47 protein-coding genes, 1 other RNA gene and 1 pseudogene (1 of these 49 running past the window's edge) are annotated in these 57,047 nt (G+C 73.5%); 33 read left to right on the top strand and 16 right to left on the bottom strand.

Annotation, left to right across the window (positions count from 1 at the left end; translation table 11 throughout):
* Nucleotides 1–25: 25 nt before the first annotated feature.
* The 4 genes from dnaG to rnpB all read left to right on the top strand — a co-directional run bounded on the left by dnaG (nt 26) and on the right by rnpB (nt 4,196).
* Nucleotides 26–1,993 carry a DNA primase gene (gene dnaG / locus JJJ15_RS00005; protein WP_200511004.1) on the top strand — a complete coding sequence of 656 codons (1,968 nt, stop codon included), beginning with the start codon at nt 26–28 and terminating at the stop codon, nt 1,991–1,993.
* A gap of 138 nt (nt 1,994–2,131) precedes the next feature.
* Nucleotides 2,132–3,001 (top strand): Nif3-like dinuclear metal center hexameric protein, encoded by an 870-nt coding sequence (locus tag JJJ15_RS00010; RefSeq protein ID WP_106108971.1) that lies wholly within the window; start codon nt 2,132–2,134, stop codon nt 2,999–3,001.
* A gap of 11 nt (nt 3,002–3,012) precedes the next feature.
* Complete coding sequence (locus JJJ15_RS00015) at nt 3,013–3,747, top strand: hypothetical protein (RefSeq protein WP_106108972.1); 735 nt, start codon at nt 3,013–3,015, stop codon at nt 3,745–3,747.
* 83 nt (nt 3,748–3,830) lie between these two features.
* Nucleotides 3,831–4,196, top strand: an RNA gene (rnpB, locus tag JJJ15_RS00020) — RNase P RNA component class A.
* Between the two features lie 54 nt (nt 4,197–4,250).
* Here rnpB and JJJ15_RS13345 read toward each other — a convergent pair.
* Nucleotides 4,251–5,507, bottom strand: coding sequence for a hypothetical protein (locus JJJ15_RS13345; protein WP_106108973.1), 1,257 nt, complete (start codon nt 5,505–5,507; stop codon nt 4,251–4,253).
* A 157-nt stretch (nt 5,508–5,664) separates the two neighbouring features.
* Nucleotides 5,665–6,567 carry a type I methionyl aminopeptidase gene (gene map / locus JJJ15_RS00030; RefSeq protein WP_200511005.1) on the bottom strand — a complete coding sequence of 301 codons (903 nt, stop codon included), beginning with the start codon at nt 6,565–6,567 and terminating at the stop codon, nt 5,665–5,667.
* Nucleotides 6,568–6,749: 182 nt separating this feature from the next.
* Here map and JJJ15_RS00035 point away from each other — a divergent pair, with 182 nt between their 5' ends.
* The gene (locus JJJ15_RS00035; protein ID WP_106108975.1) at nt 6,750–7,505 is read left to right on the top strand and encodes a histidine phosphatase family protein; all 756 of its coding nucleotides are present in this window, start codon (nt 6,750–6,752) and stop codon (nt 7,503–7,505) included.
* Between the two features lie 103 nt (nt 7,506–7,608).
* Here JJJ15_RS00035 and panB read toward each other — a convergent pair whose 3' ends face one another.
* The gene (gene panB / locus JJJ15_RS00040) at nt 7,609–8,445 is read right to left on the bottom strand and encodes a 3-methyl-2-oxobutanoate hydroxymethyltransferase (protein ID WP_106108976.1); all 837 of its coding nucleotides are present in this window, start codon (nt 8,443–8,445) and stop codon (nt 7,609–7,611) included.
* A gap of 31 nt (nt 8,446–8,476) precedes the next feature.
* Here panB and JJJ15_RS00045 point away from each other — a divergent pair, with 31 nt between their 5' ends.
* The 4 genes from JJJ15_RS00045 to JJJ15_RS00060 all read left to right on the top strand — a co-directional run bounded on the left by JJJ15_RS00045 (nt 8,477) and on the right by JJJ15_RS00060 (nt 14,940).
* The gene (locus tag JJJ15_RS00045; protein WP_106108977.1) at nt 8,477–9,298 is read left to right on the top strand and encodes an MBL fold metallo-hydrolase; all 822 of its coding nucleotides are present in this window, start codon (nt 8,477–8,479) and stop codon (nt 9,296–9,298) included.
* A 362-nt stretch (nt 9,299–9,660) separates the two neighbouring features.
* Nucleotides 9,661–10,701, top strand: a complete 1,041-nt coding sequence (locus JJJ15_RS00050; protein WP_106108978.1) for a TerC family protein — start codon at nt 9,661–9,663, stop codon at nt 10,699–10,701.
* A 37-nt stretch (nt 10,702–10,738) separates the two neighbouring features.
* Nucleotides 10,739–13,294, top strand: a complete 2,556-nt coding sequence (locus JJJ15_RS00055) for an HAD-IC family P-type ATPase (protein WP_200511006.1) — start codon at nt 10,739–10,741, stop codon at nt 13,292–13,294.
* Nucleotides 13,295–13,539: 245 nt separating this feature from the next.
* Nucleotides 13,540–14,940 carry a sodium:proton antiporter gene (locus JJJ15_RS00060; protein WP_106108980.1) on the top strand — a complete coding sequence of 467 codons (1,401 nt, stop codon included), beginning with the start codon at nt 13,540–13,542 and terminating at the stop codon, nt 14,938–14,940.
* Between the two features lie 98 nt (nt 14,941–15,038).
* Here the strand turns inward: JJJ15_RS00060 and JJJ15_RS00065 are convergent, their stop codons facing one another.
* On the bottom strand, nt 15,039–16,076 hold the full coding sequence (locus JJJ15_RS00065; protein WP_200511007.1) for a DUF3097 domain-containing protein: 1,038 nt from the start codon (nt 16,074–16,076) through the stop codon (nt 15,039–15,041).
* 123 nt (nt 16,077–16,199) lie between these two features.
* Between JJJ15_RS00065 and hrcA the strand changes: the two genes are divergently transcribed.
* Nucleotides 16,200–17,273, top strand: coding sequence for a heat-inducible transcriptional repressor HrcA (gene hrcA, locus JJJ15_RS00070; protein ID WP_200511008.1), 1,074 nt, complete (start codon nt 16,200–16,202; stop codon nt 17,271–17,273).
* 86 nt (nt 17,274–17,359) lie between these two features.
* Nucleotides 17,360–18,469 (top strand): molecular chaperone DnaJ, encoded by a 1,110-nt coding sequence (dnaJ, locus tag JJJ15_RS00075; RefSeq protein ID WP_200511009.1) that lies wholly within the window; start codon nt 17,360–17,362, stop codon nt 18,467–18,469.
* Between the two features lie 54 nt (nt 18,470–18,523).
* Here the strand turns inward: dnaJ and JJJ15_RS00080 are convergent, their stop codons facing one another.
* Nucleotides 18,524–19,279, bottom strand: a complete 756-nt coding sequence (locus JJJ15_RS00080; protein WP_200511010.1) for a YggS family pyridoxal phosphate-dependent enzyme — start codon at nt 19,277–19,279, stop codon at nt 18,524–18,526.
* A 76-nt stretch (nt 19,280–19,355) separates the two neighbouring features.
* Here JJJ15_RS00080 and JJJ15_RS00085 point away from each other — a divergent pair, with 76 nt between their 5' ends.
* The 13 genes from JJJ15_RS00085 to JJJ15_RS00145 all read left to right on the top strand — a co-directional run bounded on the left by JJJ15_RS00085 (nt 19,356) and on the right by JJJ15_RS00145 (nt 36,630).
* Nucleotides 19,356–20,147, top strand: a complete 792-nt coding sequence (locus JJJ15_RS00085; protein ID WP_200511011.1) for a 16S rRNA (uracil(1498)-N(3))-methyltransferase — start codon at nt 19,356–19,358, stop codon at nt 20,145–20,147.
* Complete coding sequence (locus JJJ15_RS00090) at nt 20,144–20,743, top strand: TetR family transcriptional regulator (RefSeq protein ID WP_200511012.1); 600 nt, start codon at nt 20,144–20,146, stop codon at nt 20,741–20,743. Before JJJ15_RS00085 ends, JJJ15_RS00090 begins: the two co-directional genes overlap by 4 nt.
* A 162-nt stretch (nt 20,744–20,905) precedes the next feature.
* Nucleotides 20,906–21,682, top strand: coding sequence for an ABC transporter ATP-binding protein (locus JJJ15_RS00095; RefSeq protein ID WP_200511013.1), 777 nt, complete (start codon nt 20,906–20,908; stop codon nt 21,680–21,682).
* Nucleotides 21,679–22,425 carry an ABC transporter permease gene (locus JJJ15_RS00100; protein WP_200511014.1) on the top strand — a complete coding sequence of 249 codons (747 nt, stop codon included), beginning with the start codon at nt 21,679–21,681 and terminating at the stop codon, nt 22,423–22,425. The genes JJJ15_RS00095 and JJJ15_RS00100 overlap by 4 nt, the downstream gene beginning before the upstream one ends.
* Nucleotides 22,426–22,674: 249 nt before the next feature.
* Nucleotides 22,675–23,778: a zinc-binding dehydrogenase gene (locus JJJ15_RS00105; protein WP_200511015.1), complete on the top strand. Its 1,104-nt coding sequence runs from the start codon at nt 22,675–22,677 to the stop codon at nt 23,776–23,778.
* Nucleotides 23,779–24,071: 293 nt separating this feature from the next.
* Nucleotides 24,072–24,737, top strand: a complete 666-nt coding sequence (locus JJJ15_RS00110; protein ID WP_200511016.1) for a MarR family winged helix-turn-helix transcriptional regulator — start codon at nt 24,072–24,074, stop codon at nt 24,735–24,737.
* A 97-nt stretch (nt 24,738–24,834) separates the two neighbouring features.
* Entirely contained in the window at nt 24,835–26,607 is a 1,773-nt protein-coding gene (locus tag JJJ15_RS00115) for an ABC transporter ATP-binding protein (protein WP_200511017.1), read from the top strand.
* Nucleotides 26,600–28,534, top strand: coding sequence for an ABC transporter ATP-binding protein (locus tag JJJ15_RS00120; protein WP_200511018.1), 1,935 nt, complete (start codon nt 26,600–26,602; stop codon nt 28,532–28,534). The genes JJJ15_RS00115 and JJJ15_RS00120 overlap by 8 nt, the downstream gene beginning before the upstream one ends.
* 187 nt (nt 28,535–28,721) lie before the next feature.
* Nucleotides 28,722–29,804, top strand: a complete 1,083-nt coding sequence (locus JJJ15_RS00125; RefSeq protein WP_200511019.1) for a PhoH family protein — start codon at nt 28,722–28,724, stop codon at nt 29,802–29,804.
* Complete coding sequence (gene ybeY, locus JJJ15_RS00130; protein ID WP_106108990.1) at nt 29,794–30,252, top strand: rRNA maturation RNase YbeY; 459 nt, start codon at nt 29,794–29,796, stop codon at nt 30,250–30,252. Before JJJ15_RS00125 ends, ybeY begins: the two co-directional genes overlap by 11 nt.
* Nucleotides 30,249–31,523 carry a hemolysin family protein gene (locus tag JJJ15_RS00135; RefSeq protein WP_200511020.1) on the top strand — a complete coding sequence of 425 codons (1,275 nt, stop codon included), beginning with the start codon at nt 30,249–30,251 and terminating at the stop codon, nt 31,521–31,523. Before ybeY ends, JJJ15_RS00135 begins: the two co-directional genes overlap by 4 nt.
* A 238-nt stretch (nt 31,524–31,761) precedes the next feature.
* Entirely contained in the window at nt 31,762–32,838 is a 1,077-nt protein-coding gene (gene era, locus JJJ15_RS00140; RefSeq protein ID WP_200511021.1) for a GTPase Era, read from the top strand.
* Nucleotides 32,839–33,066: 228 nt separating this feature from the next.
* Entirely contained in the window at nt 33,067–36,630 is a 3,564-nt protein-coding gene (locus JJJ15_RS00145) for a proline dehydrogenase family protein (protein ID WP_200511022.1), read from the top strand.
* A gap of 98 nt (nt 36,631–36,728) precedes the next feature.
* On the opposite strand, the gene JJJ15_RS00150 is transcribed toward JJJ15_RS00145, so the two are convergent.
* From JJJ15_RS00150 to JJJ15_RS00165, 4 genes are all read right to left on the bottom strand, one after another.
* Nucleotides 36,729–38,210, bottom strand: a complete 1,482-nt coding sequence (locus JJJ15_RS00150) for a sugar porter family MFS transporter (RefSeq protein ID WP_348641480.1) — start codon at nt 38,208–38,210, stop codon at nt 36,729–36,731.
* Nucleotides 38,211–38,572: 362 nt separating this feature from the next.
* Nucleotides 38,573–38,797 carry a helix-turn-helix transcriptional regulator gene (locus JJJ15_RS00155; protein ID WP_106108995.1) on the bottom strand — a complete coding sequence of 75 codons (225 nt, stop codon included), beginning with the start codon at nt 38,795–38,797 and terminating at the stop codon, nt 38,573–38,575.
* On the bottom strand, nt 38,797–39,633 hold the full coding sequence (locus JJJ15_RS00160; protein WP_200511024.1) for an ABC transporter permease: 837 nt from the start codon (nt 39,631–39,633) through the stop codon (nt 38,797–38,799). Before JJJ15_RS00160 ends, JJJ15_RS00155 begins: the two co-directional genes overlap by 1 nt.
* A complete protein-coding gene (locus JJJ15_RS00165) occupies nt 39,630–40,487 on the bottom strand; it encodes an ABC transporter ATP-binding protein (RefSeq protein WP_200511025.1) in 858 nt (285 codons plus the stop codon). The genes JJJ15_RS00160 and JJJ15_RS00165 overlap by 4 nt, the downstream gene beginning before the upstream one ends.
* Before the next feature lie 323 nt (nt 40,488–40,810).
* Here JJJ15_RS00165 and leuA point away from each other — a divergent pair, with 323 nt between their 5' ends.
* The 3 genes from leuA to uppS are packed head-to-tail and all read left to right on the top strand — an operon-like array spanning nt 40,811 to nt 44,148.
* Complete coding sequence (gene leuA, locus JJJ15_RS00170; RefSeq protein ID WP_200511026.1) at nt 40,811–42,589, top strand: 2-isopropylmalate synthase; 1,779 nt, start codon at nt 40,811–40,813, stop codon at nt 42,587–42,589.
* A 7-nt stretch (nt 42,590–42,596) separates the two neighbouring features.
* The gene (recO, locus tag JJJ15_RS00175) at nt 42,597–43,346 is read left to right on the top strand and encodes a DNA repair protein RecO (protein ID WP_200511027.1); all 750 of its coding nucleotides are present in this window, start codon (nt 42,597–42,599) and stop codon (nt 43,344–43,346) included.
* 1 nt (nt 43,347) lies between these two features.
* Nucleotides 43,348–44,148, top strand: coding sequence for a polyprenyl diphosphate synthase (gene uppS, locus JJJ15_RS00180; RefSeq protein WP_200511028.1), 801 nt, complete (start codon nt 43,348–43,350; stop codon nt 44,146–44,148).
* A 29-nt stretch (nt 44,149–44,177) separates the two neighbouring features.
* Here the strand turns inward: uppS and JJJ15_RS00185 are convergent, their stop codons facing one another.
* Genes JJJ15_RS00185 through JJJ15_RS00200 form a run of 4 tightly spaced genes read right to left on the bottom strand, consistent with a single transcriptional unit; the run spans nt 44,178 to nt 47,446 of the window.
* Entirely contained in the window at nt 44,178–44,627 is a 450-nt protein-coding gene (locus tag JJJ15_RS00185) for a Fur family transcriptional regulator (RefSeq protein WP_200511029.1), read from the bottom strand.
* On the bottom strand, nt 44,624–45,505 hold the full coding sequence (locus JJJ15_RS00190; protein ID WP_200511030.1) for a metal ABC transporter permease: 882 nt from the start codon (nt 45,503–45,505) through the stop codon (nt 44,624–44,626). The genes JJJ15_RS00185 and JJJ15_RS00190 overlap by 4 nt, the downstream gene beginning before the upstream one ends.
* Nucleotides 45,502–46,395 carry an ATP-binding cassette domain-containing protein gene (locus tag JJJ15_RS00195; RefSeq protein ID WP_200511031.1) on the bottom strand — a complete coding sequence of 298 codons (894 nt, stop codon included), beginning with the start codon at nt 46,393–46,395 and terminating at the stop codon, nt 45,502–45,504. The genes JJJ15_RS00190 and JJJ15_RS00195 overlap by 4 nt, the downstream gene beginning before the upstream one ends.
* Before the next feature lie 55 nt (nt 46,396–46,450).
* A complete protein-coding gene (locus JJJ15_RS00200; RefSeq protein WP_200511032.1) occupies nt 46,451–47,446 on the bottom strand; it encodes a metal ABC transporter substrate-binding protein in 996 nt (331 codons plus the stop codon).
* A 126-nt stretch (nt 47,447–47,572) separates the two neighbouring features.
* Here JJJ15_RS00200 and JJJ15_RS00205 point away from each other — a divergent pair, with 126 nt between their 5' ends.
* The 5 genes and pseudogenes from JJJ15_RS00205 (at nt 47,573) to JJJ15_RS00225 (ending at nt 52,782) form a co-directional block, all read left to right on the top strand.
* Nucleotides 47,573–48,964, top strand: coding sequence for a glycine--tRNA ligase (locus JJJ15_RS00205; protein WP_200511033.1), 1,392 nt, complete (start codon nt 47,573–47,575; stop codon nt 48,962–48,964).
* A gap of 15 nt (nt 48,965–48,979) precedes the next feature.
* Complete coding sequence (locus tag JJJ15_RS00210; RefSeq protein WP_200511034.1) at nt 48,980–50,284, top strand: YibE/F family protein; 1,305 nt, start codon at nt 48,980–48,982, stop codon at nt 50,282–50,284.
* A gap of 91 nt (nt 50,285–50,375) precedes the next feature.
* A pseudogene (dusB, locus tag JJJ15_RS00215) lies at nt 50,376–51,627 on the top strand (tRNA dihydrouridine synthase DusB).
* Between the two features lie 21 nt (nt 51,628–51,648).
* Nucleotides 51,649–52,143, top strand: a complete 495-nt coding sequence (locus tag JJJ15_RS00220) for a GNAT family N-acetyltransferase (protein WP_200511035.1) — start codon at nt 51,649–51,651, stop codon at nt 52,141–52,143.
* Between the two features lie 117 nt (nt 52,144–52,260).
* Complete coding sequence (locus tag JJJ15_RS00225) at nt 52,261–52,782, top strand: histidine phosphatase family protein (protein WP_200511036.1); 522 nt, start codon at nt 52,261–52,263, stop codon at nt 52,780–52,782.
* On the opposite strand, the gene serB is transcribed toward JJJ15_RS00225, so the two are convergent.
* Both serB and glgC read right to left on the bottom strand, forming a co-directional pair.
* Entirely contained in the window at nt 52,766–53,446 is a 681-nt protein-coding gene (gene serB / locus JJJ15_RS00230; protein WP_200511037.1) for a phosphoserine phosphatase SerB, read from the bottom strand. The two genes, JJJ15_RS00225 and serB, sit on opposite strands and share 17 nt — an antisense overlap.
* A gap of 107 nt (nt 53,447–53,553) precedes the next feature.
* Entirely contained in the window at nt 53,554–54,798 is a 1,245-nt protein-coding gene (gene glgC, locus JJJ15_RS00235) for a glucose-1-phosphate adenylyltransferase (RefSeq protein WP_200511038.1), read from the bottom strand.
* A 286-nt stretch (nt 54,799–55,084) separates the two neighbouring features.
* On the opposite strand from glgC, the gene glgA reads away from it, so the two are divergent.
* Nucleotides 55,085–56,302, top strand: a complete 1,218-nt coding sequence (gene glgA / locus JJJ15_RS00240) for a glycogen synthase (protein ID WP_106109010.1) — start codon at nt 55,085–55,087, stop codon at nt 56,300–56,302.
* 61 nt (nt 56,303–56,363) lie between these two features.
* On the opposite strand, the gene JJJ15_RS00245 is transcribed toward glgA, so the two are convergent.
* A protein-coding gene (locus JJJ15_RS00245; protein ID WP_200511039.1) for a hypothetical protein crosses the window boundary here: on the bottom strand, nt 56,364–57,047 show its 3' portion. Its footprint extends 9 nt past the window's final position; only the last 684 of its 693 coding nucleotides appear in the window; its start codon lies off the right edge, out of view — the gene reads right to left on this strand; its stop codon occupies nt 56,364–56,366.

A 57,047-nucleotide genomic window follows, 5' to 3' on the forward strand; every position in this document is an offset into this window, starting at 1 on the left:
GGGGCGCACGCCCTAGGATGGGCCCATGGCGGGACTGATCAAGCGCGAGGACATTGAGGCGGTGCGTGAGCGCGCCCGCATCGAGGACGTCGCCGGGGAGCACGTCACCCTCAAGCCCGCCGGCGTGGGCAGTCTCAAGGGACTGTGCCCCTTCCACGACGAGCGCACCCCCTCCTTCCACGTGCGCCCCCAGCTGGGCCTGTTCCACTGCTTCGGGTGCGGGGAGGGCGGGGACGTCATCGCCTTCGTGGAGAAGATCCACCACCTGTCCTTTACCGAGGCGGTGGAGTACCTGGCGGGGCGGACCGGCGTCCAGCTGCGCTACGAGGAGGGCGGGGGAGTGCGCCGGGGTGTGGAGCCGGGCACCCGCCAGCGCCTCCTGGACGCCAACCGGCTGGCTGAGGCCTTCTTCACCGAGCAGCTGGCCTCCCCCCAGGCCCAGGCGGCCCGCGACTTCCTGACCGGGCGCGGCTTCGACCGCCTCGCCGCCGCCCACTTCGCCGTCGGCTACGCCCCCGCGGGCTGGGACAACCTGGCCCGCCGCCTGCGCGACGCCGGCTACACCGAGCACGAGCTGGTGGAGTCCGGGCTGTGCTCCCGGTCCAGCGGCGCCCGCGTCTACGACCGCTTCCGTGACCGCCTCATCTGGCCCATACGGGACGTGACGGGGGCCACCGTAGGCTTTGGGGCCCGGAGGCTCTCCGAGGCCGACCAGGGCCCCAAGTACCTCAACACCCCCGAGACCCCGGTCTACCACAAGGGGCAGGTCCTCTACGGCCTGGACCTGGCCAAGAAGGAGATCGCCCGCAGCCACCAGGTCGTCATCGTCGAGGGCTACACCGACGTCATGGCCGCCCACCTCTCCGGGGTCACCACCGCCGTGGCCACCTGCGGGACCGCCTTCGGGGAGGGGCACACCCGCCTGGTGCGCCGGCTCCTGGGGGACGTGGCCGACCCCTCCGCCGGGGTCATCGCCGGCAACCGGGCCCGCGGGGGGGAGGTCGTCTTCACCTTCGACGGCGACGCCGCCGGGCGCAAGGCCGCCCTGCGCGCCTACGCCGAGGACCAGCGCTTCGCCGCCCAGACCTTCGTGGCCGTGGACACCCGCGGCCTGGACCCCTGCGACCTGCGCCTGGCGGAGGGGGACTTAGGTATCCCCCGCCTGCTGGAGCGCCGTGTGCCCCTGTTCGAGTTCGTCATCCGCGCCGCCCTGGACGACCTCAACCTGGACACCGCCGAGGGGCGGGTCGCCGGGCTGCGGGCCGCCGCCCCCGTGGTGGCCGGGATCCGTGACCTCGCCCTGCGCCGGGAGTACACCCGCCGCCTGGCGGGGTGGGTGGGGATGCCCGAGGAGGAGGCGGTCGCCTCCGTGCGCCAGGTGCAGCGGCGCCAGCGCCGCTACGAGGAGGAGCCGGGGCTGGTGCCCGCGCCCCCGGCCGGGGCCCTGCCCCCGCCCACCGACCCCGTCACCCAGCTCGAGCGCCAGGTCCTGGAGGTCATGGTCCAGGTCCCGGTGCTCGCCGCCGAGGTCGGGGCGGACGACCTGGGCCCGGAGGCCTTCTCCCAGCCCGTGCACCGGACCGTCTACGAGGCCGTGGCCGCGGGCGGGGGCGTGGGCGCCGTCAACGACCTGGTGGACCGGGCCACCGCCGCCGGCCTGTCCCGTCCCGAGGCGGTCGCCCGGGCCACCGCCCACTGGGTGGAGCGGATCCGCGCCGAGGCGCCCCTGGCCCAGGTCGCCGCGGCGGTGACCGAGCTGGCGGTGGCCCCCCTGCCGGTGCAGGCCCCCCGCGCCGACCGCGACCAGGACGAGGCGGTGCGCCGCTACGCGGCCGGGGTCTGCGGCGCACTGGCCGCCACGGAGGTCAACCGGCGCCTGGCCGCCCTGCGGGGCCGCCAGCGGCGCATGTCCCCCACCGAGGACGGCTACCGGGAGCTCTTCGAGGAGATCGTCGGGCTGGAGAACCGCCGTCAGCAGATCCTCAGGCGCTAGGCGGGTCCTCACCTACGGGGCCGGGGACCGGCTCCGCCAGGGCAGCCTCCACGTCGGCGGCCGTCCGTCGCCCCGCGGGGCCGGGCCGCCGGCAGCGGACCGGCCCCACCGGGGGCTGCCAGCCGCTAGCCTGGGGGCGTGGACACCAAGCCCCTCACCGTCGCCGACGTCCTGAGCACCCTGCGCCAGGCCGCCCCGCCTGAGCTGGCCGAGCCCTGGGACTCCAACCAGCTCATCTGCGGGGACCCCGCCGACCCGGTCTGCTCGGTGCTCCTGGCCGTGGACCCCGTCACCGCCGTCGTCGACGAGGCGCTGGAGCGGGGCGTGGACATGGTGGTCACCCACCACCCCCTCTACCTGCGCGGCACCGACCACGTCAGCGCCACCGACGCCAAGGGATGCTGCGTCCACCGGCTCGTCCGGGCCGGGGTCGCCCTGGCCAACGCGCACACCACCTGGGACGCGGCCGCCGGGGGCGTGGCCGAGGCCCTGGCCGCGACCGTGGGCCTGGGGCGCACCGTCCCCCTGGAGCCCGCGCCCGGCGCACCCCACCTGGGAATAGGTCGGGTGGGGGACCTGGAGGAGGCTACCACCCTGCGCGACCTGGCCCACCGCGTCGCCGCCGCCCTGCCCGACTCCGCCCCGGGCCTGCTGGTGGGCGGGGACCTGCAGGCCACCGTCCGCCGGGTCGCCGTCAGCGGGGGTGCCGGGGACTCCCTGCTGGGGGCCGCCCGCGCCAGCGGGGCCGACGTCTTCCTCACCGCCGACCTGCGCCACCACCCGGCCAGCGAGCACCTGGAGGAGGGCCGCCCCTACCTGCTGTGCGGCACCCACTGGGCCACCGAGTGGGTGGGCCTGCCCCCGCTCGCCCGGTACCTGGAGCACGGCGCGGCCGCCCGGGGACGTACACTCACCACGTACGTGTCCGTGCTCGTCACCGACCCCTGGGCCCTGCGCCTGTCCACGGGCGTGACGGACGCGGACCCCGCCCCGGAGCCCCCAGAGTAAGGACCACGACCGTGACGAGCGCCCCCCTTGCCCAGCAGCGGCTGCTGATCGACCTGGCGCGCCTGGACGCCGACCTGGCGCGTCTGTCCCACGAGCGCCACGACCTGCCGGTGCTGCGTCGTATCGAGGCCACGGTGGAGCGGCTCAGGAGGAACCGCCGCGACGCCGCCGCCGCTGGCGCGGCCCTGGACGAGGCCCGCGAGCGGGCCGCCCGCTGCGAGCAGGACGTGGCCCAGGTGACCCGACGCGCCCAGGTCCTGCGTGAGCGCCTCCACTCCGGGGCCGCCCCCGCCCGGGACCTGCCCGCCATCCAGGGGGAGATCGACCAGCTGGGACGGCGTCAGGGGGTGCTGGAGGACGCGCAGCTGGAGGCCCTGGAGGCCCTGGAGACCGCGCAGGCCCGCCTGGACGACCTGGCCGCCCAGGAGGCCGGGATCCGCGCCGAGGGCCGGGAGATGACGGCCGAGCGCGACGCCGCCTTCGAGCGCCTGGACGCCGAGCGCTCACGTGTCCAGCGGTCCCGGGACGACCTGGCCGCCAGGATCGACGCCGACCTGCTCGCGGAGTACGAGCGGGTGCGTGCGGCCACCGGCGGCCTGGGCGCCGTCGCCCTGTACGGCAGCCGCCTGGAGGGCGGGACCGTCGAGATCGGCCCCCAGGAGCTGGCCCGTATCGCCGCCGCCCCCCTGGACGCCGTCGTCCACGCCGAGGACAATGACGTCATTGTGGTGCGTATGGAGCCCTGAGCCAGCTGGCCGCCCGGCCCTGGAATGGCCAGCCGCCCGGCCCTGGCCCCGGGCGGCGGGGTCGGCTAGAGTCAGGGTGCGGACGAGCCGACCGGGCGGCCGCGGTACCACCGAATAGTGGGCTGAGGAACGTCCGGGCTCCACAGGGCAGGGTGGTGGCTAACGGCCACCCGGGGTGACCCGCGGGACAGTGCCACAGAGAACAGACCGCCAGGCAGGGCCTGGTCAGGGTGAAACGGCGGGGTAAGAGCCCACCAGCGCGCCGGGTGACCGGCGCGGCTCGGTAAACCCCACCCGGAGCAAGACCGCACAGCAGGCGTCCGAGGGCTGCCCGCCCGAGCCTGCGGGTAGGTCGCGTGAGACCACCAGCAATGGTGGCCCAAGAGGAATGGTCGCCACCGCGGGCGAGCCTGCGGCAACAGAACCCGGCGTACAGGTCGGCTCACCGCAAGGCCGCGGCCCCCGGTTTTGTACCGGGGGCCGCGGTTGTCGCATGCGCTGGACTACTTGGCGGAGAAGTACAGCTCGGTGCCGTGGTGGTAGGAGACCGCGAAGACCCCGGAGTTGACCGCGGACTGGTCGATGAGGAAGGTGAAGTAGCCGGTGACGTTGCCGCCGTCACGGGGCATGGACTGCCTCTGGAACTCGTCCTTGGCGGAGTAGATGCTCTTGGCCTCCGTGGTGTTGCCGTTGTGGACGTAGTCAATGGACACGTCGTAGGAGCTCATCTGGCCCGAGCCGTGGTAGGTCACGTTCACCGGCACGCGGATGTAGACCTTGCCCGCCGGGGGCTCCTCGTAGCTGTACTTGCTCGCCGCGGCCTTGACCGAGTCGGTGGCGTTCCACTCCACGGCCCCCAGGGAGAGCTCGATGGTGGCGTCAGGGTTCGAGCTGTACTTGCTCTGGCCCATGGTCACCGAGGTGGTCGTGGGGTCGAGCGGGTTGTCCATGGTCGTGCCCTGGCTTCCCGGGGTGATCAGCGTGCCCGGGTCCGAGCTGGGGGTGGCGCTGTTGCCGGGGTTGGGCTTGGGGGCGGGGCCGGTGGTGGGGCCGGTGGTGGGGCCGGGCGCCGGGGCAGGTGTGGTGGTGGGCCCGGGCTCGGGCTGGGCGGGGGTGCTGGTCGTGGTGGGGTCGGCCTTGGGGTCACCGTCGCTGCTGGCGTACACGGCCACCACGACGCCAATGACCAGGACCACGGGCAGGCCCACCGCCAGCAGCCAGAACCACCACTGCTGGGTGACCTTCTTGGGGCTGCCGCCACCGGGGGCGGGCTGCCAGGTGCTCGGCGGGACCGGGCCCCCCGGCCCCGCTGGTCCGCCCACCGCGGGGGCTCCACCCGGGAAGGGGGTGTTGGGGGAGCCGGGGGCGGCGCCCCCGTAGGGGGAGGAGGAGTCCATGGCCGCGTAGGGGCTCGCCGAGGGGGCCGAGGACGCGGAGGCCACCGGGGCCGAGCCGACCATGGGGGCCGACACGCCGCTCATGGCCGCCGCGGCGGACTGGCCCATGGCCTGGGTGGGGGCGTCGTAGACGGCCGTGGCGGAGGCGTCGGCGGGGCCCGCCGCGTAGGGGCCGGCGTCAGAGGCCGAGGGGGCGGAGGCGCTCACCCCGGTGGGGGTGGCCACCGGTGCGGCGTCGTCGATCCAGACCTGCCAGCCCTCGGGCGCAGGCCCCCACGCGGGGTCCGGCTGCCAGCCTGGTGGCGGCACGAACCCCTCCGGCGGCGCCGGCCAGTTCGGTGGTGGGTTGAAGCGCAGGGCCATGGGAAACCTCCGGATGGGACGGGGCTCGACGTCGTCGAGCGGTGATGGCGGTGAATCTACCTGTTCAAGAAGGGTCACCGCACGGTAACGGCGTGCCGTGTCGGTGCGGTTGCGCCCAGGACGACCGTCCCGGGCGGCCAGGGGTGGTGCCGGGGGCTCAGGGCAGGGTCAGGACCTCCGCCCCGTCCTCGGTGACCACCAGGGTGTGCTCGAACTGGGCGGTCCGGGAGCGGTCCTTGGTCACGACGGTCCAGCCGTCGTCCCACTGCTCCCACTCGATGCCGCCCAGGGTGAGCATGGGCTCGATGGTGAAGACCATACCAACCTCCATGACGTCGGCATAGAGGGGGGCGGCGTCGTAGTGGGGGATAATGAGGCCGGAGTGGAAGGCCTCACCCACGCCGTGCCCGGTGTAGTCGCGCACCACCCCGTAGTCGAAGCGGCGCGCCCAGGCCTCGATGACGCGGCCGATGACGTTGATCTCACGACCTGGCCGTACCGCCTTGATGCCGCGTTCCATGGCGGTGCGGGTGCGCTCGATGAGCCGTGAGGTCTCCGGGTCCACCTGCCCCACCGGGAAGGTGGCGTTGGTGTCCCCGTGGACGCCGTCGAGGTAGGCGGTCACGTCGATATTGACCAGGTCCCCCTCCTTAAGGACCGTGGAGTCGGGGATGCCGTGGCAGATGACCTCGTTGACCGAGGTGCAGATCGACTTGGGGAAGCCCATGTAGCCCAGGCAGGAGGGGTAGGCCCCGTGGTCGCACATGTACTCGTGGGCGATCCTGTCCAGCTCGTCGGTGGTCACCCCCGGGGCGATCGCCGCCGCGGCCTGGGCCAAGGCGCGAGCCGCGACGCGCCCGGCGCGCCGGATCCGCTCGACCGTCTCCGCGTCCTTGACGTCGGAGGCGGTCACGTGCTCGGGCCCGCGGTGGAACATGTACTCGGGCCGGGCGATGGAGCGGGGGACGTGCCTCGGGGCGGACAGGGTGCCGGGGACGAGGGTGCCGCGCGGGGCGCGGTCGGCCAGCTCGTCGGGGTGGGGGCGGGTGCCGTGGGTCATGGGCCCAGCATAGGAGCACCCCCGCCCGTGCCGGGGTCCACGTCCTGAGGTCCGAGGCTCTGACCTGCGTGGACAAGCATCCCCGCCCGTGCCGGGGCCCGCGGGTCGCGCCCGGGAGCGTGGGGCCCTGGCCGTCGGACCGCCCCGGGGCCAGGGGCGCGGCCGGGCCGTAGAATGACCTAATGGCCACCCTCCACCTCGTCCGCCACGGTCGTACCGTCCTCAATGAGCAGCACCGCACGCAGGGCCGTGCGGACTCGCCCCTGACCCCCCAGGGGCGTCAGGGGGCCCTGGCGGTGGGGGCCTACCTGCGCGAGGTGCCCTTCGTGCACGCCTACACCAGTCCCCAGGGGCGGGTCCTGGAGACCACGGACCTGCTCCTGGCCGGGCGCGAGGACGTCCCCCGCACCGTGCTGTCGGGGCTGCGGGAGTACGACTACGGCGTCTACGAGGCGGGGCCGGACGAGGTCATGCTCGCCGCCCTGCCCGCGCGCACGCACCTGCCAGCGGTCCTGGCCGGACGGGACCCGGGCGCCCCCGGCGGCATCAGCGCGCGCGACTACCTGGCCCGCACCGACGCCGCCCTGGCTCGGATCGTGGCCGACCTGCGCCGGTGGGGCGCGGGCGACGGGGCCGGGCCCCACGTCCTGGTCGTCTCCCACGGCATGACGCTCACGAGCCTGGTGGCCCGCTGGGTCGGCGCCCAGGTCCTGGGCAGGGAGCCCATGGCCAACTGCTCGGTGACCACCCTCGAGGTGGACCCGGCCGACCCGGCCCGCCCCAGGCTCCTGGCCTGGGCGGCCGACCCGGCCGGGCAGGGGGTCACCTTCCCGTCCGTGGACCTCGCCCACGCCTTCGACGGCGTCGTCCCGGTCCCGGTGGACCTCACCCACCCCGAGGGACTCACCCGCCCCCAGGGCGAGGCAGGTGCCTCCTGAGCCCGGGCGCCCGGGGCCGGGCCGGCCTTCCCCGCCGCCTCTGAGGTGCAGGCCCCCGGGTCCGGGGCCAGGAGGCCTGGGGCCCAGGATTGCCCAGGGGGCGTCAGGAGGCGAACCAGTGCTCCGGGGCGGGGAAGGAGCCAGCGCGCACGGCCTGCCCGTAGTCGGCGGCGGCCTGGGCCAGGGCGGCCCCGACCTGGCCGAACTTCCTGGCGAAACGCGGTGACCAGTCGGTCATGCCGGCCATGTCGGTCCACACCAGGACCTGCCCGTCGCAGCGGGCCCCGGCGCCAATGCCAATGGTGGGCACGTCCAGGGCCTCGGTGACGCGGGCGGCCAGCGGCTCGGGGACCATCTCCAGGACCACGCCCATGACGCCAGCCCGCTCAATGGCCAGGGCGTCGGCCATTAGCTCGTCGCCGGCCTCGCCGCGGCCCTGCACGCGGAAGCCGCCCAGGGCGTTGACGCTCTGGGGGGTGAAGCCCAGGTGGCCCATGACGGGGATCCCGGCCTGGGTCAGGGCCTGGATGGTGGCGGTACGCGCCCGCCCGCCCTCGAGTTTGACGGCGTTGGCCCCCACCTTCACCAGGCGTACCGCGCTGGCCAGGGCCTGGGCGGGGCCCGCCTCGTAGGAGCCGAAGGGCAGGTCCGCCACCACCAGGGCGCGGGTGGTGGCCCGGGCCACGGAGCGGGTGGCGACCACCAGCTCGTCGAGCTCCACCGGCAGGGTGGAGTCGTAGCCGAGCACGACGTTGCCCATGGAATCGCCGACGAGCAGCAGGTCCGTGCCCGCGGCGTCGAGGATCCGGGCGGTGGGGGCGTCGTAGGCGGTGAGCATGACGAGCTTGGTGCCTGCGGCCTTGGCCGCCGTGAGGTGGTGGACGCGCACGGGCCTGCCGCCGCCGACGACGGGCCCGTAGGGGGACTCGGGAGTAGCCATGGGCACAGCCTAGTTGCCCTAGGGTGGGGCCATGATCCTCGAGCGCACGATTGCCCCCGTCTTCGCCGCCAACTGCTACGTGCTGGCCCCCGCTCCCGGTGCGGCCGCGCTGGTGGTGGACCCGGGCGCCGGGGCGGCCCGGGGCGCCCTGGCCCTGCTGCGCTCCCACGGCCTGAGCCTGGGGGCGGTTCTGCTGACCCACGGCCACGCCGACCACGTGTGGGACACCAGCGCCCTGGTCGAGGGCGCCCGCGACCAGGGGCTCGTCCAGGAGGGCTGTCAGGTGCCGGTCTACGTCCCCGGGCCCGACCTCTACCGGCTTGACGACCCCGACGCCACCACCGGCATCCGCCTGGCCGAGGGCCTGACCTTCGCCGACCTGGCGGGCGGCCCCTGGGTGCGTCCGGAGGGGGTGCGCCCCTTCCCCGCCCGGGGCCTGTCCGAGGCGGTCGAGCTCGTCCCCGGCCTCGGGCTGCGGGGCGTGCCGGCCCCCGGGCACTCGGAGGGCTCCAGCCTGTTCCTGCTGGGCGCGTCCCTGGCCGACAACCCCCTGCTGTACGAGGCCGAGGTCCCCGCCCTGTGCGAGGCCGACCCCGCCCAGGCCGACGTGGAGCGCGACTACCTGCTGGCCCTGGACGGGGACGTCATCTTCAAGGGGTCGGTGGGGCGCACCGACCTGCCCGGCGGGGACCAGGTGCAGATGCTGGCCACCCTGCGGCTGCTGGCCTCGGTCCTGGACCCGGCCACGGTCCTGCTGCCCGGGCACGGGGCGGCCACGACCATGGCGCACGAGCACCGCGCCAACCCCTACCTGGCCGAGGCCAAGGTCCGCGGCGGGGACCTGCGGGCCTAGGGCGCCCCCGGGCCGGGAGCGGCACCACCGGGGCGGCGTCCCTGACGGACGTGTCACGGCCGCCCGTGAGGGGCGCGCACCGGGAGCGCAGCACCGGATGCCGCCCACCCCGGTACCACCGGGGCCGGTGAGGATCACACCACCTGCTCTCCCGGCCGACGGGCGGGGACGAGGGAGGGGACAGTAGACTCTGACGATCAGCACTCGGAGGGGAGTACTCCCACCAACAGCGGCGTCGTCACCACGGTGGAGCGTGCCGGTACCGTGCCACGGTCCGGACTCCCCCGGCGTCGCGGGCCCGGCCCGGTATGGGCGGGGCGGGAGGAGACCTCCGGTACCCGACCCGTACCGGAGGAGCACACGTGCACGTCCACGCCCTGGGGTGGGCGGCCCTGGCCGCCGTCATCCTGACCATGATCACCATCGACGTCGTCGGCCACGTCAGGGTCCCCCACGTGCCCTCCATGCGGGAGGCCGCCTGGTGGTCGGTGGCCTACGTGGCCATGGCGGTGGTCTTCGGGGGCGTGGTGTGGGCGGTCTGGGGCCACCCCTACGGGAGCGCGTACTTCGCGGGCTACCTCACCGAGAAGGCCCTGAGCGTGGACAACCTCTTCGTGTTCGTCATTATGATGTCCACCTTCCGGGTGCCCCGCAGGTACCAGCAGGAGGTGCTCCTGGCGGGCGTCGTTATCGCCCTGGTGCTGCGCCTGCTCTTTATCCTGGCCGGGGCGGCCCTGGTGGAGAACTTCTCCTTCGTGTTCTACTTCTTCGGCGCCTGGCTGCTGTGGACGGCCCTGTCCCAGGCGCGCGAGGGGGTGTCCGAGCCCGGGACCCACGAGGAGGGGGAGTACGAGCCCAGCCGGCTGGTGCGGGCCCTGGCCCGGGTGGTGCCCATGACCGACGGCTACGTGGGCGGCAAGGTCCTGCACCGTCACGCCGGGCGCACCCTGGTGACCCCCATGCTGCTGGTCATTATCGCCATCGGCACCACCGACGTCATGTTCGCCATGGACTCCATCCCCGCGATCTACTCCTGGACCACCGAGCCCTACCTGGTCTTCGCCGCCAACGCCTTCTCCCTGCTGGGCCTGCGCCAGCTCTACTTCCTCATTGACGGCCTGCTGGACCGCCTGGTCTACCTCCACTACGGGCTGGCCGTGATCCTGGGGTTCATCGGCCTGAAGCTGGTCAACCACGCCCTGCACACCAACGAGGTCCCCTTCGTCAACGGCGGCCGGCCCTGGCACGTGGTCCCCGAGCCGGGCATCGGGGCCTCGTTGTGCCTTATCGTTGTCACCATGCTGGTCACGGTGCTCGCCTCCCTGACGGTGGGTCGACGCCGGGCCCGCCGCGACGCCGACCAGGCGCCCCAGCCCGGTCCCGTCACCTCCACCCCGGCCTAGCCCCCGGCCCCGACCGTATCCCAACCAGGAGGCGCCCATGAGCCCTGACCCGACACCCTCGCCCACCCAGGCGGACGGGGGACCGGACCCCCACCCGGGGCAGGACGACCCCGCGCCCCGCCGCGGCCTGAGCGCCGCCCAGGTGGCCGACGCCGTCCGGGCCGGGCGGACCAACGCCTACCAGGAGCCCACCTCGCGCTCCGCGCGCGAGATCCTGCGCGCCAACGTCTTCACCGTCTTCAACGCCATCCTCGGCGCCGCCCTGGTGGTCATCCTAGCCGTGGGCAGCTGGCGTGACGCCCTGTTCGGCTTCGTGCTGCTGATCAACACGGCCACCGGCACGGTGGCCGAGATCCGGGCCAAGCGGGCCCTGGACAGCCTGTCGGTCCTGGCCGCCCCGCTCACCCAGGTCATCCGTGACGGGACGGAGACCTCGGTGGGCGTGGCCGAGGTCGTCCTGGGCGACCTCATCCGGGTCTCCAGCGGCGACCAGGTACCCGCCGACGGCGTGGTGGTCGAGCAGCAGGGCGTGGAGATCGACGAGTCCATCCTCACCGGGGAGTCGGCCACCGTCCGCAAGGAGCCGGGCGACCGGGTCATGTCGGGCACCACGGTGACCGCCGGCACCGCCCTGGTCACCGTGGACGCGGTGGGCGCCGACGCCTACGCCCACCGCCTGGCGGCCGAGGCCCGCCGCTACAGCGTGGTCACCTCCGAGCTCCAGGCGGGCACCAACCGGGTCCTGACCTGGATCAGCTGGGTGATCGTTCCCATGACCCTGCTGCTGCTGTGGTCCCAGATGCGCGTGGCCGGGGGCTGGTCGGCCGCCTGGGCGAACGGCGGCTGGCGGCACGCCGTCGTCCTGGCCGTGGCCGGGGTGGTCGGCATGGTCCCCCAGGGCCTGGTGCTCCTGACCAGCGTCAACTTCGCCGCAGCCAGCCTGTCCCTGGCCCGCCAGCACGTCCTGGTCCAGGAGCTGCCCGCCGTGGAGGTCCTGGCCCGGGTGGACACCCTGTGCCTGGACAAGACCGGCACCCTGACCTCCGGGGGGGTCGAGCTCCAGCAGATCCTGGGCCTGGACGACCACGGCCACCTCGTCGGTCCCGCGGGCCCGCAGGACCCCTCGGCGGACGGGCAGGACGGCTCCCACGGGCGCGCCTTGGCGGCCCTGGCCGCCATGGTGGGAGGCGAGGAGGCCAACGCGACCGCCCGGGCCGTGGCCGCCGGGCTGAGCGGGGTCACCCCCGCCCAGGGGGCCGGGCAGGTCCCCTTCTCCAGCGCCCGCAAGTGGTCCGCCCTGGCCGTGGAGGAGCCCTCGGGGCGGGCCCACTACGTCCTGGGGGCCCCCGAGATCGTCCTGGCCCCGGCCCTGGCCGCCGGTGACGACGCCGCCCGGGCGACCCTGGAGAAGGTCTCCGACCTGGCCGGTGCCGGCCAGCGGGTCCTGTGCCTGGCCCGCTCCACCGGCCTGTGGTACCTGCCCAGGGAGGGCGAGCCCAGCCTGCCCGAGGGCCTGCACGCCGTCGTCCTGGCCGTCCTGGCCGAGGAGGTCCGCCCTGACGCCGCCCGGACCCTGGGCTACTTCGCCGAGCAGGGCGTGACCGTCAAGATCATTAGCGGGGACAACCCCACCACGGTGGCGGCGATCGCCCGCGGCGTGGGCGTGCGGGCCCCCGACGGGGGGCAGGCCGAGGGCGTGGACGCCCGGGTGCTGCCCGACGCCCAGGAGGAGGAGGGGCGGGCCCTGGCCGACGCCCTGGAGACCGGTGCCGTGTTCGGCCGGGTCACCCCCGAGCAGAAGCGCGACTTCGTGCGCGCCCTGCGCTCGCGCGGGCACGTGGTGGCCATGACCGGCGACGGCGTCAACGACGCCCTGGCCCTCAAGGACGCCGACCTGGGGATCGCCATGGGCAACGCCGCCCCCGCCACCAAGGCCGTGGCCCGCCTGGTGCTCCTGGACGGGCGCTTCGCCTCCCTGCCCGGGGTGGTGGCCGAGGGGCGGCGGGTCATTGCCAATATGGAGCGCGTGGCCTCCCTGTTCCTGGCCAAGACCACCTACGCGGCCCTCATTGCCGTGGTGGTGGCCCTGGCCGGGATCTCCTACCCCTACCTGCCCCGCCAGCTGACCATTGTCTCCTCCCTGACCATCGGTATCCCTGCCACGGTCATCGCCCTGGCGCCCACCCACCAGCGCTACCGGCCGGGCTTCCTGGGGCGCGTGCTGCGCCTGGCCGTCCCGGCCGGCCTGGTGATCGGGGCCGGGGTCCTGGTCACCCGCACCTGGCTGTCCCTGGCCGGCGCCGCCTCGGGCCAGGTGACCACCGGGGCCACCCTGGTCCTGGTGCTCGGCGGGCTGTGGCTGCTGTCCTGCACGGCCCGGCCCTGGGTGTGGTGGCGGGTGGTCCTGGTGGTGCTCATGGCCGCCGCCGCCCTGATGACGGTGTTCCTGGAGGGGCTGCGCAGCTTCTTCGACCTGGCCTGGCCCGCCCCGCTGACCTGGGTGGTCCTGGGGACGGTCGGGGCGGGTGTGTGCCTGGGCGTGGAGCTGGTGGCCTGGTGGGCCTCCCGGGCCGCCCGCCGTACCCGCCCCTAGCCGCGGCGGCGTCGCACCGCGCCCGGTGCCCCTGAGGTGCCTTAAGGCGCCCCCAGGCGCACCCGCCGGGCGGTGCCGCGGGGTGGTGCCGCCGGGTGGTGGCCGGTGCCCCGACCCGGTGCCGGTCGGCGTCGGACACCGGGCCGCCTGCCCACGGGGCGGTCCACGAGGTGGTCTGGCCAGGTCGCAGGGGGCCGCGGCCTGTACGCTGGGTGGGCCGTGCCCCCCGACGTCAGGAGAAGTCCGTGGTCCTTCACTGGTGGTCCGTCCTGCCCTTCGCGGCCATGCTGGCCTCGATCGCGGTCCTGCCCCTGGTCCCCGCCACCGCCCACTGGTGGGAGAGGCGCTCCAGCCAGATGACGGTGTCCCTGCTCCTGGGCGTGCCCGTGGCCGCCTGGGTGTGGGCGGCCCTGGGCTGGCAGGAGGTGCTCGCCTCGGTGGTGGAGTACACGCAGTTCATCTGCCTGCTGCTGGCCCTGTTCGTGGTATCCGGGGGCATCTACCTCAAGGGCGACATTGAGGCCACGCCCCGCAGCAACACGGTCTTCCTGGCCGTGGGGGCCCTGCTGGCGTCCTTCGTGGGCACCACCGGGGCGGCCATGCTGCTCGTCCGCCCGCTGCTGGCCACCAACCGCGAGCGCCGCTACCGGGTCCACACCGTCATCTTCACCATCCTGGTGGTGGCCAACTGCGGCGGCCTGCTCACCCCGCTGGGCGACCCGCCGCTGTTCCTGGGGTTCCTGCGGGGCGTGCCCTTCACCTGGACCCTGGGCCTGGCCCCGGAGTGGCTCTTCGTCAACACCATGCTGCTGGTGGCCTACTACTCGCTGGACTGCTTCTACCACTCCAAGGAGCCTGCCAGCGCCGTCAGGCAGGACCGGGCCCAGATCGAGCCCCTGGGCCTGCGGGGCGCGGGCAACTTCGTGTGGTTCGCGGTCATCGTCCTGGCCGTGGCCCTGGCGCCCTCCGTGGACGTGGAGGCCATTGAGGCCGGCCGTGCCACCCTGGTCAGCTGGCTGCCGGTGCGTGAGGTCATCATGCTCACCGCCGCCGGGCTCTCCTACCGCCTGGGGGACCGGCGGGCCCGGTTTGAGGACAACCAGTTCCAGTGGGGGCCGATCGCCGAGGTCGCCACCCTGTTCGTGGGGATCTTCCTGACCATGATCCCGGCCCTGGCCTACCTGGACGAGGTGGCCCCCCACCTGCCCATGAACGAGGTGACCTTCTTCGTCTTCACCGGGGGGCTGTCCTCCGTGCTGGACAACGCCCCCACCTACGCGACCTTCTTCGAGGTGGCCCGTCACGTGGCCGGCCCCGGGGGGGCCGTGGTGGCGGGGGTCCCCGAGGTCTTCCTGGTGCCTATCTCCCTGGGGGCGGTGCTGTGCGGCGCCATCACCTACATCGGTAACGGCCCCAACTTCATGGTCAAGTCCGTGGCGGAGGCCGACGGGGTGGTCATGCCCGGCTTCGGCGCCTACGTGGGGCAGACCTTCCTGCACCTGGTCCCGGTCCTGGCCGCCATGGTCCTGATCTTTGTCGCCGACGGCCTGGTCACCACGGCTGTCGGCGTGGGCCTGGCGGCGGCGCTGCTGGCCAAGGACGCCGTCCTGGTCCTGCGCAGCAGGCGCCTGGCCCTGGCGGACTGACGCCCCGGCGACGTGCCCTGGTTGCCGGGGACGTGCTCTGGTCATTGGCGACGTGCCTTAGTCGTCGGGGACGTACTTTAAGGGTACGTCCCCGATAGCTAAGGCACGTCCCCGGCAATAACGTGGGCACGGTCGGGGGCGGTGACAAAGTCAATGAGCTCCTCCACGCGCCCCAGCAGGGCGGGCTCCAGGTCCTTGTAGCTGCGCACGCTGCCCAGGATGCGCTGCCAGCCGCGGGCGACGTCGGCCTGGGTGGCGTGGGGCCACCCCAGGGCCTGGAGGGTGCCGTGCTTGACGTCGGTGCCCCGGGGCACCTCCGGCCAGCGGCGCAGCCCCACCCGCTCGGGCCGCACGGCCTGCCACACGTCCACGTAGGGGTGGCCCAGGACCAGGACGTCGTCCCCGCCGGGCAGGGAGCGCACCCTCTGGGCGATCCGGGACTCCTTGGAGCCCGCCACCAGGTGGTCCACCAGGACGCCGGCACGCCGGGCGGGGCCGGGGCCGAAGTCGGATATGACCCGCTCCAGGTTGTCCACGCCGTCGAGCATGAGGACGACCACCCCCTCGTGGCGCAGGTCGTCGCCCCAGACCTTCTCCACGAGCTCGGCGTCGTGCCTGCCCTCGACCCAGATCCGTGAGGCCCGGGCCACCCTGGCGCGCTCACCGGCCACGGCGTAGGAGCCCGAGGCGGTCAGGGCGCGGCCCGCGGCGCTGACCGGGCCGGTGGGGCGGACGCGCCCAGGCGGCGGGGCCAGGACGACGGGCCGCCCCTCCAGCCAGAAGCCGGGGCCCAGGGGGAAGCCGCGCCGCAGCCCGTGGCGGTCCTCCAGGACCACCAGGTGGGTGCCCCCCGACTTCTCCACGGCCACGACCGCCCCCACGAACCCGGTCTGACGGTCCTCCAGGACCATGCCGGGCTCCGCGGCCACCTCCACGGAGCGGGGCCGGGTCGCGGCGGGGCCCACGCGGTGGGGGTCGGTTGCCAGGACGTCGGAGCCGTACCGGTCGGCGGCCCCGGGGGCTCGCGGTGGGGCGGGGTCGCGGCGGGGGCAGGCGGGCGTAGCGGTAGCGGCCTGCTGGCGCAGGGCGGCACGGCGGGCCGCGGTCGATCCGGGTACGGGCCGGTAGGGGTTCACGACGAGCACGGTAGGCGAAGGTCACGGGCCCACCCCTGGGGGCGCGCCGGACCCGGGCGTAGGATGGCACTCACGGACACCGAGTGCTAAGGGGGCGGGACGCCCCGGCGGGAAGGAGGAGCAGTGCCCAGTGAGCGCAGGCTGCAGGTCCTCTCCGCCATCGTGACCGACTACGTGCGCACCCGCGAGCCGGTGGGCTCCCGGGCCCTGACCGAGCGCTACCGGCTCGGCGTCTCCCCGGCGACCATCCGCAACGACATGGCCGCCCTGGAGGACGAGGGCTACATCTACCAGCCCCACACCAGCGCCGGGCGGGTCCCCACCCAGAAGGGGTACCGGCTCTTCGTGGACGAGGTCGCCCGTGTCAAGCCCCTGTCGGCACCCGAGCGCGAGGCCATGACTGCCCTGCTGGCGGGGGCGGTGGACCTGGACCAGGTGGTGGTGCGCACCGTGCGCGTCCTGGCCCAGCTCACCGGCCAGCTCGCCGTGGTGGAGTACCCCAGCCTGCGCCGCACCGCCCTGCGGCACCTGGAGCTGGTGGCCCTGGGGCCCACGCGCCTGCTCATGGTCATTGTCACCGACACCGGGCGAGTGGAGCAGCGTACCGTGACCCTGGCCGGGCCCGGGCCCCAGGTGGTGGGCGCACTCGACCCCCTGGTCCTGGAGCGGCTGCGGCTGCGGCTCAACGCCGCCCTGGTGGGGCGCCGCGCCCAGGAGGTGGTACCGGTCCTGACCCACCTGGCCGAGCAGGCCCCTGACGACGAGCGCGCCCTGCTGGCGGCGGTCATAGGCGAGCTGGTGGCCGCGCTGCGCCCCGACGCCGAGGAGCGCCTGGCCGTGGCCGGCACCGCCAACCTGGCCCGCTCCACACCGGACTTCTCCTCCCTGGGGCCCCTGCTGGACGCCATTGAGGAGCAGGTGGTCCTGCTGCGCCTGCTGAGCCCCGAGACCGACGACGCCCCCGCGGGTGGTGACGAAGACCCCACGGGCATGCGGGTGAGCATCGGCAGCGAGAACCACGACGACGTCCTGGCCGAGGCCTCCGTGGTCACCGCCGGCTACGGCGTCGGCCAGGGCCAGGTCCTGGCCCGCCTGGGGGTCATCGGCCCCACCCGCATGGACTACCCCGCCACCATGACCGTGGTGCGGGCCGTGGCCCGCTACCTCTCCCGGTTCATGGCCGGGCCCGCGGGGTAGGGCGCCACCCGCACCCCACACCACCGGGCGGACGCGACGCCGTCGGCCCTCCCAACCACAACGCGCCCAGCGTGAGAAGGACAACAGTGAGCGACTACTACGAGGTCCTCGGCGTCACCCGACAGGCCGACGCCGAGGAGATCAAGAGGGCCTACCGACGCAAGGCCCGCCAGCTCCACCCCGACGTCGCCGGCCCGGGCCACGAGGAGGAGTTCAAGGAGGTCACGGTCGCCTACGAGGTGCTCTCCGACCCCGAGAAGCGCCAGGCCTACGACCTGGGCGGCCAGGACGCCCTGCGCGGGGGCCCGGGGTTCACCGGCGACTTCGGCACCTTCTCGGACATCTTCACCTCCTTCTTCGGCGGCTCCATGACCCAGCGCGGCCCCGCCTCCCGGGCCCGCCGCGGCCAGGACGCCCTGGTGGCCGTGGAGGTGGACCTGGCCGACGTGGCCTTCGGCGCCACCCGTACCGTGGAGGTGGACACCTACGTGGCCTGCGGGCGCTGCCACGGCGCCTGCGCCGAGCCGGGCACCGAGCCGGTGACCTGCTCGACGTGCAACGGCAGCGGCTCCGTGCAGCGCATGGCCCGCTCCTTCCTGGGCAACGTCATGACCAGCTCACCCTGCCCCGACTGCCGGGGCTACGGCACCGTCATCGTCACCCCCTGCAAGGAGTGCTCCGGGCAGGGGCGGGTGGTGGCCCACCAGGACATCGAGGCCACCATCCCCGCGGGCGTGACCACCGGCACCCGTATCCGCATGCCCGGCCGGGGCGAGGCCGGGCCCGCCGGGGGGCCCGCCGGGGACCTCTACCTGGAGGTGGTCGAGAAGCGCCACGACTTCCTGGAGCGTCAAGGTGACGACCTCCACACCGAGCTGCGCGTGCCCATGACGGCCGCCGCCCTGGGAGCGACGTTCTCCATCGACACCCTGGACGGGACGCGCCAGGTCTCCGTCAAGGCCGGCACCCAGGGCGGGGACGAGGTGGTCCTCAGCGGCCTGGGCGTGGGCCGCCTGCGCCGTCACGGCCGCGGCGACCTCCACGTGAGCATCGTGGTGGAGACCCCCACCCACCTGGACGAGCGCCAGAGGACGCTCCTGCGCGAGCTCGCCGCCCTGCGCGGGGAGGACAGCTACCCGCCGGCCCGCGACGAGGGCCTGCGCGGGAAGATCAAGGACAAGCTCGCCGGACGCTAGGGGCTGGCCCCCGGGCCCCGAGCTCAGGCCCCCGGGGGGCGCCTGCGCGCCCGGTCAGCGGGAGCCGGCCGGACGCGGCCCGAAGACCGCCTGGCCCACGCGCACACAGGTCGAGCCCTCCTCGACGGCGAGCTCGAGGTCCCCGCTCATGCCCATGGACAGCTGGCCGTCACCGACCGTGCCGTCCTGGAGCCCGGCGTCGCGCAGGGCGCGCACGGTCCGGAAGCACTCGCGGACGCGCGCCTGACCGGCGCGGGCGGCCAGCGTCATGAGGCCGCGCACCCGCAGCGAGGAGAAGACGGGCAGGGCCGCCAGGAAGGCGGGCACCTCAGCGGGCTCGAGGCCGAACTTGGAGGCCTCGCCCGAGGAGTTGACCTGCACGTAGACGTCCAGGCCCCGCCCCGCCGCCTGGAGGCGACGGTCCAGGGCCTGGGCCACGCGCAGGGAGTCCAGGGCCTGGAACTCGTCGGCGAAGGCCACCACGTCCCCGGCCTTGTTGGTCTGCAGGTGGCCGATGACCACCCAGCGGATGCCCAGGTCCGCCAGTGCCCGGGCCTTGCGCCTGGCCTCCTGGACCTTGTTCTCACCCATCTGCGTGACGCCAGCGGCGTGGGCGAGCCGCAGCCGCTCCTCGGGCACGGTCTTGGACACCGGCAGCAGGCGGATCCCGGCGGGTCGCCCGGCGCGCTCTGCGGCGGAGGCGATCCGGGCTCGTACGGCCGCCAGGTTGCGGCGGAGGTCCTCCACGGTGGCGGGTACGGCCTGGGGCGCGGGGGAGGGGGCCCGGTCCGGGAGCTGCGGCTCGGTCATGCTCGTGACGCTAGCACCGGTCGCCGGCGCGGGCTACCGGTTCCCCCGGGTCCCGCGGCGGCCATAGGCTGGGGCGGTGAGCGCCCCCGTCTTCGTCCTGACCCCCGACACGCTTGAGCCCGCCGGCGGCGCGCAGACGGCCCGCCGAGGCGGGACGCTGACGCTGACGGGCCCCGAGGCCCACCACGCCGTGGCCGTGCGCCGCCTGCGCCCGGGGGAGCGGGTGGACCTGGTCGACGGCGCCGGGCTGCGCCTGGTGTGCGAGGTGGCCGAGGGCGGGCGCCCGGACCGCCTGGGGGTGCGGGTGGTCGAGCGCGTCGTCGAGACGCCCCCGCCGCTGCGCCTGGCCCTGGTGCAGGCCCTGGCCAAGGGGGGCCGTGACGAGCAGGCCGTCCAGACCGCCACCGAGGTGGGGGTCGAGGTGGTGGTGCCCTGGCAGGCGGAGCGGTGCGTGTCGGCATGGAGGGGCCCGAGGGCCGTCAGGGGGCGGGACCGGTGGCAGGCGACGGCCCGGGAGGCCGCCAAGCAGGCCCGCCGCGCCCGCGTGCCGCAGGTGGACCAGGTGCGTACGACCAGGGACCTGGCCAGCTGGACGGGCGAGGTCGTGGCGGCCGGGGGGCTGGTCCTGGTCCTGCACGAGGCGGCGACGGCCCCCATCGGCGGGGTGGGCCTGCCCCGGCCGGGCCCGCACCGCCCGGTGGTGGCCGTCGTCGTCGGGCCGGAGGGGGGCGTGAGCGAGGCGGAGACGACGGCGCTGCGGGACGCCGGTGCGCTCGTGGTGCGGCTGGGACCGCACGTGCTGCGCACCGCCTCGGCCGGACCCGTCGCACTGGCCGTCCTGGCCCAGCGGGCGGGGCTGTGGTCATGACCCCCCGGGGACGGCGCCCCGCGGGCAGCCCCGACGCCCGCGCGGCCATCCTGGTGGCCGCCCGCGCCGCCTTCGCCCGGGAGGGCTACCGCGCCTCCCTGCGCGGCGTGGCCCGTGACGCCGGGGTCGACCCCGCCCTGGTCCACCACTACTTCCCCGACCGGGAGCAGCTCTTCGTGGAGGCCGTCATCTCCACCGCCGCCGGGGCCCCGGTGGCCCTGGCCCAGCGGGCCGCGCTCGTGCGCACCCTGCCCGCCCAGGGGGTGGGGGTCGCGCTGGTGCGCCTCTTCGTGTCCCTGTGGGACGAGATGGGGGCCGACCGCTTTATGGCGGTGGTCCGTGCCGCCCTGGAGAACGAGCTCATTATCAGCCCGGTGCGCGACTTCGTCGTCACCGCCGTCCTGGGGCCCCTGACCCGGCGCCTGTCCCCTGACCGTCCCGCCCTGCGCGCCCAGCTGGTGGCCACCCAGCTGATCGGCCTGGGGATCGCCCGCTGGGGGGCGCGCATGGGCGAGATCGCGGCCCTGGACGCCGAGGGGCTGGCGGCCCTGGTGGGCCCCTCCATTGAGCGCTACGTCCTGGGTGACCTGCCTTAAGGCCCCGGCGCCGGTGCTGCCCCAGGACGGGCTCCCCTGAGCGCACCCGCCCGCGGCCTCGCCCACAGCCCCGCCTGCAGCCCCGGCCAACGCCCGGGCGGCCAGCCGCGGCAGCCGCCCGGCGGAGTGGACAGGGGCAGGTCGCGCCCTTATATTCATCACATGATGAAAATCGTGTCGGGACCCGGCGGACCCACCCGACCCGCCGTCACCACCCGGGCGCTGACCGTCTCCCGGGGAGGCACCGAGATCCTCCACGGCCTTGACCTGGACCTGCCCGCAGGCTCCGTCACCGGGCTGCTGGGCCCCTCCGGCTGCGGCAAGACCACCCTCATGCGCACCCTGGTCGGCGTCCAGCGCTACCGGGGCCAGGTCACCGTCCTGGGCCACCGGCCCGGGGCCCGCCCCTTGCGCGACCGCGTCGGCTACATGACCCAGGGCAGGAGCGTCTACACCGACCTCACCGCCCGCCAGAACGTCACCTACTTCGCACGCCTGGCGGGTCCCCGTGCCATGGACCCCGCCGAGGTCCTGGAGCGCGTCCGCCTCACCGCCCTGGCGGACCGCCCGGGCTCGACCTACTCCGGCGGCGAGACCAACCGGGTGTCCCTGGCCTGCGCCCTGGTGGGGTCCCCCGAGTTGCTCGTCCTGGACGAGCCCACCGTCGGCCTGGACCCGCTGACCCGGGAGGACCTGTGGGTGACCTTCCGCGACCTGGCCGAGCGCGGGACCACCCTGCTGGTCTCCAGCCACGTCATGGACGAGGCCCTGCGCTGCGACTCCGTCCTGCTCATGCGCGACGGCCGCTTCCTGGCCCACGAGACCGCCTCGGGCCTCATGGAGCGCACCGGCGCCCCCACCATGGACGCCGCCTTCCTGGCCGTCATCCGCCAGGCCGACCACGCCCGCACCGCCAGCACCACGGAGGCCGTCCGATGAACCCGCGCACCTACCTGGCGACCACCGCCCGCGTCCTGACCCAGCTCGGTCACGACCGGCGCACCATCGGCCTCATTATGGTGGTGCCCTCTGCCCTGGTGACGCTGCTGTACCTGGTCTACCTCGACTCCCCCCTGGGCGAGGTGCTCTTCGACTCCCTGGCGGTCTCCATGATCGCGATCCTGCCCATGGCCGTCATGTTCCTGGTCACCAGCGTCACCATGCTCCGGGAGCGGGCCAGCGGCACCCTGGAGCGCCTGTGGACCACGCCCCTGCACCGGGCCGACCTGGTCATGGGCTACGCCACCGCCTTCACCCTGCTGTCCCTGGGGCAGTCCCTCCTCCTGGTGGCGGTGTGCGCCTGGGGCCTGGGCGTGAGCCTGGCCGGCAGCTGGGCCTGGGTGGTCCTGGTGGCGCTGGTGGACGCCTTCGTGGGGGTGGCCCTGGGCCTGCTCGTCTCGGCCTTCTCGCGCAGCGAGTTCCAGGCGGTCCAGTTCATGCCCCTGGTCATCGGCATCCAGCTCTTCCTGTGCGGGATCCTGGTGCCGCGCGGTGAGCTGCCGCGCGTCCTGGAGCTGGTCAGCCGCCTGCTGCCCATGAGCTGGGCCGTCAACGCCGTTGACGAGGTCCGTACCAGCGACGTCGTGACCGCCGGCCTGGTGTGCGACCTGGGGGTCCTGGTGGCCACCGGCCTGGTCGTGCTCGCCGCCGCGCCCCTGACCATGCCGCGGCGCACCCGCTGAGGCCCGCCCTCCTACCCCCCCGCGCCGCCCCACCGCGAGAACGGTACTTATTGCCCGCGAGAACGGTACTTGTTCGTCGTGAGAACGGTACTTATTGCTCGCGAGAACGGACGTGTTCACAGCAGGCTCCCAGGATCGTCCCAGAGACGGTGGGCCGTCGTCGGGGGCGAGGGCCGGGACGGGACAGGAGACACGAGGAACAGCCTCAGAATACCGGTATTGGGCCCGAGGCATGACAGGATGCCGCTCATGACGATGCGCGCGCTTGTTCTCGACGCCCCCGGTGACCCGCAGTCCCTTCACATCGCACAGATCCCCGTCCCCGAGCCCGGCCCCGGTCAGGTGCTGGTGCGGGTCCACGCCTGTGGCCTGAACCCGGTGGACGTCAAGACCGCCCGCAGCGGCGACGACGCCTGGCACTGGCCCCACGTGCTGGGCCTGGACGTGGCCGGGACCGTGGAGGCCGTGGGGGAGGGGGCCGAGCAGGCCGCGACCATCCCCGAGCTGGGCGTGGGCAGCCGCGTGGTCCTCCACCACGACCTGCGCCGCGGCGGAGGCTACGCCGACTACGTGGTGGTGGACGCCTGCGCCCTGGCCCGGATCCCCCAGGGGGTCTCGGCCCAGGACGCCGCCGCCCTGCCCTGCGCCGCCATGACCGCCTACCAGGCGCTGACCCGCCTGGCGCTGACCTCGGGCAGCAGCTTCCTGGTCACCGGCGGCGCCGGAGGGGTAGGGGGCTACGCCGTCCAGCTGGCCCGTCACCTGGGGACCCGGGTCATTGCCACGGCCTCGGCGGCCAACCTGGACTACGTGCGCTCCCTGGGCGCGGACGAGGTCATTGACTACCAGGCCCAGGACGTGGTGGCCCAGGTGCGTGAGCGCACTGACGGGCGCGGGGTCGACGCCGTCCTGGACACGGTGGGCAGCCGGTCGGCCACCGACAACCTGCGCGCCCTGGCCTTCAACGGCGCCCTGGCGTACACGGCCGGCCGCCCCGACCTGGACGTCCTGCCCCCCTTCGGGGTCGCCCCCTCGCTGCACGAGATCTCCCTGGGGGCGGCCTACTCCCACGGGGACGAGGTCGCCGTGCGCGACCTGTCCGTCATGCTCGCCGAGTTGCTCTCCCTGCTGCTGGAGGGCGGTATCGACCCCTGTGTCCAGGAGGTAGTCGACCTGGAGGACGTGCCCCGCGGCCTGGAGCGCCTGGCCACCGGGCACGGGCGGGGCAAGATCGTGGCCGCCGTCAGCCCCGAGCCCCAGGAGGACCTGGTCGCGAGCGACGACGCCGGGGACAGGATCCGCGAGGAGGTGGCCCAGGTGATTAGTGCCGGGATCGAGGACGAGGACGCCTAGGAGGTGCGTGCCGACGGCGCCGGGGGCGACGCCGCGCGGCAGGCCCAGGCCTGAGCCGGCGGGAGCGGTCGGGCCTGCCGTCCCCCGTCTCCTGTCGCGGCTCGCGCCCTGCCGTCACCGACACCGGGGCGCGAGCACCCGGCCCCTGCCGTGGCGGGCCGGCCGCCTCGGTGTCGCGCCCGCCGCCTACCTGGCCCACAGGTCTGAGAGGCAGCGGACACCCGGATTGCTTGCACTAGAAGATATATCGTGCCATAGTCTCTTCCAGTGCTAGCAGGATTGAGGTGGTCGGGTTGCCGCGTCCGTCGGACCCTTTGAGGGCCTCGGGTTCCGGGCCTGCCCCCGGTGCCGGGCCCACACCCAGTACGGGGCCCACCCCAGGCACCGGGCCCACTGGCACCGGCCCCGCCGGGACCCCGGGCACCGGGGCCGCCACCAGCCCGGCGTGGGAGGCCGAGGCCCGTGACCTGGCCGGCCAGGTACTGCGCCACCTGGGGGCGATGCACCACGGCAGGAGCCAGGACATCCAGGCCAGCACGCGCGGGGAGGCGGCCGTCCTCTTCTTCCTGGCCCAGCGCTCCGACGACCTGCCGCCACCCCCTGCCGCCCCGGCCCCCCACGGCCCCCAGGAGCCGGAGACCTTCCTCACCCCCGGTGACCTGGCCGCGGCCCTGAGCCTGAGCAGCGCCCGCGTGGCCAACATCCTCAAGAGCCTGGAGCGCAAGGGACAGGTCGAGCGCATCCACGACACCGTGGACCGCCGGCGGGTGCTCGTCCGGCTCACCCCGGCAGGGCAGACGGAGGTCCGTCGCCGCGGCGAGGAGGTGCTGACCAGCACCACCTGCCTGCTCACGGCCCTGGGTCCTGAGGACGGGCGCGCCGCGGTCCGCATCCTGGGGCGGGTCCGTGAGCTCATGGACTCCGGCGTCGTGACGCCCCCGCCGCCCCCGCACACCTAGCCCGCGACCCACCACCGCGCCCGCGCCCCGCCTGGGACCCGGGCGCCCCAAGACACCTTTTCCACCCCGGCCGCACGGCCACACGCAAGGAGCGCACATGCTGAACGTCCTGAGACGCCTCTCCTCCAGGCAGAGGCAGATGGCGGGCGCCGCCCTCATTTTTATCGTGCTCCAGGTCTGGCTGGATCTGAGGCTCCCGGACTACATGTCCACCATTACCACCCTGGTGACCACCGAGGACTCGGCCATGAGCGAGGTGCTCAAGCAGGGCGGCTACATGCTCGCCTGCGCCCTGGGCTCCCTGGTCTGCGCGGTCGTGGTGGGCTACCTCGCCGCACGCATCGCCGCGGGCCTGGCCCGGACCCTGCGCGAGGAGGTCTTCAACCACTCCCTGGCCTTCTCCGACGCCGAGGTCGGCCGCTTCTCGGCACCGAGCCTGATCAACCGTGCCACCAACGACGTCACCCAGATCCAGAACGTCATCGCCATGGGCATGCAGGCGGTCGTCAAGGCCCCCATCCTGGCGGTGTGGGCGATCCTCAAGATCGCGGACAAGGCCTGGGAGTGGACCACCGCCACGGGCGTGGCCGTCATCGTCCTGTGCATGATGCTCGGCGTCATCATCGCCGTGGCCATCCCGCGCTTCCAGCGCATCCAGGGCCTGACCGACGTCCTGGGGCGGGTCTCGCGCGAGCAGCTCACCGGTATCCGCGTGGTGCGCGCCTACAACGCCGAGGCCTACCAGGAGCGCAAGTTCGCCGACGCCAATGACGACCTGACCGGCAACAACCTCGTGGCCAACCGGGTCATGGCGATCATGAGCCCGGGCATGACCTTTATCTCCTCGACCCTGACCCTGTCGGTCTACGCCATTGGCGCCCACCTGGTGGAGGCCGCCGCCGGCCCGCAGCGCGTGTCCCTCTTCGCGGACATGGTGGTCTTCTCGAACTACGCCATGCAGGTGGTCATGGCCTTTATGCTCCTGACGCTGGTCTTCATCCTCCTGCCGCGCGCCCAGGTCTCCGCCCGCCGCATTACCGAGGTCCTGAGCACCCGGCCCAGCGTCGCCGACGCCCCCCGGGCGGCCTCACCCGGTCAGGACGCGGCCGCACCGGGCACCGTCACCTTCGAGAACGTGTCCTTCCGCTACGCGGGGGCGGGCGACGACGCCCTGACCGGTATCAGCTTCACCGCCGCCCCCGGCCAGACGGTCGCCTTTATCGGCGCCACCGGGAGCGGCAAGTCCACCCTGGTCAACCTCGTCCCCCGCCTTGCCGACGTCACCGCCGGACGCGTCCTGGTGGACGGCCGGGACGTACGCGACTACAGCCTGCACGACCTGCGCGGCCGCATCGGCTACGTGCCCCAGCGCGCCTACCTGTTCAGCGGGACCGTGGCCTCCAACGTCGCCTACCCCCGTGGGGACGAGCTCACCGAGCAGGGGCGTGACGCCGTCGAGCAGGCCCTGGAGACCGCCCAGGCCTCCGGGTTCGTCGCCGAGATGGAGGGCGGGGCCGACGCCACCATCACCCAGGGCGGCACCAACGTCTCCGGCGGGCAGCGCCAGCGCCTGTCCATTGCCCGGGCCCTGGCCGCCAGCCCCGGGATCCTCATCTTCGACGACTCCTTCTCGGCCCTGGACTACACCACCGACCGCGCCCTGCGCCGCGCCCTGGCCCGACGCGACCCGCGCGCCACCACCCTCGTGGTGGCCCAGCGCATCGGCACCATCCGCGACGCCGACCAGATCATCGTCCTGGAGCACGGCCGGGTGGTGGGCCAGGGGACCCACGCGGAGCTCCTCGCCACCTGCCCCACCTACCAGGAGATCGCCAGCTCTCAGCTCAGCAAGGAGGAGCTCCGTGCCTGACACCACCGACAGGACCGCCCGCCCCACCGGCCTGGCCGACGACCAGGCCGACGCCCGCCCCACCGGCCTGCCCACCAGCCCGGCCGACGACCGGGCCGAGGTCCGGACCGAGGCGGATCCGGGCCAGGAGGTAGCGGAGGCGGCCCCGGCCCTGCGTCCCCGCCTCGTGGCCCGCCACCCCGTCCGGGAGGGCTTTAAGGCCTACCTGCGGCCCTACCGGTGGACGATCTGTGTCTCGGCGCTCATGGCGCTGGGCGGCTCCGTCCTCAACCTCGTCGGCCCCTCCCAGCTCTCCAGGATCACGAACATCGTGGCGCAGGGGCTCACGGGCGGCGTCGACCTGGCCCGGGTCGGGCGCCTCACCACGGTCCTGGCCCTCCTGTACGCCCTGGGGCTCGTGCTCAACTACGTCCAGGGCTACCTCATGGCCAACGTGGTCCAGTCTACCACCCGCGCCGTGCGCCAGGACCTGTCACGCAAGTTCAACCGGCTCCCGCTGAGCTACCTGGACTCGCGGTCCACCGGCGACGTCCTGTCCCGGGTCACCAACGACGTGGACACCATGAGCCAGTCCATGAACCAGTCCATGTCCTCCCTGGTCTCCTCGGCGGCCCTGCTGGTGGGCAGCACCGTCATGATGCTGTGGACCAACTGGGTCCTCGCGCTGGCCGGCATCACCTCGGCACTGCTGGGCATGGCCCTGACCATGGGGATCATGGGCAGGTCGCAGCGGTACTTCCAGCGCCAGCAGGAGCAGCTCGGTGCGCTCAACGCCCACGTGGAGGAGACCTACGGCGGCTTCACCGTGGTCAAGGCCTTCCGGGGCGAGGAGCGGGCCGCCCGCGTCATGCACGAGCGCAACACCGAGCTCTACGACTCCGCCTGGAGGAGCCAGTTCCTCTCGGGCCTCATGATGCCGCTGATGATCTTCATCGGGAACCTCTCCTACGTGGTGGTCTGCGTGGTGGGCGCCGTGCTGACCATGAACGGCTCCATCGAGTTCGGCACGATCGTGGCCTTCATGGTCTACATCCGCCTGTTCACCCAGCCCCTGCAGACCGTCGGCCAGGTGGCCGCCTCCATCCAGCCCATGACGGCGGCGGCGCGCCGCGTCTTCACCCTGCTGAACGAGGAGGAGATGGGGCCGGAGATCACCAGCGACGACCCGGCGGGGGCGCCGCGCCCGGGGGAGGTGGTGCGCGGCGCGGTGGACGTGGAGCACCTGCGCTTCGGCTACACCAGGGACCGCGTCGTCCTCCACGACTTCTCCGCACGGGTGGAGCCCGGCCAGAAGGTGGCCATCGTGGGGCCCACGGGGGCGGGGAAGACCACCATCGTCAACCTCCTCATGCGTTTCTACGAGGCCGACTCCGGGTCGATCCGCATTGACGGGCACGACGTGACGGCCATGACCCGCGCCCAGCTGCGCGACATGTTCGGCATGGTCCTCCAGGACACGTGGACCTTCCAGGGGACCCTGCGGGAGAACCTCGTGTACGACGTCGAGGGCGTGGACGACGAGCGCCTGGACGAGGTCTGCGCCGCCACCGGGATCACCGAGCTGGTCCGCCAGCTGCCGCAGGGCTACGACACGCTCCTGGACGAGACGGTCACCCTCTCGGCGGGCCAGAAGCAGCTCATGACCATTGCCCGGGCCATGGTCAAGGACGCCCCCCTGCTCATCCTGGACGAGGCGACGTCCTCCGTGGACACCCGCACCGAGATCCAGGTCCAGGCGGCCATGGACCGCCTCATGCAGGGGCGGACGAGCTTCGTCATCGCCCACCGCCTGTCCACGATCAGGAACGCGGACCTCATCCTCTACCTCGAGGGCGGGGACGTCAAGGAGTCCGGCACCCACGCCGAGCTCCTGGAGCGCGGCGGGGCCTACGCCGCGCTGTACAACAGCCAGTTCGACCCTGCCTGACCCCCGCCCGGCGCCCGGCGGGGCCGCAGGTGGCGCCAGGTGGTGGGGCCAGGCTCGGCGGTGGTGGCGCGGCGCCCGGCGGTGGGGTGGGGGCGGCGCCCGGCGGCGCGGGGCCCGCAGGCCGCGGCGCGGCGCCCGGTGGCGGCGCACGCGATTCCGGGCGCCTCACGCATAGGATCAGGCCACAATGACAGACAGCCCCACCACCGGTACCACCCGCACCCTCGTCCTGCCCGGCGACCTCGCCCCCGTCCAGATCCTCGGCGCCCGCGACGAGGTGCTGCGCGCCGTCGAGAAGGGGTTCCCGGACGTGGACATCCACGTGCGCGGCACCGCCGTCACCGTCAGCGGTCAGGCGCCCCGGGTGGACACCGTCATGGTGCTGCTCAGCGAGCTCATTGACGTCGCCCGCACGGGCACGCCCCTGGGCGCGGACGCCGTCGAGCGCGCCATCAGCCTGCTGGAGGCCGCCGCCCGCCCCGTCGAGGTCCTGGCCGAGGACGTCCTGACCGCCCGCGGCCGCACCATCCGCCCCAAGTCGCTGGGGCAGAAGGCCTACACCGACGCCATTGAGGAGTCCACCATCACCTTCGGCGTCGGCCCGGCCGGGACCGGCAAGACCTACCTGGCCATGGCCAAGGCCGTGGACGCCCTGGCCCGCCAGCAGGTCTCCCGCATTATCCTGACCCGCCCCGCCGTGGAGGCCGGGGAGAGCCTGGGCTTCCTGCCCGGGAGCCTGACCGACAAGATCGACCCCTACCTGCGCCCCCTCTACGACGCCCTGCACGACATGCTCGAGCCCCAGGCCCTGCCCCGGCTCATGGCCGCCGGCACCATCGAGGTGGCGCCCCTGGCCTACATGCGCGGACGCACCCTCAACGACGCCTTCGTCATCCTGGACGAGGCCCAGAACACCACTCCCGAGCAGATGAAGATGTTCCTCACCCGCCTGGGCTTCGGCTCCAAGATGGTGGTCACCGGGGACACCTCCCAGGTGGACCTGCCCGGGGGCCGCCCCAGCGGGCTCGTCGTGGTACGGCGTATCCTTCAGGACGTGGAGGGGGTGCGCTTCTGCGAGCTCGGGGCGGCCGACGTCGTGCGCCACCGCCTGGTGGGCCGCATTATCGAGGCCTACTCCCGCTACGACGCCGAGGCGGCCGCCCTGGCGGCGGGGCAGGGCGGGCGCCACCGCCAGGGCCGCTACCGTCCCGGGGCCCGCCCCCGCAACCAGCCCGCCGCAGCCGTGAGGAGAACCGCGCATGACCACTGAGGTCAACAACGAGACCGACGTCCAGATCGACGGCGCCGAGTTCGCCGCCCTGGCCGACCACGTGCTGCGGGCCATGCACGTCAACCCCATGGCCGAGCTCAATATCATCTTCATTGAGCCCGACCCCATGGCCGAGCTCCACCTGCGCTGGCTGGACCTGCCCGGCCCCACCGACGTCATGAGCTTCCCCATGGACGAGCTGCGCCCGGGCACACCCGGCTCCGAGACCCCGCCGGGGACCCTGGGCGACATTGTCATCTGCCCCCAGGTGGCCGCCCAGCAGGCCCTGGCGGCCGGGCACTCCACGGTGGAGGAGATGCTGCTGCTGACCACCCACGGCATCCTCCACCTGCTGGGCTACGACCACGCCGAGCCCAAGGAGAAGCAGGAGATGTTCGAGCTCCAGCGCACCCTGCTGCTGACCTTCCTGGCGGAGCGGCAGGCATGAGCCACGTGCCGGTCGCCTTCCTGGTGCTCTGCGCCGTCACGGCGCTCGCCCTCGGGGCCGTCCTGGCCGCGGGGGAGTCGGCGCTGGTGCGCATGACCCGGGCCGCCGCCGAGGACCTGGTGGACCAGGGGCACCGGGGGTCGGAGCAGGTCGTGGAGCTGACCCGACGCCGCAGCCAGGTGCTGACCACCGTGGGCAGCACCCGGGTGGCGGTGTACATGCTCGCCGCGATCCTGCTGACCCTGGCCGTCGCCAGCGTCCTGACCTCCTGGTGGCAGGTCCTGGGGGTGTCGCTGGTGCTCAACACCCTGCTGCTGGGCGGGGTCGTGGGCCTGTCCCCGCGCACCCTGGGACGGCGCGACCCCGAGGGCGTCCTGCTGGTCCTGGCCGGCCTGCTGCTGCGGGTCAACTCCCTGGGGGCCCCCTGGCGCTGGCTGGAGCAGCGTTTCGGGCGCTCCTCCACCCTGACCCAGGCCGAGGCCCGGGAGGTCGTGGGCCAGGAGCTGCGTGAGATGATCGACGAGATCGGGCAGCCGCAGTCCATCGAGGACGAGGACCGCCAGATGCTGCGCAGCGTGGTCGAGCTGGGGCAGACCCTGGTGCGCGAGGTCATGGTGCCCCGTACCGACATGGTCACCATTGACGCCGCCAAGACCATGGCCTCCGCGCTGCGCCTGTTCGTGCGCTCGGGCTACTCGCGCGTGCCCGTGGTGGGGGAGGACGCCGACGACGTGCGCGGCATCCTCTACCTCAAGGACGTGCTGCGCCACGTCACCGAGGACCCCGGGCGCGAGCACCACGAGGTGGGCTCCTACGCCAGGGAGGCCGTCTACGTCCCGGAGACGAAGCTCGCCGACGACCTCCTGCGCGAGATACAGGTCAGCCACGTCCACATGGTCCTGGCCGTGGACGAGTACGGGGGCACCGCCGGGTTGGTGACCCTGGAGGACCTGCTGGAGGAGGTCGTCGGCGACCTGACCGACGAGCACGACCACGCCGAGCCGGAGGCCGAGGACCTGGGCGGGGGCGTCTACCGGGTCCCGGTGCGCCTAGGCCTGGACGAGCTCGGGGAGCTCTTCGGCACCCAGGTCGAGGACGACGACGTGGACACCGCCGGGGGCCTGCTCACCAAGGCCGTCGGCCGGGTCCCCCTGCCCGGGGCGGTGGGCTACGCCCAGGGCCTGCGCCTGGAGGCCGAGCAGGCCATGGGGCGACGCCGCCAGGTCGCCACCCTCCTTGCCAGCCGCGACCCCGGGCCCGCCTCCGGGTAGCGGCCCGCCGGCGCGCCCCGCCTCCCGGGCCGCCCGCTACCCGGGCCCGCACTCGCGCCGCGGGCTCTCAACGGGGCGGGGGCCGCCTGCTACCCGGGCCGGCTGCGCCTGCCGCACCGAGGGCGTGGCAGACTACCGGGTGGTACCCGTAAGACCTCGCCCCGGCGCCAGGCCGCCCGCAGCGCGGGCACGCCGGTGCGTGGCGGAGCCCCCAGAGAGGCCAGAGAGGACAGCGCCCATGAGCGACCCAGCCAGCGAGCAGACCGGCGACGGCGGTGCCGGCGCCGAGACCACCGCCGGTGAGCCCGCGCCCATCCGCCCTCCCAACGGCCCGCGGCCCGACGGCGCCCCCGAGCCCCTGCCCGCCTCGGCGCGCGTGGAGGTCCCCGAGGCCCCTCAGGGCTTCCGCGCCGGCTTCGTGTGCCTGGTCGGGCGCCCCAACACGGGTAAGTCCACCCTGACCAATGCCCTGGTGGGCACCAAGGTGGCGATCACCTCCGGCCGCCCCCAGACCACCCGGCACAACGTGCGCGGCGTCGTCCACCGCGAGGGCGCCCAGCTGGTCCTGGTGGACACCCCCGGGCTCCACCGTCCCAGGACCCTGCTGGGCAGGCGGCTCAACGACCTGGTCCGCGAGACCCTGGCGGACGTGGACGTCATCGCCTTCTGCCTGCCGGCCAACGAGAGGATCGGGCCGGGTGACCGCTACATCGCCCGCGACCTGGCCGGGCTGCGCGCCCCCGTGGTCGCCGTGGTCACCAAGACGGACACCGTCAGCCGCCAGGCCCTGGCCGCCCAGCTCCTGGCCGTGGACGCGCTGGGGGACTGGGCGGACATCGTCCCGGTCTCGGCCGTGCGCGGCGAGCAGGTCGGCGTGCTGACCGACGTGCTCGCCTCCCACCTGCCCCCCTCCCCGCCCCTGTACCCCACCGGGGAGGTCACCGACGAGCCCGTGGAGGTCATGGTCGCCGAGCTCGTGCGCGAGGCCGCCCTGGAGGGGGTGCGTGACGAGCTGCCGCACTCCCTGGCGGTGGTCGTGGACGAGATCGTCGACCCCCGCTCCGCCCGCGAGCGGGGCAGCCGTGTCAAGGGGTCGGGCAACCGCCTCCAGGTGCGGGTGAGCCTGGTCGTGGAGCGTGACTCCCAGAAGGCCATTGTCATCGGGCGGGGCGGGGCCCGCCTCAAGGAGGTGGGGGTGCGCGCCCGCGCCGGGATCGAGCGGCTCCTGGGTCGCAGGGTCTACCTGGACCTGCACGTGCGCACCGCCAGGGACTGGCAGTCCGACCCCAGGGCCCTGGCCCGGCTCGGCTTCTGAGCGCGGGCGGCGGCGTGCCGACTGACTCCGCTGGTCAGCGCCCCTGGCAGGGACTGTGGTCCTAGTCGTGTCGGCGTCTGCGCCACCTCCCTGCCCGTCGCCCCCGGGCCCCGCGCCCTGGTTCCGCCCGGGCGCCCCCGAGGCGACACCTCGTAATATAGGTGCGTAGAACGCCACAATGACGCACACTGTGGGGGTAACCGCACGCCTCGCGAAAGGCATCCCCCCATGAAGGCCCCCGTCTCCGGCCCCACCTGTCCGCCCTCCGCCCGGGAGCGCCGCTGCCCCGACCACCTGTGGGACCTTGGTCTCAAAGCAGTGGAGCGGGCCCGCCGCTGGGCCGACGAGTCCGTCAACGAGCCCACGCCGCGCACCGCCAGGCTCCTGTCCTCCGTCCTGGCCGACCCCGAGGGCCTGGGCTTCACCACCCGCTTCGTGGACGACGTGGTGCGCCCCGCCGACCTCGACGTGGCCGCTGCGGCCCTGACCAGGCTCGCCGCCGGGCGCACCGACTTCCTGCCCGTCCCCCTGGCCGCCGCCATGGGCCTGGGGGGCGCGGCCGCCCGCCTGGCCCCCAGGGCCGTGGCCGCCGTGGCCCGCCGCACCTTCCGGGAGCTGGTGGGCGACCTCGTGGTCGACGCCACCGACCGGGGCCTGGGCCCCGCCCTGGCCAGGCTGCGCGCCGGGGGCAACCGCCTCAACGTCAACCTCCTGGGGGAGGCGGTCCTGGGGGAGAGGGAGGCCGCCCGCCGCCTGGCCGAGGTCTCCCGCCTGGTCACCCGCGAGGACGTGGACTACGTCTCCGTCAAGGTCTCGGCCGTCACCGGCCCCCACAACCCCTGGGGCTTTACCGAGGTCGTCGCCCACGGCGTGGAGGCCCTCAGCCCCCTGTACCGCCTGGCCCGCGACCACGGCACCTTTGTCAACCTGGACATGGAGGACTACAAGGACCTCGACCTCACCCTGGCGGTCTTCACCGGGATCCTCGACCAGGAGGACCTGCGCGACTACGAGGCCGGCGTCGTCCTGCAGGCCTACCTGCCCGACTCCCCGGCCGCCATGGAGCGCCTCCAGGCCTGGGCGGCCCGGAGGGTGGCGGGAGGCGGGGCCCGGGTCAAGGTGCGCGTGGTCAAGGGCGCCAACCTGTCCATGGAGAGGGTGGACGCCGAGATCCATGGCTGGGAGCTGACCACCTGGCCCACCAAGCAGGCCACCGACACCAACTACAAGCGCATGCTCACCTGGGCCATGACCCCCGAGCGCACCGCCAACGTGCGCCTGGGCGTGGCCGGGCAGAACCTCTTCGACATCGCCTTCGCCTACGAGCTGCGCGCCGCCCGCCTGGAGGAGGCCGACGCCGTGGAGTTCGAGATGCTCTCGGGCATGGCCACCGACCTGGCCGAGGTGGTGCGTCGTGACGTGGGGCACCTGCTGCTCTACGTCCCCGTGGTCCACCCCCACGAGTTCGACGTCGCCGTCTCCTACCTGGTGCGCCGCCTGGAGGAGAACGCCGCCCCCGCGAACTTCATGTCCGGGGTCTTCTCCCTGGCCACCGACGGGTCCGTGTTCGCCCGTGAGCGCGACCGCTTCCTGGCCTCCCTGGCCGACCTCGACCCCGGTGCGCCCTCACCCGCCCCCCGCCGGGTCCAGGACCGCCTGGCCGAGGCCGGGGCCGGGGTGCCCGAGCCGACCGGGAGCCTGGAGGAGCGCTCCAGCCGCCCCTTTGCCTCCACCCCCGACTCCGACCCGTCCCTGGAGGCCAACCGCCGCTGGGCCCGTGGTATCGCCGAGGCCGTGCCCACCTCCACGCGCGGCGCCCAGGCGGTCCAGGACGCCCAGGGGGCCTGGGCCACCACCGCCGACGTCGACGCCGTCCTCGCCTCCGTGGCCCGGGCCGCCGCCGACTGGGCCGCGCTGGGGGCCCGGGAGCGGGCCGCCGTCCTCCACCACGCCGGGGACGTCCTGGCCGCCCGCCGCGGCGAGCTCATTGAGGTCGCCGCCTCCGAGGCCGGCAAGACCATTGACCAGGCCGACCCGGAGGTCAGTGAGGCCATTGACTTCTGCCACCACTACGCGGCCGCCGCCCTGGATCTGGAGGACCCCGCCTACCTGGTGGGGGCGCGCTTCGAGCCCGTGGCCGTGACCGTGGTCGCCTCCCCCTGGAACTTCCCGCTGGCCATCCCCGTGGGCGGCACCGTGGCGGCCCTGGCCACCGGCAGCGGCGTCGTCCTCAAGCCGGCGCCCCCGGCCCGCCGCTGCGCCGCCGAGCTCGTGCGGGCCCTGCACGACGCGGGCGTGCCCGCTGACGTCCTGGTCCTGGCCCCCGTGGAGGACGGCGAGGTCTCCCGGCACCTGGTGACCCACCCGGGTGTGGGGCGCGTGGTCCTCACCGGCTCCTACGACACCGCCCGCCTCTTCCGCTCCTGGAGGCCGGACATGCACCTGCTGGGGGAGACCAGCGGCAAGAACGCCATTGTGGTCACCCCCTCGGCCGACCCGGACCTGGCGGTGCGCGACGTGGTGGCCTCCGCCTTCGCCCACGCCGGGCAGAAGTGCTCGGCGGCCTCCCTGCTGGTCCTGGTGGGCTCGGCGGGCCGCTCCGCGCGCCTGGCCCGACAGCTCGTTGACGCCACCGCCTCCCTGCGGGTGCTCGGCCCCGCGCACCTGGACTCCCAGGTCGGCCCGGCCGTCGTGCCCGACGACCCCAAGGCCCTGCGGGGCCTGACCACCCTGGGGCCCGGTGAGCGCTGGGTGCTCGAGCCCCGCTACCTGGGTGGCGGGCTGTGGCGCCCCGGCATCCGCGTGGGGGTGGCCCCCGGCAGCGAGTTCCACCTCACCGAGTACTTCGCCCCGGTCCTGGGGGTCATGCGCGTGGAGACCCTCCAGGAGGCCGTGGACGTCGTCAACGCCGTGGACTACGGGCTCACCTCGGGCCTGCAGACCCTTGACCGCGACGAGCTGGCCACCTGGCTGGAGGGCGTCCAGGCCGGCAACCTCTACGTCAACCGCGGCATTACCGGCGCCATTGTGCGCCGCCAGCCCTTCGGCGGCTGGAAGCGCTCGGCGATCGGCGCGACCACCAAGGCCGGCGGCCCCAGCTACCTGCTGGGCCTGGGGGAGGTCGTGGCCGCCGACGCCGCCCCGCCCGGGGCCGGGGACCTGCGGGCGCACCTGGACGGAGGGGTCAGGGCCGTCTACGACGCCGTCCGCTCCGGCCTGGGCCGTGAGGACTCCGTGTTCCTCCACCAGGCGCTGCTGGCCGACGCCGAGGCCTGGGAGAACGCCTACGGGCGCAGCCGGGACGTGGGCGCCCTGGTGTGCGAGCGCAACGTCCTGCGCTACCGGCCCACCGCGGTGGTCGTGCGGGCCGAGGCCGGCACCCACCTGGCCGACCTGGTCCGGGTCCTGGCGGCCGGCGTGCGCGCCGCGGGGCCGCTGAGCCTGTCGGTGGCCGAGCCGCTGCCCCCGGAGCTGGGCGCCGCCCTGACGGGTGCCGGGGTGGTGGTGGCCGTGGAGCGGGGCCGGGTGTGGAGCGCCCGCCTGGCCGACACGGCCGCCTGCGGCCCCCAGGGGGCGCGGGTGCGGATCCTCGGCCCGCGCACCCAGTCGGCCCGGGAGCGGTGGGAGCAGGCCTGCCGGGCCACCTCCGGCAGCCCCGACGTCGCCCTGTACACCGGCGCGGTGACCGCCTGCCCGCACACCGAGCTGCTGCCCTTCCTGCGTGAGCAGGCCGTGTCGGTCACCGCCCACCGCTTCGGCACCCCGCTGGACCTGGCCGCCGGGCTGCTCTAGGGCACCGGCCCTTAAACGGCAGCGGGGGCGGGGGCCAATCCGCTCGGCCCCCCGCCCCCGCTACCGGCCTCGTCGCGCGCTGCAGGCGCGCGACGGGCCTACCGGCTCGCGCTGGCCGTCTTGGGCTCCTCCAGGCCCAGGTACTCGTCCATGTCCTCCAGGGCGACCCCCTTGGTCTCGGGCATGACGAGGATGACCCAGAACAGCAGGCCCACCATGCACACGAAGAAGAAGCCGAAGCCGGCCGCCGGCCCGATCCTGGCCACGACGCCGGGGAAGAGCCAGGTAATGATCGCGGCCGCGGTCCAGTGCGTCAGCGAGCCCAGCGACTGTCCCCGGGCCCTGATGCGCGAGGGGAAGATCTCGGACAGGAAGACCCAGATGACCGACCCCTCGCCGAAGGCGTGCGAGGCGATGAACAGGGCCAGGGCCGCGAGCACCAGGTAGGAGGCCCCGCCGGGGCTGCCGGTGGAGCCATCGGCGTTGTTGCTCTTGATGACGGTGAGGAAGAGGACCGCCAGGGTCCCCAGGGAGACCAGGTAGCCCACGGTCCCGATGAGCATGAGCCTGCGCCGGCCCACCCGGTCGATAATGGACACCGCCGCCACGGTGGCCACCAGGTTGACCAGGCCGATGCCGGCGGACTGCAGGAAGGATGCCGTCGTGTCGAAGCCGGCGAGCCTGAAGATCTCGGGGGCGTAGTACAGGACGGCGTTAATGCCCGAGAGCTGGTTGAAGGCCGCGATGGCGATGGCCAGGAGGATGACCTTGCGGTTCTGCCTGACGAAGAAGGGTGCCTTGGTGGCGTTGAGGGCCCGGTCCTGCTCGATCTGGGCGCGGACCTCGGCGACCATGGTGGCGGCCTCCTCCTCGTCGCCCGTCAGGCGCTGGGCGACGGCCTCGCCCTCGGCGATGCGGCCCTGGCCGATGAGCCAGCGCGGGGTCTCGCAGATGGTGGGCAGCAGGGCCAGGAAGATCAGCGTGGGGATGGCCATGGCCGCCAGCATGTAGCGCCACTCGACCGTTGTCGGGTCGCCGGACACGATCGCCGGGACGAGCTTGAGGACCACGACATTGGACAGGTAGGCCGTCAGGATACCGATGACCACGGACAGCTGCACCAGGCCCACCAGGCGGCCGCGCTTTGAGGGCGGGGCGATCTCCGCGGTGTAGATGGGCGACAGGACGCTGGCCATGCCCACGCCCACGCCTCCCAGGAGCCGGAAGGCCATGAGGAGCCACAGGTTGGGGGAGATGGCCGTGAGCAGGGACCCGGCGAGGAAGAGGAAGCCGATCCACACCAGGACGCGCTTGCGCCCGTAGCGGTCGGCGGGCCTGCCGGCGATCACGGCCCCGATAATGGTGCCGATGAGCGCAGTGGCCACCACGAAGCCGTACCGGGTCTCGGTGATGCCGAAGTGCGCGATAATGCCTCTCTGGGCTCCGGAGATGACCGCGGTGTCAAAACCGAAGATGAGTCCTCCGACTGCTGCGACAATGGATGATCGTAGGACGAGTGGGTTCATAGTTGTGACTTCTCCTGGGGTGGGGTGGTGCGTGCTCACGCTGTTGTGCAGCACGTCGGAGAGAGTTGGGCCGATAGGAGTCAGCGGGCCTGCGCGCAGGCGTCGGCGTACACGGGGCGGGGGAGGTGCCGACGGCCCTGCGTGCCGTTGGTAGTCTCCCCGCACGAGGGTGCCGGTGACCGGCACCGAGGGCCCTGCGCGGTGGGCGCACGGCTGGGGCGGGTCCCCTCCCGACGTCGGGAGGGACATACCAGCAAGTAAAATATGGTGTGTAACACATGTCAAGTTGTAGCGGTGTGCGTCTTAAGGGGACCAGGCGGCGGGCACGCGCGCGTGCCGCCCTCCTGGTCGGCAGGGCGGCACGCGGCGGGGGACGGATCCTGGCTCGGCCCGCGGGGGCGCTCGGCGGCCTGGTCTCACCTCAGGCGGGGGAACTCCTCTAGGGAGAACACCGACTCCACGGGCACGTCGAAGTACCGGGCGATGCGCAGCGCCAGGTGCAGGGAGGGGGCGTACTCGCCGCGCTCCAGGTAGCCCACCGTCTGGTAGTGCACACCCAGGGCCTGGGCGAGCTCGCGGCGGCTGACCCTGCGGTCGGCGCGCAGGACCGCGATCCGGTTGTGGACGCTCTCCTCGGCCATTACAGGCCCGACTGCGAGCGGATAGTGGACTGCATACGGGACAGGGTACCGATGCTCTCCCTGCGGAAGGAGCGGCGGATGACCGCGGGCACCGCCGCGAAGCCGACGACGGCCCAGGCCGCCAGGACCCCTGCGGCCAGGGCCGGGGCGAAGGCCCCGCCGATCTCCCAGGCCGGGTCGCCCGCCAGCGCCCACCGGCTCAGGTGCCCCGACCAGTACGTGGGCAGGACCAGCTGGATCCCCTGGGCCCAGCCCGGGAGCCAGGTCAGGGGGAAGAGGACGCCGCTGGTGAGTACGAGGGCGAAGATGACCAGGTAGGTGACCAGCATGCTGTAGACGCCCCGTGCCAGGGCGCCCATGAGGAAGCCCAGGGGGGCCGAGGCGACGGCGGACAGCGCGATGAGCGGCAGGCAGGTCAGGATCTGGGACGCGCTCAGGGGCAGGTCGACAAAGAGTACGGCGGCCAGGAGCATGGCCGCCTGGATCGCTATGGTGTTCGCAATGGTGGAGATCGTCTTGCCGAGCGCCCACACGGCCGGGCCGTGGGGCAGGATGCGCACCCGCAGCAGGGCGCCTCCGACGCGGTCGCCGTAGGTCTCCCCGACGATCTGCATGGTGATAAAGCAGCTGAACGCGCCGATGCTGCCGGCGACGAACATGGGGCCGAACGCCGTAGCCGCGTCGACGGCGCCGTTGCTGAGCCTGCCGACCAGGATGACGGGGACGGCCGTGAACAGCAGCGAGATGGCCCCCGTTCCCAGGATGACCGGCCGCAGGTCGCTGGCCGCCTGCCGGGCGGCCGCGTGCAGGACGGCGGGGACGGTGCGCATGGTCATGACTGCTCCTCCTTGTTCACCAGGGCGAGGTAGGTCTCCTCCAGGGTGGGGCGGGTAATGGTGAGGTCGGTGATGGCGCCCAGGTCGAGCTGGGCCAGGAAGCGCTCGGGGGCGGCGGTGGCGTGGACGTGGTGCTCCCCGTCCTGGACCCAGGTGACCTCGGCGTCGTGGCCCAGGCGCTCGCGCAGGGCGGTCACAGTCCCGTCGGCGATCACGCGCCCCCGGCTCATAATGAGCACGCGCGAGGCGATGCGCTCGGCCTCGGCCAGGTCGTGGGTGGTCATGAGGACGGTGGCGTTGTCGTCGTCCACGCACTGGAGGATGAGGTCGTGCAGGTGGGCCTTGGAGGCCGGGTCCAGGCCCGTGGTCGGCTCGTCCATGACGAGCAGCTCGGGGCGGCCCATGAGGGCGGCGGCGAAGTCGATGATGCGCCGCTGCCCGCCCGACAGGCGGGACAGGCGGGAGGTCGCCTTGTCGGCCAGCCCGACGGCGTTAAGCACCTCGGAGGTGCCCATGACGTCGGGGGAGGCGGTCAGCTGGATGGCGCGGATCCACTCCAGCTGGTCGACCACCCGCCACTTGGGGTGGTCGGTCCAGTTCTGCTGGACCAGGCCCACGCGCGCCCAGAAGGCGGCGCCCGCCCGGCGCGGGTCGGTGTCCAGGACCCGGACCGAGCCGGCGGTGGGGGTCAGGGAGCCCAGCAGGTTCTCCACCAGGGTCGTCTTGCCGACCCCGTTGGGGCCCAGCAGGCAGACGACCTCGCCGGCCTCGACCGACAGGCTCAGGCCCCGCAGGACCGGTTCCGCCCCGTAGGAGAACTCCAGGCTCTCCGTGGTGATGACAGCAGGGGGCAACAGAAACCTCCTCAGTAGGTATGCCATTAGATGTAGTACACATGCTACAGAATGACGGAGGAGTCCGCTACCTCCTGTGTGTCCCTGCCTCCCTCCGCCTGCCTCCCGGTGGGGCCCGGCCCCGGCCACGCGACGCGCGGCGCGTCATTGCGGTAACGTCGTCTCCGTGCGAGCGACCACGCGCCCGGGGGCGGGCCTCCTGCTTAGTCGCCGCGGCGGGGCCTGAACGGCCGGCACCCCGACCGCGGCTGACGCCCCCTGCCCGGCCAGGCCCGCGGCAGGCGCCTGCAGCGGGCACACAACCACGTCAGGAGAAGTCCCCGATGCGCACCGCCCGCCCCGCCCCCCAGCAGCCCTCCGGCATGCCGTACGCCAAGTACAGGCCCTTCCTGGACACGGTGGTCACGGACCTGCCCGACCGCACCTGGCCCACCAGGCGCATCACCCACGCCCCCCGGTGGCTGAGCACCGACCTGCGTGACGGCAACCAGAGCCTCATCGAGCCCATGGGCCCCGCCGCCAAGCGCGCCGTCTTCGACCTGCTGGTGGACATGGGGTTCAAGGAGATCGAGATCGGCTTCCCCGCCGCCTCCCAGACCGACTACGACTTCGTGCGCTCCCTGGTCCAGGACGGTGCCGTGCCCCAGGACGTGACCGTCTCGGTGCTCACCCAGTCCCGTGAGGACCTCATTGACCGCACCCTGGACGCCTGCGTGGGCCTACCCCGGGCCACCGTCCACCTCTACAACGCCCTGTCCCCGCTCTTCCGCGAGGTCGTCTTCCGCATGGGCCGGGACGATATCCGCGAGCTCGCCGTGGACGGCACCCGCCAGGTGCTGGCCCGGGCCGAGAAGGTCCTGGGCGACGAGACGGTCTTCGGCTTCGAGTACTCCCCGGAGATCTTCGTGGACACCGAGCGCGAGTACGCCCTGGAGGTCTGCGAGGCCGTCATGGGGGTGTGGCAGCCGGGGGAGGACCGGGAGATCATTATCAACCTGCCGGCCACCGTGGAGCGGGCCACCCCCAACGTCTACGCCGACCAGATCGAGTGGATGAGCCGCAACCTGCCCCACCGGGAGCACGTGTGCCTGTCCCTGCACAACCACAACGACCGCGGCTCCGGGGTGGCCGCCGCCGAGCTGGGCCTGCTGGCCGGGGCCGACCGGGTGGAGGGCTGCCTGTTCGGCCACGGCGAGCGCACCGGCAACGTGGACCTGGTCACCCTGGCCCTCAACCTCTTCAGCCAGGGCGTGGACCCCATGCTCGACATCTCCGACATCGACGCCGTGCGGCGCACCGTGGAGCGCTCCACCGGCATGGACGTGCCCCCGCGCACCCCCTACGTCGGCGAGCTGGTCTACACCTCCTTCTCCGGGAGCCACCAGGACGCCATTAAGAAGGGCTTCGCCGCCCGCGCCAAGCAGGTCGAGGCCGCCCGGGCCGAGGGGCTCGACGCCGAGGGCGCCGAGACCGCGGTGACCTGGTCCATGCCCTACCTGCCCATCGACCCCCACGACGTGGGCCGCTCCTACGAGGCCGTGGTGCGCGTCAACTCCCAGTCCGGCAAGGGCGGCGTGGCCTACCTGCTGAGGACCACGCACAACCTGGAGCTGCCCCGCCGCCTCCAGATCGAGTTCTCCCGCATTGTCCAGCGGCACGCGGACACCTACGGCGGGGAGATCGACGCCGCGACCCTGTGGACGATCTTCACCGACGAGTACCTGCCCGCCAAGGCCGCCCCCGGGGCCGACCTGGCCCCCTGGGGCCGCTTCGCGCTCACGGGGGCGACCCTGACCCAGAGCCAGGACGAGGACTCCGTCCTCACCGTCACCCTGCGCGACGGCGGCGCCCGGCGGCTGCTGACCGCCTCGGGCAACGGCCCCCTGGACGCCTTCGTCGCCGCCCTGGAGTCCACCGGGGTGGACGTGCGCATCCTGGACTACGCCGAGCACGCCCTGAGCCAGGGGCGCGACGCCCTGGCCGCCTCCTACGTCGAGTGCGAGGTGGACGGCCAGGTCCTGTGGGGCGTGGGTATCGACCCCTCCATCACCACCTCCTCCTTCAGGGCCGTCATCTCCGCGGTCAACCGCGCCCTGCGCTGAGGCGGACGTGGGCGTCAGGCTGTACCGGGATGAGGCCGTGGTCCTGCGGACCTACCAGCTGGGTGAGGCCGACCGGATCGTGGTCGCCCTCACCCGCCACCACGGCCAGGTCCGGGCCGTGGCCAAGGGGGTGCGGCGCACCACCTCCCGCATCGGGGCCCGCCTGGAGCCCTTCAGCATGGTCGACGTCCAGCTGCGCCCCGGACGCAGCCTGGAGGTGGTCACCCAGGTGGAGACCATCGACCCCTTCTGCCGGGTCGTGTGCGCCGACTACGCCATGTTCACCTGCGCCACCACCATGGCCGAGACCGCCGAGCGCCTCACCCGGGACGACGGGGACCTGGGCACCGAGTCCAGCCCCCGGCAGTACCTCCTCCTGGCCGGGGCCCTGGCGGCCATGGCCCGACGTCGTCACGCCCCCGGCCTGGTCCTGGACTCCTACCTCCTGCGGGCCCTGGCCCTGGCCGGGTGGGCGCCGTCGTGCTACGACTGCGCCCGGTGCGGCGCGCCGGGGCCCCACGCCGCCTTCCACGTCCAGAACGGTGGGGCCGTGTGCGCCTCCTGCCGCACCGCCGGGGCCGTGGAGGTCGAGCCCGGCGCCATGGCGCTCCTGGGGGCGCTCCTGTCCGGGGAGTGGGCGGTGGCGGACGCCTCCGCGGCCCGCGACCGGGCCCAGGCCTCGGGGGTGGTCTCGGCCTACCTGACCTGGCACCTGGAGCGTAGGCTGCGTTCCCTGAGCCTCGTGGAAAGGACCTGAGATGGCTGACACCGACCAGCTGGTCGTCGAGCACGTGCCCCTGCACCGCCCGGGGCTGACGCCCCCGGACCTGGACGCCCAGGCCCTGCCCCAGCACGTGGCCTGCGTCATGGACGGTAATGGCCGGTGGGCCAACAGCCGGGGCCTGCCGCGCACCGAGGGCCACCGGGTGGGGGAGGCCACCATGATGGACGTCATCGCCGGGGCGGTGGAGCTGGGCATCCCCGAGCTGAGCGTCTACGCCTTCTCCACGGAGAACTGGAGGCGCTCGCCGGCCGAGGTCCGCTTCCTCATGGGCTTCACCCGTACCGTCCTGCGCTCCCAGACCGACGACCTGGACCGCTGGGGCGTGCGGGTGCGCTGGGTGGGCCGGGAGCCGCGGCTGTGGAAGTCGGTCCTCTCCGAGGTCCGCCGCGCCGAGCGCATTACCTCCGCCAACACCGGCACGGTGCTCAATATGTGCCTGAACTACGGGGGCCGGGCGGAGATCGCCGACGCCGCCCGCGCCATGGGCCAGGACGTGGCCGCCGGGCGGCTCAAGGCCTCCTCCATCACCGAGAGGACGGTCCGGCGCTACCTCTACTCACCGACCATGCGCGACGTGGACCTCTTTATCCGCACCTCCGGCGAGCTGCGCACGAGCAACTTCCTCATGTGGGAGTCGGCCTACGCCGAGCTGTACTTCTCGCCCCTGCCCTGGCCGGAGTTCGACCGCGTCCAGCTGTGGAAGGCGGTCGAGGCGTACGTGAACCGCGACCGCCGCTTCGGGGGGGCCGTGGACCGTGCGGCCCAGGCCGGCTAGGGGCCCAGGCCAGCGGGGGCGCAGGACTGCTAGGGGCGTCGGTCCGGCCTCGCCGAGCACGCGGCGCACAGGCCGAAGAGCTCGGCGGTGTGCTCCACGTCGGTGAACCCGTTCTCCTGGCTGATCCTGGCGACCCAGGTCTCCAGCGGGGCGGCGGAGACCTCCACAGTGGTGCCGCAGGAGCGGCACACGAGGTGGTGGTGGTGGCTGTGGGCGTCGCAGCGCCGGTAGAGGGTCTCGCCCTCCGCGTTGCGGATCTGGTCCACCTCCCCGCTCCCCGCCAGGGCCGTGAGGTTGCGGTAGACGGTCGCCAGCCCCACCCGCGTGCCCTCGGCGTCGAGCGCGGCGTGGATCTGCTGGGCGGAGCGGAACTCCTCGGTGCGGGACAGGATGTCGGCGACCGCCGCCCGCTGCCTGGTGGCCCGCTGCCTGCGGACGCCGGGCGCGGCCGGTCCGTCCTGCCTGGCTGCCGTGCTCATGTGCTGACCTCCTCACGGCGGCGCCCACGCACCGCCAACCGGACAATGGAGGTCACCATAGCGGTCAGGGCGTAGGCGCCCACCAGGATGACCACGATCATCGCGCCCGGCGAAGCGGACACCACGTAGGTGACCACCAGGCCCAGGACGCAGGAGGTCACCCCGATCCCCATGGCCAGGCGCATGGTCAGGGCGAAGGAGCCGGACACGAGCTGGGCGATCGCCACCGGCACGATCATGACGGCGCTGACCAGCAGGGCCCCGACCACCCGCATGGACACTGAGACGGTCAGGGCGGCCACCACCGCGACCAGGACGTTGAGGGCCCCGGTGGGCAGGCCGATGGAGCGGGCGAACTCCTCGTCGTGGCACAGGCAGAACAGCGGGCCGCGCAGCCCCAGGCCGACGAGCAGCACGAGGGCCGCCAGGGCGATGGTGAACCAGGCGTCCGGGACGCTGACCGTGGCGATGGAGCCGAACAGGTAGCTGGTCAGGTTCGTCGTCGTGCCCCCGGCGAGCTTAATGAGGATGACCCCGCCGGCGATGCCCCCGTAGAACAGGATCGCCAGGGCCACGTCGCCGCGGGTGCGGCCCCGGGCGCGGATGACCTCGATGAGGACGGCGCCCGCCACCGAGGTCAGGATCGCCCCGGGCACGGCCCAGGCGTCGTTGGGGGTGACATTGGCCCCGGCCCCGGCCAGCCACCCCAGGGCCACCCCGGTCAGGGCGATGTGCCCGATCCCGTCGCCCAGCAGCGCCAGCCCCCGCTGGACCAGGTAGGTGCCCACCACCGGGGCGGACAGGCCCACGAGCACGGCCACAATGAGCGCCCGCTGCATGAGGGGGCTGGAGAGCATGTCGTAGAGCGTGTCCGTCATGGGCGGTCCCTCCAGGTGTCGTGGTCCAGGAGCCGGGGGGCGTGGTGGACCACGGGGGCGGTGCTCCCGTGGACGTGCTCGTGCTCGCACCCCAGGGCGGGGTCGTGCCCGACGGGGTCGGCCGGGTCGTACTGCGTGGGGGCCAGGTCCGCCGCGGGCCGGTCGGCCACCAGGCGCCCCTCGGCCAGGACGACGGCGCGGTGGACCACCGGGGCGAGCTCACCCATCTCGTGGAGCACGGTCACCAGGGTCAGGCCCGAGGCGCTCAGGGCGGTGAGGATGCCTGCCAGCCCCTGGCGGCTCTCCCGGTCGATGCCGGCCAGGGGCTCGTCCAGCAGCAGCAGCTCGGGGCGGCGCACCAGGGCGCGGGCGATGAGGACCCGCTGGGCCTGCCCGCCGGAGAGGACCTGGACGTGGTCGTGGGCGCGGTGGGCCAGGCCCACGGCCTCCAGCGCCTCCTCGGCCCGCGCCCGGGCCCGCCGCCCCCGGTCCGCCCAGGGCCGGCGCGGCCCCAGCAGTCCCGAGCGCACCACCTCCAGGGCGGTGGCGGGCACCCCCGCGGCGGCCCCCACCCGCTGGGGCACGTAGCCCACCCGGTCCCAGGGCACGCGGGAGCGCTGGCGGACGTCGGTGCCGAACAGGCGCACGCTGCCGCCGGCCACCGGGTTCAGGCCCAGCAGGGTCCTGACCAGGGTCGACTTGCCCGAGCCGTTGGCCCCCAGCAGGGCCACCGACTCCCCGGCTCCCACGGTCAGGTCGATGCCGGACAGGATGAGGCTGGTGCCCAGGACCACGCTGAGGTCCTGCACCCTGACGGGCGGGTCGGGGGGCCTGCCGGGGGCGCGGGGCGCCCGGCCGTCCTGGGCCGGCTCGGTGGGGGAGGGTGCCATAGACCGTGTCCTGTGGGTGGTGGGGACGGCGCGGCGCCGTCGGTGGGCGGGGGGCTTACTTGCAGGCCAGGGCGGTACGCAGCTCGGAGAGGTTGCTCTTCATCTCCGAGGCGTAGTCACCGGAGTCCGGGGCGGACTCCAGGGGGTTGAGCACCTTGGTGGTGGTGCCGGTCTCGCTGGCCAGAGCCTGGGCGGTCTTGGGCGAGACGAGCTCCTCGGTGAAGATCGTGGTGGTGCCCGTGGACTGGACCACCTGCTTGATCGCGGCGAGGTCGGCGGGGCTGGGCTCGGACTCGGGGTCGATGCCGGAGATGGGGGCCTGGGTGAGGTGGTAGCGGTCGGCCAGGTAGCCGAAGGCGGCGTGGGAGGTGATGAAGGTCGTCCGCTCGCACTGGGACAGGCCCTGGGTGTAGGAGGTGTCCACGTCGGTCAGGGTGGCGGTCAGGGCCTTGAGGTTGGCCTCGTAGTCGCTGGCGTGCTGCGGGTCGGCCGCGGCCAGGGCCTTCTCCACGGCGTCGGCCGCCTTCTGCATCCGGGACGGGTCGAGCCAGAAGTGGGGGTCCAGGGCGCCGGCGTCGTGGTCGTGGTCGGCCTCGGCCTCGGTGGCCGGGGCGTCGTCGTGGTGCTCCTGGACGCCGTCGTGGTGGCGCAGGTCCACCACCCCGGAGAGGTCCGTGACCGAGGGGCCGGAGACCTGGCTGACGGCGTCGTCCATGGAGGCCTGGAAGCCCGCGACGTAGAGGACCACCTTGGCGGAGGACAGGGACGTGACGTCCTTGGGGGAGAGCTCGAAGTCGTGGGGCTCGACGTTGGCGGGGGTCACGGAGGTGACCGAGACGTGCTCCCCGCCGATCGCCTCGGCGAGGTAGGCGATGGGGTAGAAGGACACCGAGACCGCCAGCTTGCCCTGGGAGGCCGTCGAGGAGGGGTCGTCGGAGGCCCCCGAGGTGGAGGGGGAGTCGGAGGACAGCGCCGAGCAGGCGGTCAGGGCGGCGGTCAGGGTCAGGGCGGCGCCGACGGCGGTCAGGCGCCTCAGGTTGAGGGTCCGCATGGGAATGATTCTCACTTAAGGGTGGGGTGCCGTCAAACGGCGGCGGGGTGAGCCCGGGCACCCGGCGTACACTGACCGTACTCGTTCCCACCAACCAGGTGCGGACAACGACCCAGGAGATCACCGGTGGCACAGACACCCTCCACGCTCGAGCGCGTCATCAACCTGGCCAAGCGCCGCGGCTTCGTCTTCCCCTGCGGGGAGATCTACGGCGGCACCCGGGCCGCCTGGGACTACGGCCCGCTGGGGGTCGAGCTCAAGGAGAACATCAAGCGCCAGTGGTGGCAGTACATGGTCCGCTCCCGCGACGACGTCGTGGGCCTGGACTCCTCGGTCATCCTGCCCCGGGAGGTGTGGGTGGCCTCCGGGCACGTGAGCGCCTTCACCGACCCGCTGGTGGAGTCCCTCCACACCCACCGGCGCTACCGGGCCGACGAGCTCATCGAGGCCTACGCCGAGCGCAAGGGCCTGGACCCCGACACCGTCCAGCTGTCCGACGTGCCCGACCCGGTCACCGGCCAGGCCGGCTCCTGGACCGAGCCGCGGGCCTTCTCCGGGCTGCTCAAGACCTTCCTGGGCCCGGTCGACGACGAGGCCGGCCTGCACTACCTGCGTCCCGAGACCGCCCAGGGCATCTTCGTCAACTTCGCCAACGTCATGAGCGCCGCCCGCAAGAGGCCGCCCTTCGGCATCGGCCAGGTGGGTAAGTCCTTCCGCAACGAGATCACCCCGGGCAACTTCATCTTCCGCACCCGGGAGTTCGAGCAGATGGAGCTGGAGTTCTTCTGCGAGCCGGGCACCGACGAGCAGTGGCACCAGTACTGGATCGACTACCGCAGGGCCTGGTACACCGGCCTGGGCATTAGCGAGGACAACCTGCGCCTCTACGAGCACCCCGCCGAGAAGCTCTCCCACTACTCCAAGCGCACCGTGGACCTGGAGTACCGCTTCGGGTTCGCAGGCTCGGAGTGGGGTGAGCTGGAGGGCATCGCCAACCGCACCGACTTCGACCTGTCCACCCACGCCAGGCACTCCGGCAAGGACCTGTCCTACTTCGACCAGTCCCGCGGCGAGCGCTGGACCCCCTACGTCATCGAGCCCAGCGCGGGGCTGACCCGCTCCCTCATGGCCTTCCTGGTGGAGGCCTACACCGAGGACGAGGCCCCCAACACCAAGGGCGGGGTGGACAGGCGGGTGCTGCTGCGGCTCGACCCGCGCCTGGCCCCGGTCAAGGCCGCCGTGCTGCCGCTGAGCCGTAAGGAGGAGCTCACCGCCCCGGCCCGGGAGCTGGCCGCGCGCCTGCGCCGGATCTGGAACGTGGAGTACGACGACGCCGGGGCGGTGGGCCGCCGCTACCGCCGCCAGGACGAGATCGGCACCCCCTTCTGCGTCACCTACGACTTCGACTCGCCCGGCGACGGCGCGGTCACCGTGCGCGAGCGCGACACCATGGTCCAGGAGCGCGTCCCGCTCGAGGGCGTGGAGCGCTACCTCACCGAGCGCCTCGTGGGCGCCTGAGGCGGGGGCGGGGTAATGGGCCACGGACACGGCCACTCCCACACGTCGGGGCCGCTGGTCCTGCCCGACCACGAGGCCCGGCGGGTCCGGTTCGTCCTGGCGGCGGTCATCGTGCCCCTGGTCCTGGCCGCCGTCGTCGGCATGGTGGTGCTCTGGCCCCGGGGGGAGGGCAGCCCGATCGGCTCGCGGCCCTTCGCCGCCCCGGGGGCGAGCCTGGAGACCGCCACGGTCACCTCCCTGGACGTGGACGACTGCCGCCAGGCCGCCGCCTCCCTGGGCGGCAGCGCGGACGCCTCCCTGCTGGCTGACGCGCTGTGCGCCAGGATCACCTCCGGGGCGGGCAAGGACCTGGTCCTGCCCGTCCACGTGCCCACCGAGTCCCGCCGGGTCGCCGACGTGGGCGACCGCCTGCAGGTCATGTACACGCCCTCGGCCCTGGCCGGGGGGACCCCCTACGTGTTCGTGGACTACCAGCGTCAGCTGCCGGTGGCGGCCCTGGGGGTCGTCTACCTGGTCCTGGTGGTGGCGGTGGCGGGCCGCCGCGGGGCGCTCAGCGTCGTCGGGCTGCTGCTGGCCACGGCGGTCCTGGTGCTCTTCATGATCCCGGCCCTGCTCTCCGGCCGCTCCCCCCTGGCGGTGACCCTGGTGGGCTCCACCACCATGATGCTGGTGGCCGTCTACGTGGCCCACGGGATATCGGTGCGTACCACCACGGCGCTGCTGGGCACCTTCGCCGGGGTGGTCATCACGGTCGGGCTGTCCCTGTGGGGGACCGGGGCAGCCAACCTGACCGGGGCCAGCGACGAGACCTCCGTGACGCTCATGAGCCTGGTGCCGGGCCTGAGCCTGACCTCCCTGCTGACCTGCGGCATGGTCATAGCCGGCCTGGGCGTCCTCAACGACGTGACCATCACCCAGGCCTCGGCCGTGTGGGAGCTGCACGCCGCCAACCCGGGGCTGTCCCGGGCGCGGCTGTTCACCGGCGGTATGAGGATCGGGCGGGACCACATCGCCTCGACGGTGTACACCCTGGCCTTCGCCTACGCGGGCACCGCCCTGCCCCTGATCCTGACGGCCTCCCTGATCGACCGGGCCGTGGTGGACACGGTCCTGAGCGGGGAGATCGCCGAGGAGGTGGTGCGTACCCTGGTGTCCTCCATCGGCCTGGTCCTGGCCATCCCGGTCACCACGGCCATTGCCGCCGCCCTGTGCCCCACCACGGCGGCCCCGGCCGCTCCCGCCCCCGAGCCGGATCCCGTGGCGGATCCCGGGCCGGATTCCGGGCCGCGGGAGGTGCGGCGTGGACGCCACAGCGCCTGAGCGCGCCCCCGGGGCGGCCCCGGCGCCCGGCCTCTTCCCCCCGCTGCGCATCGGGCCGCTCACCGTCACCGTCCCCGTGGGGCTCGCCCCCATGGCCGGGGTCACCAACGCCTCCTTCCGGCGCCTGTGCCGCGAGCAGGGGGAGTCGGCCCTGCCCGCCTCGCTGCGCCCGGGCGCCCCCGGCCCCCTGAGGGCGCCTGACGGGTCCCTGACGGCCCCGGCCGGCCTGTACGTCACCGAGATGGTCACCACCCGGGCGCTGGTGGAGCGCCGCGAGAGGACCCTGGCCATGGTCCGCCCCGACCCCGCCGAGCGGGTCCGCTCCGTCCAGCTCTACGGCGTGGACCCGGTGGTGGTGGGGCAGGCGGTGAGGATCCTGGTGGAGGAGGACCTGGCGGACCACATTGACCTCAACTTCGGCTGCCCTGTGCCCAAGGTCACCCGTAGGGGCGGGGGCGCGGCCCTGCCCTGGAAGCGCGACCTGCTGGCCGCGATCCTGCGTGAGACGGTCCGTGCCGCCGAGGCGGCCTCGCGCGCCGCCCGCCGCGACGTCCCCGTCCCGGTGACCATGAAGATGCGCATTGGCATCGACCCCGAGCACGAGACCTTCCTGGAGGCGGGGCGCACCGCCCAGGACGCCGGTATCGCCGCCGTCACCCTGCACGCCCGCACCGCCCGGGAGCACTACTCCGGGCACGCCCACTGGGAGCGGGTCGCCGCCCTCAAGGAGGCCGTGGACATCCCGGTCCTGGGCAACGGGGACGTCTGGACGGGGGACGACGCGGCGGCCATGATGCGTTCCACGGGGGCCGACGGGGTGGTCGTGGGGCGCGGCTGCCAGGGGCGCCCCTGGCTCCTCGCCGACATCGTCCACGCCCTGACCGGCTCGGGGGAGCGCGCCCGCCCCGACCTGGACGCCGTCCTGGACACGCTCCGGCAGCACGCCCGCCTCCTGGTGGCGGAGCTGGGGGAGGACCGGGGGGTACGCGACCTGCGCAAGCACGTGGGCTGGTACCTCAGGGGCTACCCGGTGGGCGGGGCCGGGCGCGCCGCCCTGGCCCGGGTGGGCTCCCTGGCCGGCCTGGAGGCCGCCCTGGAGCAGGTGCGCTCGGGCCTGCCCCGGGTCGTGCCCTACCCGGGCCAGGCCGTCGAGGGGCCGCGGGGCCGGGCCGGGGCGCCCCGACGACCCCACCTGCCCGACGGCTGGCTGGACTCACCCTACCTGTCCCCGGACCAGCGGGCCCTGCTACACTGTCCACTGGCGTGAACGCGGCAGGCAATACCTGTCCCCGGACCAGCGGGCCCTGCTGGGGCAGGCCGAGTCCGACGCCTCCGGCGGCTGAGAGAACGATGAGGAGCGGACAGTGCTCGCCCACGACCTTCTGGTACTGGATCTCCTGAGGATCCCGGCCCCGCCCACGGGGGAGGCGGATCTTCGCCCGCTGCTGGGGGAGGACCCGGACCAGCTGGCCCGGATCTACCTGGAGGGCTACCCTCCCGGCGTGGCGGCCGCGGACCTGGCCCAGGCCCGTGCCGAGATGGCCCTGACCCTTACCGGCGGGTACGGCGTCCTGCGGCCGGACGCCAGCCTGGTGGCGTACGACGGCGGGGCGGCCGTCGGGGCCGTCTTCACCGTCGAGCGCTCGATCTGGGACGCGGACCTCCCCGGCCCCTTCATTATCGACCTCGTCGTGGTCCCCGGCGCCCGGGGGCGGGGCACCGGGCGGGCGCTGCTGGGCGGCGCCGTGCGCGCCTGCGCCCGTGCCGGGGAGAAGACCCTCTCCCTGCGCACCGGCGAGGGGACCTCCGCGGCCGCCGCGCACCTGTACCGGGAGCTCGGCTTCCGGCCGCCGTCCTGACGTGCCGGGGCGTGCCGCTGGCGGTCAACGCGATGGGGGGGGGCACCTCGCCGTCCTGACGTTGAGTGCCACCCCCTGGGGGGCGGGCGGGGCCACACGTGTCGTACAGTGTGGGGCGTGACCCCGCAGACCCCAGGTGCCGCCCACACGCTCGTGCTCGTCCGCCACTCCAAGGCCTCCCACGACGCCCCCACGGACCTGGAGAGGCCCCTGACGCCCCGGGGGGTCGACCTGGCCGACGCCCTGGCCCGCAAGGTCAGCTCCCGCGTCCCCGAGGTCCAGACCCTCCTGGTCTCCCCGGCGGCCCGCACCCGTCAGACGGCCCTGCCCCTGGCCGACTACTACCCGCAGGCCGCCTTCGTGGTCGAGCCCGCCATCTACCACGCGGGGGTCGAGCGTATCCTCGCCCTCATCCGGGCCCTGGACGAGACCACCCGGGCCGGTGTCGTGGTCGGGCACGAGCCCACCATCAGCGCCCTGGCCTACGCCCTCCACGACGCCGACGACGACGAGCTGGCCCGCCAGGTCTCCTTCGGCCTGCCCACGGCCACCGCCTGCGTCCTGGAGGTCCCGGTGCCCTGGGCGGTCCTGGGGGCCCGCAGCGCCCACCTGTACGACGTCCTCAGCGCGCGCCGATAAGCTCCAGCACCGCCGCCAGGTCACGTACCCTCACGGCGGCCCGGGCGGCCCGGTCCACTACCGGCTTGGCGCAGAAGGCCACGCCGAGCCCCGCCGCGCGGAGCATGTCCAGGTCGTTGGCGCCGTCGCCCACGGCCAGGGTGCGCTCCAGGGGCACACGGTGCCGGGCGGCCCAGGCGCGCAGGCACCGCTCCTTGACGCCCCGGTCCACGACGCGGCCCAGGACCCGCCCGGTCAGGACGCCGTCGGCGACCTGCAGGCGGTTGGCCGCCACGTGGTCAATACCCAGGCGCCGGGCCAGGGGGCCCACCACCTCCTCAAAGCCGCCCGAGACCACCCCCACCGCGCAGCCCCTGGCGTGCAGGGTGCCAATGAGCTCCTGGGCGCCGGGGGTCAGGCGGACCTCGGCGAGCACCTCGGCGAAGACGCCCTCGCCCACGCCTTCGAGCGTGGCCACGCGCTCACGCAGGGAGGCGGCGAAGTCCAGCTCACCGCGCATGGCCCGCCTCGTGACCTCGGCGACCTGCGCCCGGGTGCCGGCGCGCTCGGCAATGAGCTCAATGACCTCCTGCTCAATGAGGGTGGAGTCCACGTCCATGACCAGCAGGCCGGGCCCCTCCTCCACCAGGGGGCCGCTGCTCAGCGCGCCACGAAGTCGCTCCATGGCCCCAGGCTAGCCCGGCCGGCCACCGCCCCGCAGCCGGCCCGGCTGTAAGAGAGAGTCCGGCCGGCCACCGGTGGGTGGCCGGCCGGACGGGTGCCGGGGGGGCCTCAGCGCGAGACCACCTGCCCCTTGGCCACCACGGTGATACCGGAGTCGGTCACGGTAAAGCCGCGCTCACGGTCGTGCTCGGGGTCGATCCCCACCATGGCGCCCTCCTCCACGCGGACGTACTTGTCCAGGATGGTGCGGTTGACCACCGTGTTACGGCCCACGTTCACCCCGTCCATGAGGACGGACTCGCGCACCGAGGACCAGGAGTTCACGCGCACCCCCGGGGACAGGACCGAGGAGATGACCTCACCGCCGGAGACGATGACACCGGGGGAGACGATCGAGTCCACCGCGTGGCCCAGGCGCTCGTGGTGGCCGTAGACGAACTTGGCCGGGGGCACGGAGTTCTGGCTCCCGGCGAAGACCGGCCACTGCTCGTTGTACAGGTTGAACACGGGGGTGACGCTAATGAGGTCCTGGTGGGCCTCGTAGAAGGCGTCCACGGTACCCACGTCACGCCAGTAGTCGCGGTCGCGCTCGGAGGCGCCGGGGACGTCGTTGTCCTTGAAGTCGTAGACGCCCGCGCCGCCCTGGGACACGAACCACGGCACGATGTTGCCGCCCATGTCGTGCTTGGAGTCCTCCTCGGCCGCGTCCTTGGTCACGGCCTCCATGAGGGCGTCGGCGCTGATAATGTAGTTGCCCATGGAGGCCAGGACCTCGTCGGGGGAGTCCGGCAGGCCGGGGGTCTCCTTGGGCTTCTCCACGAAGGCCTTGATGACGCCGCGGTGCTCGGGGTCGGACTCGATGACGCCGAACTGGTCCGCCAGCGAGCGCGGCTGGCGGATGCCCGCCACGGTGCACGGCAGTCCGGAGGCGACGTGGTGCTCCAGCATCTGGGAGAAGTCCATGCGGTAGATGTTGTCCGCACCGGTGATGACCACGTAGTCCGGGCGCTCGTCGTCGAGCAGGTTGAGGGACTGGTAGATGGCGTCGGCCGACCCGAGGAACCAGTGCTTGCCCACACGCTGCTGGGCGGGGACCGGGGCGACGTAGTTGCCGAGCATGGAGGACAGGCGCCAGGTCTTGGCGATGTGCCGGTCCAGGGAGTGGGACTTGTACTGGGTGAGCACCACGACCTTCAGGAAGCCGGAGTTGATCATGTTGGACAGTGAGAAGTCGATGAGCCGGTAGATCCCGCCGAAGGGGACGGCCGGCTTGGCGCGGTCGACGGTCAGGGGCATGAGGCGCTTGCCTTCACCGCCGGCGAGGATGATTGCGAGGACTCGAGGAGAAGCCATGGGCCAACCATACGGTGACCCCAGACACGTCCGCGACCAATCCGGAAAATTTGGGTCGGGCGCGTCGCGCCACAGGCTCCCCTCCACGCCCCTCAGGACCTGTGATCTAGGACCTATGGCCGGGCGACGGCGCCCCCGGGGCCCCCAGGGCCCGCCCCGGGGCGACACGGGCCCCCTCCACGCCCCAACATGTGACGCGCACCCTGTTTTACCGGGTACCGTCGGCCGTGGTGGCCACGAGCGCCACCGTCCGACCCCACCCCGAGCCCACAGAGGAGACGTGACTATGAGGGTTGACCTGCTCACCAAGGAGTACCCGCCGTACATCTACGGAGGAGCCGGCGTCCACGTCAACGAGCTGGCCAAGGTCCTGCGACCCCTCGCCGACGTCCGCGTCCACGCCTTCGGCGGCCCCCGCGAGGACGCCGAGCCAGGCGTTACCGGCTACCCCGAGATCGCCGAGCTCGAGGGCGCGAACGCGGCCCTGAAGACCTTCGGCGTGGACCTGGAGATGGCACAGGGCTGCCAGGGGGCGGACATCGTCCACTCCCACACCTGGTACGCCAACCTCGCTGGCCACCTGGCCTCCCTGCTCCACGGGGCCCCGCACGTGCTGTCCGCCCACTCCCTGGAGCCGCTGCGCCCCTGGAAGGCCGAGCAGCTCGGCGGCGGCTACGCCCTGTCCTCCTGGGCGGAGAAGACCGCCTACGAGGCCGCCGCCGGCATTATCGCGGTGTCCAACGGCATGCGCGCCGACATCCTGCGCTCCTACCCGGCCGTGGACCCCGAGCGGGTCAAGGTCGTCCACAACGGCATCGACCTGGACGCCTGGCAGCGCCCCGAGGGCGAGGAGGCCGCCGCCCAGGCCGCCGCCACCCTCAAGCGCCTGGGCATCGACCCCGACCGCCCCACGGTCGTCTTCGTGGGACGCATCACCCGACAGAAGGGCCTGCCCTACCTCCTGCGCGCCTGCGAGCTCCTGCCCGCCGAGGTCCAGGTGGTCCTGTGCGCCGGCGCCCCGGACACCGCCGAGATCAAGGCCGAGGTCGAGGGCCTGGTGGCACGCCTGCGCGAGAAGCGCACCGGCGTGGTCTGGGTCGAGGAGATGCTGCCCCGCCCCCAGCTCATCGCCGTCCTGACCGCCTCCGACGTCTTCGTGTGCCCCAGCGTCTACGAGCCCCTGGGCATCGTCAACCTGGAGGCCATGGCCGTGGGCCTGCCCGTGGTGGGCAGCGCCACCGGCGGCATCCCCGACGTCATCGTGGACGGCACCACCGGCCTGCTGGTGCCCATCGAGCAGGTCCAGGACGGCACCGGCACCCCGCTCCACCCCGAGATCTTCGTGTCCGACCTGGCCGAGCGCCTCACCAGCCTGGCCACGGACCCCGAGCGGGCCCGCCAGATGGGGGCCGCCTCCCGCAAGCGCGTCGAGGAGCACTTCTCCTGGCAGTCCATCGCCGTCAAGACGATGGCGGTCTACAACTGGGTGCTCCAGAACGGCTGACCGACCCAGGGCGGGGCGCGCAGGCGCCCCGCCCCGGCACCCCGCCCGGTAGCCCCTCTAGCTAGGCCCACCACTCGGTGGCCGCGCAGACGCCCCTGCGCGCCACAGCCAGCAGGGGACGCAGGACGTCGGCCCGGCGGGCGGCCTGGGCGGCGCTCGCGGCCGCGCCGTCGTCCTCCAGCGCCCGCTCGCACAGGCCCGCCAGCCGCAGAGAACGCTCCAGCAGGTCACGACGACGTGACGGCATCGGCGGCAGCAGACGCGGATCCACCACCGCGGTGACCAGGTCGGTGAGCTCGTCGGCCAGCTCAGGACGCTCCCTGGCCAGATCCAGGCCGGTCAGGGCCGCAATGGCCTCCTCGGTGGCCAGGTGGACCTCCCGGCGCAGCTGGGTGGCGTCCAGCGGCGGGACCACCACCTCCAGGACGTCGGCCCGCCAGGCCTCACCGTCCCCCTGCGGGATTAGGACCACGGCGGTCCCGGGCGGGTCGGCGGCACCCTCCAGGAGCACCGCCTGACCGCGGTCACCAGCCGGCACGCCGCCGGGGAGCCCGTGGCCGGGCACCGGCAGGAGCGCGGCACAGCGCCGCAGGGGACGGACGGCATCCAGCCAGGCCCCCAGGGGGACGAGCGCCCCGGTCCTCTGGTCACGGACCAGGTGGGGGCCCGGACCCGCGACGACCACGCCCCGGGAGGAGGGCAGGGGCGCCCACAGGGCCAGGAGGACACTGACCGGCGCACTGAG

This window comes from Actinomyces sp. HMT897 (assembly GCF_016626125.1).
Lineage (GTDB): Bacteria > Actinomycetota > Actinomycetes > Actinomycetales > Actinomycetaceae > Actinomyces.

Bases quoted from the DNA above. Each gene is read 5' to 3' on its own strand.
- dnaG (WP_200511004.1), top strand. From the start codon at position 26: ATGGCGGGACTGATCAAGCGCGAGGACATTGAGGCGGTGCGTGAGCGC.
- JJJ15_RS13345 (WP_106108973.1), bottom strand. From the start codon at position 5,507: ATGGCCCTGCGCTTCAACCCACCACCGAACTGGCCGGCGCCGCCGGAG.
- map (WP_200511005.1), bottom strand. From the start codon at position 6,567: ATGACCCACGGCACCCGCCCCCACCCCGACGAGCTGGCCGACCGCGCC.
- JJJ15_RS00035 (WP_106108975.1), top strand. From the start codon at position 6,750: ATGGCCACCCTCCACCTCGTCCGCCACGGTCGTACCGTCCTCAATGAG.
- panB (WP_106108976.1), bottom strand. From the start codon at position 8,445: ATGGCTACTCCCGAGTCCCCCTACGGGCCCGTCGTCGGCGGCGGCAGG.
- JJJ15_RS00045 (WP_106108977.1), top strand. From the start codon at position 8,477: ATGATCCTCGAGCGCACGATTGCCCCCGTCTTCGCCGCCAACTGCTAC.
- JJJ15_RS00055 (WP_200511006.1), top strand. From the start codon at position 10,739: ATGAGCCCTGACCCGACACCCTCGCCCACCCAGGCGGACGGGGGACCG.
- JJJ15_RS00080 (WP_200511010.1), bottom strand. From the start codon at position 19,279: ATGACCGAGCCGCAGCTCCCGGACCGGGCCCCCTCCCCCGCGCCCCAG.
- JJJ15_RS00090 (WP_200511012.1), top strand. From the start codon at position 20,144: ATGACCCCCCGGGGACGGCGCCCCGCGGGCAGCCCCGACGCCCGCGCG.
- JJJ15_RS00095 (WP_200511013.1), top strand. From the start codon at position 20,906: ATGATGAAAATCGTGTCGGGACCCGGCGGACCCACCCGACCCGCCGTC.
- JJJ15_RS00100 (WP_200511014.1), top strand. From the start codon at position 21,679: ATGAACCCGCGCACCTACCTGGCGACCACCGCCCGCGTCCTGACCCAG.
- JJJ15_RS00105 (WP_200511015.1), top strand. From the start codon at position 22,675: ATGACGATGCGCGCGCTTGTTCTCGACGCCCCCGGTGACCCGCAGTCC.
- JJJ15_RS00115 (WP_200511017.1), top strand. From the start codon at position 24,835: ATGCTGAACGTCCTGAGACGCCTCTCCTCCAGGCAGAGGCAGATGGCG.
- JJJ15_RS00125 (WP_200511019.1), top strand. From the start codon at position 28,722: ATGACAGACAGCCCCACCACCGGTACCACCCGCACCCTCGTCCTGCCC.
- ybeY (WP_106108990.1), top strand. From the start codon at position 29,794: ATGACCACTGAGGTCAACAACGAGACCGACGTCCAGATCGACGGCGCC.
- JJJ15_RS00135 (WP_200511020.1), top strand. From the start codon at position 30,249: ATGAGCCACGTGCCGGTCGCCTTCCTGGTGCTCTGCGCCGTCACGGCG.
- era (WP_200511021.1), top strand. From the start codon at position 31,762: ATGAGCGACCCAGCCAGCGAGCAGACCGGCGACGGCGGTGCCGGCGCC.
- JJJ15_RS00145 (WP_200511022.1), top strand. From the start codon at position 33,067: ATGAAGGCCCCCGTCTCCGGCCCCACCTGTCCGCCCTCCGCCCGGGAG.
- JJJ15_RS00155 (WP_106108995.1), bottom strand. From the start codon at position 38,797: ATGGCCGAGGAGAGCGTCCACAACCGGATCGCGGTCCTGCGCGCCGAC.
- JJJ15_RS00160 (WP_200511024.1), bottom strand. From the start codon at position 39,633: ATGACCATGCGCACCGTCCCCGCCGTCCTGCACGCGGCCGCCCGGCAG.
- leuA (WP_200511026.1), top strand. From the start codon at position 40,811: ATGCGCACCGCCCGCCCCGCCCCCCAGCAGCCCTCCGGCATGCCGTAC.
- uppS (WP_200511028.1), top strand. From the start codon at position 43,348: ATGGCTGACACCGACCAGCTGGTCGTCGAGCACGTGCCCCTGCACCGC.
- JJJ15_RS00185 (WP_200511029.1), bottom strand. From the start codon at position 44,627: ATGAGCACGGCAGCCAGGCAGGACGGACCGGCCGCGCCCGGCGTCCGC.
- JJJ15_RS00190 (WP_200511030.1), bottom strand. From the start codon at position 45,505: ATGACGGACACGCTCTACGACATGCTCTCCAGCCCCCTCATGCAGCGG.
- JJJ15_RS00195 (WP_200511031.1), bottom strand. From the start codon at position 46,395: ATGGCACCCTCCCCCACCGAGCCGGCCCAGGACGGCCGGGCGCCCCGC.
- JJJ15_RS00200 (WP_200511032.1), bottom strand. From the start codon at position 47,446: ATGCGGACCCTCAACCTGAGGCGCCTGACCGCCGTCGGCGCCGCCCTG.
- JJJ15_RS00210 (WP_200511034.1), top strand. From the start codon at position 48,980: ATGGGCCACGGACACGGCCACTCCCACACGTCGGGGCCGCTGGTCCTG.
- serB (WP_200511037.1), bottom strand. From the start codon at position 53,446: ATGGAGCGACTTCGTGGCGCGCTGAGCAGCGGCCCCCTGGTGGAGGAG.
- glgC (WP_200511038.1), bottom strand. From the start codon at position 54,798: ATGGCTTCTCCTCGAGTCCTCGCAATCATCCTCGCCGGCGGTGAAGGC.
- glgA (WP_106109010.1), top strand. From the start codon at position 55,085: ATGAGGGTTGACCTGCTCACCAAGGAGTACCCGCCGTACATCTACGGA.